This is a genomic window from Halomonas halodenitrificans DSM 735 (assembly GCF_000620045.1).
Lineage (GTDB): Bacteria > Pseudomonadota > Gammaproteobacteria > Pseudomonadales > Halomonadaceae > Halomonas > Halomonas halodenitrificans.
In genome coordinates, this window is the sequence record NZ_JHVH01000013.1 from 55,035 (window position 1) to 111,244 (window position 56,210).

At 66.1% G+C, this 56,210-nt stretch carries 47 protein-coding genes; 23 read left to right on the plus strand and 24 right to left on the minus strand.

From position 1 onward, the window contains the following. Positions 1–7: 7 nt before the first annotated feature. The gene (gene rnt, locus Q358_RS0107305) at positions 8–676 is read right to left on the minus strand and encodes a ribonuclease T (RefSeq protein WP_027961449.1); all 669 of its coding nucleotides are present in this window, start codon (positions 674–676) and stop codon (positions 8–10) included. 176 nt (positions 677–852) lie between these two features. Here rnt and Q358_RS0107310 point away from each other — a divergent pair, with 176 nt between their 5' ends. The 3 genes from Q358_RS0107310 to Q358_RS0107320 all read left to right on the plus strand — a co-directional run bounded on the left by Q358_RS0107310 (position 853) and on the right by Q358_RS0107320 (position 3,609). Then, positions 853–2,073 (plus strand): argininosuccinate synthase, encoded by a 1,221-nt coding sequence (locus Q358_RS0107310; RefSeq protein WP_027961450.1) that lies wholly within the window; start codon positions 853–855, stop codon positions 2,071–2,073. A gap of 85 nt (positions 2,074–2,158) precedes the next feature. Continuing rightward, positions 2,159–2,479: an HlyU family transcriptional regulator gene (locus tag Q358_RS0107315; RefSeq protein ID WP_027961451.1), complete on the plus strand. Its 321-nt coding sequence runs from the start codon at positions 2,159–2,161 to the stop codon at positions 2,477–2,479. Positions 2,480–2,490: 11 nt separating this feature from the next. Further along, entirely contained in the window at positions 2,491–3,609 is a 1,119-nt protein-coding gene (locus Q358_RS0107320; RefSeq protein WP_027961452.1) for a DUF294 nucleotidyltransferase-like domain-containing protein, read from the plus strand. Here Q358_RS0107320 and Q358_RS0107325 read toward each other — a convergent pair. Genes Q358_RS0107325 through Q358_RS0107340 form a run of 4 tightly spaced genes read right to left on the minus strand, consistent with a single transcriptional unit; the run spans position 3,606 to position 9,029 of the window. After that, the gene (locus Q358_RS0107325; RefSeq protein WP_027961453.1) at positions 3,606–6,356 is read right to left on the minus strand and encodes a sensor histidine kinase; all 2,751 of its coding nucleotides are present in this window, start codon (positions 6,354–6,356) and stop codon (positions 3,606–3,608) included. The two genes, Q358_RS0107320 and Q358_RS0107325, sit on opposite strands and share 4 nt — an antisense overlap. A gap of 3 nt (positions 6,357–6,359) precedes the next feature. Further along, a complete protein-coding gene (locus tag Q358_RS0107330) occupies positions 6,360–6,569 on the minus strand; it encodes a hypothetical protein (protein WP_027961454.1) in 210 nt (69 codons plus the stop codon). 28 nt (positions 6,570–6,597) lie between these two features. Beyond that, positions 6,598–8,658 (minus strand): exonuclease domain-containing protein, encoded by a 2,061-nt coding sequence (locus Q358_RS0107335; protein ID WP_027961455.1) that lies wholly within the window; start codon positions 8,656–8,658, stop codon positions 6,598–6,600. Further along, positions 8,658–9,029 (minus strand): response regulator transcription factor, encoded by a 372-nt coding sequence (locus tag Q358_RS0107340; RefSeq protein ID WP_027961456.1) that lies wholly within the window; start codon positions 9,027–9,029, stop codon positions 8,658–8,660. The genes Q358_RS0107335 and Q358_RS0107340 overlap by 1 nt, the downstream gene beginning before the upstream one ends. A gap of 138 nt (positions 9,030–9,167) precedes the next feature. On the opposite strand from Q358_RS0107340, the gene Q358_RS0107345 reads away from it, so the two are divergent. The 4 genes from Q358_RS0107345 to Q358_RS0107360 all read left to right on the plus strand — a co-directional run bounded on the left by Q358_RS0107345 (position 9,168) and on the right by Q358_RS0107360 (position 13,129). Continuing rightward, positions 9,168–9,848 carry a glutathione S-transferase gene (locus tag Q358_RS0107345; protein ID WP_027961457.1) on the plus strand — a complete coding sequence of 227 codons (681 nt, stop codon included), beginning with the start codon at positions 9,168–9,170 and terminating at the stop codon, positions 9,846–9,848. 261 nt (positions 9,849–10,109) lie between these two features. Then, positions 10,110–11,786, plus strand: coding sequence for a carbon starvation CstA family protein (locus tag Q358_RS0107350; RefSeq protein ID WP_027961458.1), 1,677 nt, complete (start codon positions 10,110–10,112; stop codon positions 11,784–11,786). Positions 11,787–11,811: 25 nt separating this feature from the next. Beyond that, complete coding sequence (locus tag Q358_RS0107355) at positions 11,812–12,114, plus strand: cory-CC-star protein (protein ID WP_027961459.1); 303 nt, start codon at positions 11,812–11,814, stop codon at positions 12,112–12,114. Between the two features lie 7 nt (positions 12,115–12,121). Next, a complete protein-coding gene (locus Q358_RS0107360) occupies positions 12,122–13,129 on the plus strand; it encodes an ArsA family ATPase (RefSeq protein ID WP_027961460.1) in 1,008 nt (335 codons plus the stop codon). A 30-nt stretch (positions 13,130–13,159) separates the two neighbouring features. Here the strand turns inward: Q358_RS0107360 and nth are convergent, their stop codons facing one another. The 7 genes from nth to Q358_RS0107395 all read right to left on the minus strand — a co-directional run bounded on the left by nth (position 13,160) and on the right by Q358_RS0107395 (position 21,034). Then, complete coding sequence (gene nth / locus Q358_RS0107365; protein WP_027961461.1) at positions 13,160–13,795, minus strand: endonuclease III; 636 nt, start codon at positions 13,793–13,795, stop codon at positions 13,160–13,162. A 174-nt stretch (positions 13,796–13,969) separates the two neighbouring features. Further along, positions 13,970–14,755, minus strand: a complete 786-nt coding sequence (locus Q358_RS0107370) for an RnfABCDGE type electron transport complex subunit B (RefSeq protein WP_027961462.1) — start codon at positions 14,753–14,755, stop codon at positions 13,970–13,972. A 6-nt stretch (positions 14,756–14,761) separates the two neighbouring features. Continuing rightward, a complete protein-coding gene (gene metG / locus Q358_RS0107375) occupies positions 14,762–16,798 on the minus strand; it encodes a methionine--tRNA ligase (protein WP_027961463.1) in 2,037 nt (678 codons plus the stop codon). A gap of 104 nt (positions 16,799–16,902) precedes the next feature. Continuing rightward, entirely contained in the window at positions 16,903–18,381 is a 1,479-nt protein-coding gene (gene thiI, locus Q358_RS0107380) for a tRNA uracil 4-sulfurtransferase ThiI (RefSeq protein WP_027961464.1), read from the minus strand. Positions 18,382–18,560: 179 nt separating this feature from the next. Further along, the gene (locus Q358_RS0107385) at positions 18,561–18,842 is read right to left on the minus strand and encodes a hypothetical protein (protein WP_027961465.1); all 282 of its coding nucleotides are present in this window, start codon (positions 18,840–18,842) and stop codon (positions 18,561–18,563) included. Positions 18,843–18,923: 81 nt separating this feature from the next. Next, positions 18,924–20,105 (minus strand): 1-acyl-sn-glycerol-3-phosphate acyltransferase, encoded by a 1,182-nt coding sequence (locus Q358_RS0107390; protein ID WP_027961466.1) that lies wholly within the window; start codon positions 20,103–20,105, stop codon positions 18,924–18,926. A 5-nt stretch (positions 20,106–20,110) separates the two neighbouring features. Next, a complete protein-coding gene (locus Q358_RS0107395; RefSeq protein ID WP_027961467.1) occupies positions 20,111–21,034 on the minus strand; it encodes a recombination-associated protein RdgC in 924 nt (307 codons plus the stop codon). Between the two features lie 153 nt (positions 21,035–21,187). Here Q358_RS0107395 and Q358_RS0107400 point away from each other — a divergent pair, with 153 nt between their 5' ends. The 9 genes from Q358_RS0107400 to Q358_RS0107440 all read left to right on the plus strand — a co-directional run bounded on the left by Q358_RS0107400 (position 21,188) and on the right by Q358_RS0107440 (position 32,751). Continuing rightward, a complete protein-coding gene (locus Q358_RS0107400) occupies positions 21,188–21,622 on the plus strand; it encodes an acyl-CoA thioesterase (protein ID WP_027961468.1) in 435 nt (144 codons plus the stop codon). A gap of 121 nt (positions 21,623–21,743) precedes the next feature. Further along, entirely contained in the window at positions 21,744–24,437 is a 2,694-nt protein-coding gene (gyrA, locus tag Q358_RS0107405; RefSeq protein ID WP_027961469.1) for a DNA gyrase subunit A, read from the plus strand. A gap of 32 nt (positions 24,438–24,469) precedes the next feature. After that, positions 24,470–25,573, plus strand: coding sequence for a 3-phosphoserine/phosphohydroxythreonine transaminase (gene serC, locus Q358_RS0107410; protein WP_027961470.1), 1,104 nt, complete (start codon positions 24,470–24,472; stop codon positions 25,571–25,573). A gap of 7 nt (positions 25,574–25,580) precedes the next feature. Beyond that, positions 25,581–26,672: a prephenate dehydratase gene (pheA, locus tag Q358_RS0107415; RefSeq protein WP_027961471.1), complete on the plus strand. Its 1,092-nt coding sequence runs from the start codon at positions 25,581–25,583 to the stop codon at positions 26,670–26,672. A 3-nt stretch (positions 26,673–26,675) separates the two neighbouring features. Further along, positions 26,676–29,048: a bifunctional prephenate dehydrogenase/3-phosphoshikimate 1-carboxyvinyltransferase gene (locus Q358_RS0107420; protein ID WP_043487843.1), complete on the plus strand. Its 2,373-nt coding sequence runs from the start codon at positions 26,676–26,678 to the stop codon at positions 29,046–29,048. Further along, complete coding sequence (gene cmk, locus Q358_RS0107425; RefSeq protein ID WP_027961473.1) at positions 29,045–29,737, plus strand: (d)CMP kinase; 693 nt, start codon at positions 29,045–29,047, stop codon at positions 29,735–29,737. Before Q358_RS0107420 ends, cmk begins: the two co-directional genes overlap by 4 nt. A gap of 180 nt (positions 29,738–29,917) precedes the next feature. Then, positions 29,918–31,594 (plus strand): 30S ribosomal protein S1, encoded by a 1,677-nt coding sequence (gene rpsA, locus Q358_RS0107430; protein ID WP_027961474.1) that lies wholly within the window; start codon positions 29,918–29,920, stop codon positions 31,592–31,594. 331 nt (positions 31,595–31,925) lie between these two features. Continuing rightward, entirely contained in the window at positions 31,926–32,306 is a 381-nt protein-coding gene (locus Q358_RS0107435; RefSeq protein WP_027961475.1) for a histone-like nucleoid-structuring protein, MvaT/MvaU family, read from the plus strand. Positions 32,307–32,397: 91 nt separating this feature from the next. Continuing rightward, positions 32,398–32,751, plus strand: coding sequence for a hypothetical protein (locus tag Q358_RS0107440; RefSeq protein WP_027961476.1), 354 nt, complete (start codon positions 32,398–32,400; stop codon positions 32,749–32,751). 19 nt (positions 32,752–32,770) lie between these two features. Here Q358_RS0107440 and Q358_RS0107445 read toward each other — a convergent pair whose 3' ends face one another. Genes Q358_RS0107445 through queC form a run of 4 tightly spaced genes read right to left on the minus strand, consistent with a single transcriptional unit; the run spans position 32,771 to position 35,260 of the window. Continuing rightward, positions 32,771–33,076 carry a YkgJ family cysteine cluster protein gene (locus Q358_RS0107445; RefSeq protein ID WP_051530234.1) on the minus strand — a complete coding sequence of 102 codons (306 nt, stop codon included), beginning with the start codon at positions 33,074–33,076 and terminating at the stop codon, positions 32,771–32,773. Next, positions 33,073–33,921 (minus strand): 6-pyruvoyl trahydropterin synthase family protein, encoded by an 849-nt coding sequence (locus Q358_RS0107450; RefSeq protein ID WP_027961478.1) that lies wholly within the window; start codon positions 33,919–33,921, stop codon positions 33,073–33,075. The genes Q358_RS0107445 and Q358_RS0107450 overlap by 4 nt, the downstream gene beginning before the upstream one ends. Further along, positions 33,921–34,577 (minus strand): 7-carboxy-7-deazaguanine synthase, encoded by a 657-nt coding sequence (gene queE / locus Q358_RS0107455; protein ID WP_027961479.1) that lies wholly within the window; start codon positions 34,575–34,577, stop codon positions 33,921–33,923. Before queE ends, Q358_RS0107450 begins: the two co-directional genes overlap by 1 nt. Further along, positions 34,577–35,260 carry a 7-cyano-7-deazaguanine synthase QueC gene (queC, locus tag Q358_RS0107460; protein ID WP_027961480.1) on the minus strand — a complete coding sequence of 228 codons (684 nt, stop codon included), beginning with the start codon at positions 35,258–35,260 and terminating at the stop codon, positions 34,577–34,579. The genes queE and queC overlap by 1 nt, the downstream gene beginning before the upstream one ends. Before the next feature lie 206 nt (positions 35,261–35,466). Here queC and trhP point away from each other — a divergent pair, with 206 nt between their 5' ends. After that, positions 35,467–36,906: a prephenate-dependent tRNA uridine(34) hydroxylase TrhP gene (trhP, locus tag Q358_RS0107465; RefSeq protein ID WP_027961481.1), complete on the plus strand. Its 1,440-nt coding sequence runs from the start codon at positions 35,467–35,469 to the stop codon at positions 36,904–36,906. A 122-nt stretch (positions 36,907–37,028) separates the two neighbouring features. On the opposite strand, the gene Q358_RS0107470 is transcribed toward trhP, so the two are convergent. The 7 genes from Q358_RS0107470 to Q358_RS16795 all read right to left on the minus strand — a co-directional run bounded on the left by Q358_RS0107470 (position 37,029) and on the right by Q358_RS16795 (position 45,151). After that, entirely contained in the window at positions 37,029–37,265 is a 237-nt protein-coding gene (locus Q358_RS0107470) for a DUF2789 domain-containing protein (RefSeq protein WP_027961482.1), read from the minus strand. Between the two features lie 125 nt (positions 37,266–37,390). Then, on the minus strand, positions 37,391–38,443 hold the full coding sequence (locus Q358_RS0107475; RefSeq protein WP_027961483.1) for an asparaginase: 1,053 nt from the start codon (positions 38,441–38,443) through the stop codon (positions 37,391–37,393). Positions 38,444–38,509: 66 nt separating this feature from the next. After that, positions 38,510–39,667 carry an MFS transporter gene (locus Q358_RS0107480; protein WP_084286481.1) on the minus strand — a complete coding sequence of 386 codons (1,158 nt, stop codon included), beginning with the start codon at positions 39,665–39,667 and terminating at the stop codon, positions 38,510–38,512. Between the two features lie 96 nt (positions 39,668–39,763). Continuing rightward, positions 39,764–41,095: a DEAD/DEAH box helicase gene (locus Q358_RS0107485; protein WP_027961485.1), complete on the minus strand. Its 1,332-nt coding sequence runs from the start codon at positions 41,093–41,095 to the stop codon at positions 39,764–39,766. 327 nt (positions 41,096–41,422) lie between these two features. Further along, positions 41,423–42,037, minus strand: coding sequence for a PqiC family protein (locus Q358_RS0107490; RefSeq protein WP_027961486.1), 615 nt, complete (start codon positions 42,035–42,037; stop codon positions 41,423–41,425). 31 nt (positions 42,038–42,068) lie between these two features. Beyond that, complete coding sequence (gene pqiB, locus Q358_RS0107495; RefSeq protein WP_027961487.1) at positions 42,069–43,745, minus strand: intermembrane transport protein PqiB; 1,677 nt, start codon at positions 43,743–43,745, stop codon at positions 42,069–42,071. Next, the gene (locus tag Q358_RS16795; RefSeq protein WP_084286479.1) at positions 43,742–45,151 is read right to left on the minus strand and encodes a PqiA/YebS family transporter subunit; all 1,410 of its coding nucleotides are present in this window, start codon (positions 45,149–45,151) and stop codon (positions 43,742–43,744) included. The genes pqiB and Q358_RS16795 overlap by 4 nt, the downstream gene beginning before the upstream one ends. A gap of 572 nt (positions 45,152–45,723) precedes the next feature. Between Q358_RS16795 and Q358_RS0107505 the strand changes: the two genes are divergently transcribed. From Q358_RS0107505 to Q358_RS0107530, 6 genes are all read left to right on the plus strand, one after another. Beyond that, the gene (locus tag Q358_RS0107505) at positions 45,724–47,136 is read left to right on the plus strand and encodes a cytochrome ubiquinol oxidase subunit I (protein WP_027961488.1); all 1,413 of its coding nucleotides are present in this window, start codon (positions 45,724–45,726) and stop codon (positions 47,134–47,136) included. A 1-nt stretch (position 47,137) separates the two neighbouring features. Then, a complete protein-coding gene (gene cydB, locus Q358_RS0107510) occupies positions 47,138–48,139 on the plus strand; it encodes a cytochrome d ubiquinol oxidase subunit II (protein WP_027961489.1) in 1,002 nt (333 codons plus the stop codon). A gap of 4 nt (positions 48,140–48,143) precedes the next feature. Further along, a complete protein-coding gene (gene cydD / locus Q358_RS0107515) occupies positions 48,144–49,823 on the plus strand; it encodes a thiol reductant ABC exporter subunit CydD (RefSeq protein ID WP_027961490.1) in 1,680 nt (559 codons plus the stop codon). Further along, positions 49,820–51,565, plus strand: coding sequence for a thiol reductant ABC exporter subunit CydC (cydC, locus tag Q358_RS16800; RefSeq protein ID WP_043487845.1), 1,746 nt, complete (start codon positions 49,820–49,822; stop codon positions 51,563–51,565). The genes cydD and cydC overlap by 4 nt, the downstream gene beginning before the upstream one ends. A 30-nt stretch (positions 51,566–51,595) precedes the next feature. Further along, on the plus strand, positions 51,596–53,578 hold the full coding sequence (locus Q358_RS0107525; protein WP_051530235.1) for a DUF4139 domain-containing protein: 1,983 nt from the start codon (positions 51,596–51,598) through the stop codon (positions 53,576–53,578). 83 nt (positions 53,579–53,661) lie between these two features. Continuing rightward, positions 53,662–54,654: an adenosine deaminase gene (locus Q358_RS0107530; RefSeq protein WP_027961492.1), complete on the plus strand. Its 993-nt coding sequence runs from the start codon at positions 53,662–53,664 to the stop codon at positions 54,652–54,654. Between the two features lie 142 nt (positions 54,655–54,796). On the opposite strand, the gene Q358_RS0107535 is transcribed toward Q358_RS0107530, so the two are convergent. After that, a complete protein-coding gene (locus Q358_RS0107535) occupies positions 54,797–55,786 on the minus strand; it encodes a cytochrome-c peroxidase (RefSeq protein WP_027961493.1) in 990 nt (329 codons plus the stop codon). Positions 55,787–56,210: the final 424 nt, after the last annotated feature.

Genomic DNA, 56,210 nt, shown 5'->3' on the forward strand with positions numbered 1-56,210 from the left:
TTACGGCTTACGTCGGCTCTTCCATCCCCTGTTCGCGCTGGGTCTGAGCCCAGCCGCCGATCTCCTTGTAACGATTGACCATGGCGCAGAACAGTTCGGCGGTGCGCTCGGTGTCATAGCGGGCCGAGTGTGCCTCGCTGTTGCTGAAGGCGATGCCGGCGGCGCGACAGGCCCTGGCGAGCACGGTCTGGCCGTACATCAGGCCGGCCAGCGAGGCGGTATCGAAGCTGGAGAAGGGGTGAAAGGGATTGCGCTTGATGCCGCAGCGCGTCGCCGCGGCATTGAGAAAGCCATGGTCGAAGGCAGCGTTGTGGCCGACCAGGATGGCGCGGGTGCAGCCATGGGCCTTGATGGACTTGCGCACGGGGCGAAAGATCTCGCCGAGCGCCTCGGCTTCCGAGACGGCCACCTGCTGGCGCAGGGGGTCATCGAGATTGATGCCGGTAAAATCAAGCGCTGCCTGTTCGACGCTGGCGCCCGGGAAGGGCTCGACGTGAAATGAATGGGTCGCATCGGGAACCAGGTTGCCCTCGGCATTCATGGTCAACGTCACCGCGGCGATCTCGAGTATCGCATTGCGCTGGGAGTCGAAACCGCCGGTTTCCAGGTCGACCACTACCGGCAGGTAGCTGCGAAATCGCTGTGCCATCAGGTCGCAGGCGATCGCCTCGCTCATGCACCCCTCCTTTGTGTTTGGCCTTCATGTCACGGGCAGGTCGGCCGCGGCCCGGCTCGAATTCGCGCAGTCTAGCAGCTCGCTCCCGCTAGGTCCCGTGGACGAGCGGTATTCGAGGCCAGGTTGGCGCGCTATACTGGCAAGTCTCTCGTGTTCAATAGAAAGGAGCTCCTCGAATGTCCGATGTCAAGAAGGTTGTGCTGGCCTATTCCGGCGGCCTGGACACCTCAGTAATCGTCAAGTGGTTGCAGGAAACCTACAACTGCGAGGTGGTGACCTTCACCGCTGACATCGGTCAGGGCGAGGAGGTGGAGCCGGCTCGCGCCAAGGCGCAGGCCCTGGGTGTCAACGAGATCTACATCGAGGACCTGCGCGAGGAGTTCGTGCGTGACTACGTTTATCCGATGTTCCGTGCCAACACCATCTACGAGGGCGAGTACCTGCTCGGTACCTCCATCGCACGCCCGCTGATCGCCCGGCGCCTGATCGAGATTGCCAACCAGACGGGTGCCGATGCCATCTCCCACGGCGCTACCGGCAAGGGCAATGACCAGGTGCGTTTCGAGCTCGGTGCCTATGCCCTGAAGCCCGGTGTCCAGGTGATCGCCCCCTGGCGCGAGTGGGACCTGAACTCCCGCGAGAAGCTGATGGCCTACTGCCAGCAGCACGATATTGCGGTGGATTTCGCCGGTCAAAAGAAGAAGTCCCCCTACTCCATGGATGCCAACCTGCTGCATATCTCCTACGAGGGCGGCATACTCGAGGACCCCTGGGCCGAAGCCGAAGAGGACATGTGGCGCTGGAGCGTCTCGCCGGAAGCCGCACCGGACGAGCCGACCTATATCGAGCTGACCTACGAGAAAGGCGACATCGTGGCCATCGACGGCCAGCCGCTGCGCCCCCACGAGGTGCTCGAGACCCTCAACAAGCTGGGGGGCGACAACGGTATCGGCCGCCTGGATATCGTCGAGAACCGCTATGTGGGCATGAAGTCTCGCGGCTGCTACGAGACCCCCGGGGGCACCATCATGCTCAAGGCGCACCGCGCCATCGAGTCGCTGACCCTGGACCGTGAAGAGGCGCACCTCAAGGATGAGCTGATGCCCAAGTACGCCGAGGTGATCTACAACGGCTACTGGTGGAGCCCGGAGCGGCGCATGCTGCAGGCCGCCATCGACGAGACCCAGCACAACGTTTCAGGCGCGGTGCGCCTCAAGCTCTACAAGGGCAACGTCATCGTCGCCGGTCGCCAGTCGAAGCAGTCGCTGTTCGACGAGTCCATCGCGACCTTCGAGGACGACGCCGGCGCCTATGACCAGAAGGATGCCGAAGGCTTTATCAAGCTCAACGCCCTGCGCCTGCGTATCGCCGCCGGCAAGGGTCGTCAGCAGGATTGATGCCGCGGGGCGCCCCGTGCGCCCCGCTGTCATCCTCGCGGGTGCGACGGCAGGTACGCCGGGCGGATACACAAGGAGCCGCATCATGTTCAAGAAGCTTCTCTCGGGGCTGTTCGGGGCCGGCGGTAACGACGCTACCTCGAATAATGCGCCGGCCGCCGAGCCGGTGGAGCACAACGGTTTTCTGATCATCTCCGAGCCAGCGCAACAGAGTGGCCAGTATCGGGTCAGTGGCTGGATCCGCCGCCCGCTGACCGGCGACGGCGAGGAAGAGGCGGACGAGGTGTTCGAGCATCGCTTCGAGCGTTCGGACATGGTGCCCGACCGCGAAGCCTGCGATGAGCTGATGATCCGCAAGGCCCGGCGCTTTATCGACGAGACGGGCGACGACATGTTCGCCCGCTAGTGCCGCCGGCCGTGCGCTTCCTGCATCGTGCCTCACCGTGGCGGGTGCTGTTTGCCGGAGAATCCCTGCCGGCACCCGACAGCCTGCCTGACCTGCTCGCGCCCTTACGCGAGGCCCTGGCCATCCTGGGGCCCCATCCCGACCTTGCCGACACCTACGCCTGGCAATCCACCCTGGTGGAGGCGTTGGTGCGTCTCGACCTGCCTGCCTGGCGCATCGCCCAGTTGATCAGCGACCACAACGCCACGCTCTACCGCCGTGCCATTCGCCTCGCCGAGGCCGAGATGTGTAGCCAGGGATGGGGGCCTGCGCCGGTGGGCTACTGTGTGCTGGTGCTGGGTTCCGGCGGCCGCCACGAGAGCCTGCTGGGTCCGGATCAGGATAATGCCATGATTATCGAGGAGTATCCGGATGCTCGGCATGTCGAGATCGACGGTTACTTCCAGTCGCTGGGGGAGCGCTTTACGGCACGCCTCGATGCCGCCGGGATCCCCCTGTGCAGCGGCCATGTCATGGCGCGGTGGCCGATGTGGCGAAAGCGCCTCTCGGAATGGCAGCGCCAGCTCGAGATATGGAGTGCCGAGCGTCGAACCAAGCGGGTGCAGCAAGCCAATATCCTGCTCGACTTCACGCCGGTCTGCGGTGACGAGGCGCTGTCCGATGCGCTGCGTGACTGGGTGGCGCAGCGGCTTCCCGGGGCGGGGCTGTTCCTCGACGAGATGGGGGCGCTGTTCGATGAACAGCCGGTGGCCCTGGACCGTTTCGGCAGGCTGGCCGGTTCGCTGGAAGGCGCGCCCCACGAGCGGGCGCTCAACCTCAAGCATCAGGCCGTGCTGCCGCTGGTGGCCGCCGTACGCCTGTTGTCGCTGCGCCACGCGGTGCGCGAGACCGATACCCGGCGGCGGCTCGCCGCCCTGGTCGCCTGCGACGCGATCGACGCCGAGACCTGCCGTGGGCTTATCGCCGCCCATGACCGGCTGCAGGCCCTGTTGCTGTCCGAGCAGCGCCATAATCTGGCGGCCGGCCGTGCCGCCGATGGCTGGGTGGACCTGACCCGCCTGGGCGAGGACCAACGCCTGCTGCTGCGCCACGACCTACAGCGGATACGGGCGCTGCAGCGCCAGGCCTAGCCCGGCTCCGCCGTATCCGGGGGTGCCTCGGGAAGCTCCATGATCAGGCAGGCGCCCCCCAGGTTGGGAGCCTTCTCTGCCCAGAGTCGGCCGCCCAGATGGGCGACGATCCCGCGGCTGATGGGCAGGCCCAGGCCACTACCACGGGGGCGCCCGTGGCGCTTGTCGGGGGCTTGCTCGGGGTCCTGGATCTGGTGAAACTTTTCGAAGACCCGCTCGCGCTCCTCCTCGCCGATGCCGGGGCCGTTATCCTCCACCATCAGCTGGTAGTGGCGCTTGTGCGGCAGCAGGCTCAGGCGCACCTTGGCGTCGTCCCCTGACGCGAACTTGCCGGCGTTGTCGAGCAGGTTGATGATCACCTGCTCCAGGCGGTCCGGGTCGCCGACGACCGGTGCCTTTTCCAGTTCTATCGCCACCTCCAGCGTCACGCCGCGATCGGCCTGCATATGGTGCACGGCGTCGATGCTGTGACGGGCCAGGGCGACCAGGTCCAGGTGCTGGGGGTTCAGGGTCAGGCGCCCGCTTTCCAGGCGCGCCAGGTCGAGGATCTCCTCGATCAACCGCGAGAGACGCTGGCTCTCCTTGACCACCACATCGAGGAAGTGCACGCGTTTCTCGTCGGGCAGATCGCTGCTGTCGCGCAGGATCTCCGCGAAGGCGCGGATCGAGGTGAGCGGGGTGCGAAGCTCGTGACTGACCATGGCCACGAACTCATCCTTGAGCCGGTCGAGTTCGCGCAGGCGTTCATTGGCGGCGCGCAGCTCCTCGCTGGCCTGAGCCAGTTCGCTGGATTTCTGCTCGAGTCGCCGGTTGATCTCCAGGGTCTCGGAGGTGGTGTCCAGGATGCTGAGGATCGATTCCAGGTCCAGGGCTTCGCCGCGTACCACCGAGTTGATCAGGACCCGCGCCGAGGCGTTGCCCAGGGCCCCGGAGAGGGCCTGTTCGGCGCGGGCGATCTGGGCGGGGGTCGCCGGTTGTTCGGCGTCTCTCTCCCGGGGTTCGATGTCGGCGAAGACGCGTGCCGTGGTTCCCGTTCCCAGGTAGCGGTCGAGCAGGCTGCGCAGCTCGCCGCGGGTGGTCTGGCCGTGCCAGAGCGAGGTCTCCAGCAGGTTCGGATGCAGCGCCTCGGTAAACAGGGCCGCCTGGGTCTGTTCGAGCGGCGATTGGCGGCTGAACAGCGAGACCCCGACCAGCAGGCCGAGATTGGCGGACAGGCTCCACAGCAACGAGTGGGTATAGATATCCCAGTCCTCCAGGCCGAAGAGCGCATAGGGACGTAGCCAGTCGATGCCGAAGGGGCCCAGCTCGAGGAAGGCATCATCCAGCCAGCCGGATTGGGCGAAGCCGGGGATCAGCAGCGTCCATGCCCAGACGAGGGTGCCGGCGATCAGACCCAGGGTGGCGCCACGGCGGTGCGCGCCGCGCCAGTACATGCCCAGCAGCATGGCCGGGGCGAATTGGCAGGCCGCGGCGAAGGACACCAGCCCGATGGTCACCAGGCTGTACGCATCGCCCACCAGGGCATGGTAGAGATACCCCATCAGCAGGATCAGCACGATCGCGACCCGGCGGATGCCGAGCAGCCAGCCGGCCAGTTCGCCGCTGGCGCTACGGTGCAGGCGACGGGTGCGCAGCAGCAGCGGCATGATCAGCTGGTTGCTGACCATGGTGGAGAGCGCGATGGTCTCGACGATGACCATGCTGGTTGCCGCGGACAGGCCGCCGATGAAGACCAGCAACGGCAGGCCCTCGAGGCTCGCCGAGAGCGGCAGGGTAAGCACGAAGCGATCGGGGTCGGCGTCTCCCATCAGCAAGAGCCCGGCCATGGCGATGGGAATCACGAACAGGTTGATGGCCAGCAGATAGAGCGGGAAGAGCCAGCTGGCGCGGGCCATATGACGCTCATCGACGTTTTCCACGACCAGTACCTGAAACTGGCGGGGCAGGGAGAAGAAGGCCAGCAGGGCCAGCACCAGCATGCCGACCCAGCCGGTGGTGCCGCCGGGCACGGCATCCAGTCCCAGGCGGCTGGCAAGCGCCGGGGTGGCCGCGACCCGGGCGAAGAGGTCGCCGGGGCCCTGGAAGAGCACGAAGACGGTGAAGATACCCACCGACAGGAAGGCCACCAGCTTGACCAGCGACTCGAAGGCGATGGCCGCCACCATGCCTTCATGGCGCTCGCTGGCGTCCAGGTGACGGGTACCGAACAGGATGATGAATACCGCCAGCACCAGGGCCACCCAGAAGGACTTGTCCAGCCAGAAGGGCTCGTTGGCCAGGCGCAGGTCGCCGGCATCGGGATAGTTGACCAGCACCGCATGGGTGACGGTGATGGCCTTGAGCTGCAGGGCGATATAGGGCGTGATGCCAATCAATGCAATCAACGCCACCAGGGCGCCCAGGCTCGAGCTCTTGCCGTAGCGGGCGCTGATAAAGTCGGCAATCGAGGTGATGCGCTGGGCACTGGCGATACGCACCATCTTGCGAATCAGGAAGGGGGCCATCAGCATCGCCAGGGTCGGTCCCAGGTAGATCAGCAGGAAGCTGGGGCCGAACTGGGCGGCGCGGCCCACGCTGCCGTAGAAGGTCCAGGCGGTGCAGTAGACGGCGATGGAGAGCGCATAGACGTTGGGTGAGCCGATCAGCGAACGCCCCTGTTCGGCGCGGCGGTCACCCCAGGCGGCGATCAGGAACAGCAGCGCCAGGTAGCCGAAGGCGACGCTCAGGACCACGACCTCGCTGCGCATGGCTCACTCCTCCGGAGGCTTGCGTATTGTCGGGCTCTCCATCAGCCAGGCGGCGAGCCCGATCACCAGGCCCCAGGCGATAAACAGGTAGAGCGGCAGCCACGAGATCGCCAGGGCGCGGTCCGACACCAGCACCAGTGGCGGCGTGAACAGCAGCGCGGCCAGCACGATCAGTGCCAGCAGTCGTTCGCGGCGGCGCGGGGCGCTCAGCACGGTCGTGCCTGGTGGTCGGCGGGAGTGGTCATGAGGCGCAGGCATCCTCCTTGCTCAGGGCGCTGTTCTGCAGGGCCAGGGCCTGTTCCAGGGTGTCGATGCCCCGGGCCTCCAGGCGAGGCAGCAGCGACAGCCAAAGTTCGGCGGTGACCCGGGCGTCGCCCAGGGCGGTATGGCGGGTGCCCGGCGGGAAGGCGAGGTCATAGCGTTGGGCCAGGCTGTCCAGGTCGTGACCATCGAGGCTCGCATCGAGGGCCCTCGAGATCAGCAGGGTATCGAGTACCGGCATGTCCAGGTCGATGCCGGCGCCCGGGGGTTGCAGGGCCAGCAGGTCGAAGGCGGCGTTATGGGCCAGGATCACCGCCTCGCCCACGTAGTCGCGAAAGCGGGGCAAGGCCACCGAGAGCGGTGGAGCGCCGGCCACGGCGTCGTCGGTGATGCCGTGGATGGCGGTGCTGGCCGGGGGTATCGGCTTGCCCGGGTCGACGTAGAGATCGAAGGTTTCACTGGCCAGGAGTCGCGCGTTGACGACCCGGCAGGCGCCGATGCTGATCACGGTGTCGCCGCGGCGCAGCTCCAGGCCGGTGGTCTCGGTATCGAAGGCGACCACTTCCAGGGCGCGCAGCGGCCGGGCGGCCAGCGCCGCGTCGGGAGCCGGCAGCTCGGCGATGCCGAAGTCGTGGAATTCGGGGCGGGGCGGGGCGGCCGGGCGGGGGGCCCCGACGCGCTCGGCGGCGTGGAGGGGCAGGCGCAGCCGGGCATGCCGGCCATCGTCATCGGCCAGGCTCCAGATATCGCTGGCGTGCTGGTGCAGCACGTCGACGACTCTTGGGTTGAGGGGCAGGGACGCCAGGCGCTGTTGCTGCCAGTCGCCGAGCCGGCCCTCGGCAAGCGGGGCGCCTTCCCAGATCAGGTCCAGGTAGACCCGCCGGTTGCCCAGGCATACCTCGCCCTCTAGGGGCGTCTCGCCGAGCGTGGCCTTCAGGACGTCGAGGAGCGAGTCCAGCAATACCAGCAGGGCGCTGGCGTCGCCCTTCAGCCAGGCCGGCATGCCCACCGCCGTCAACTGACGCGTGGGCGGAAGGCGCTCATTGAGGCCGTCCCAGAGATCATTGGACCACAGCGGCACCAGGCGCTCCCCCTCCTGCTGCATGCGCTCGACCAGGGACGCCAGGGCCTCGATATCCACGCCCAGCGCCTGGCTCTCCTCCTCGACCACCCGCTCCAGCCGCCGGCGCATCTCGCCGGCGCCCTCGGGAAGGGCGGACAGCGCGTCGGCGGCGCTGGTCAGGCTGGCGCCATGGCGGCGCAGTCGCGGCAGGCCATCGAGCAACTCGGCCCGCGCGCCCATCTCGCTGGTCCAGGCGGCGGTGGTGTCGGTCAGGGTCAGCAGGGTCTCGCCATGGCTGCCGGGCACCCGGCGCAGCGTGGCGCGCAGCCAACGCTCGCCGCTGGGGACCAGTACCTCGCGGGGTGCCCCACTGGCGGGCAGCTGGCTCAGGGCATCCTGCAGGCTCGAGGCCGGCAGCAGGGCCTCCAGGCGCTTGCCCAACCCCAGGCCGGCGTGATCGTCGAACAGTGTCTCGGCGGCCTGGTTGAACAACAGGATGCGGCGATGGTGGTCGCACAGCAGCAGCGGCGTGTCGAGCACCTGAAGCAGCGTCTCGAGTTCCTGGCGAATGCGTGCGGCGCTTCTGGCGCCTTCGGCATGGGCGGTGGCCAGGCGGGAACGGTCACTGCGCCAGGCCTCGCGAACTCGCACCAGGTCGGGCCCCAGGGCCCGTAACCAGCCCTCTGGCGGGTAGTCGTCACTGGCGTCGGGATTGGCCACCAGCCGCGCCAGCTGCACCTGAAGGTGGCGCAGCGGCGTGAAGAGCTGACGTTCGAGAAGCAGCCCCACCAGGAAGATGGTGCCACCACCGGAGAAACAGCCCGCCCATAGCACGAGGCGGGCGACTCCCTGGGGCTGGAAGAGGGTGTCGAGCCATAACGCGAAGGTGGCGCCGCCGAAGACACTGATACCGCTGAGCAGCAACCACAGGCCGATCAGGCGCTGGCGGCGGGGCAGGCCGGAGGAGCGACGCGCCATCAGGACACCTCGCTGAGCAGGGACTTGACCTTCTCCACCAGGGCCTGGGTGGAGAAGGGCTTGGTGACATAGTCGTCGGCGCCCAGGGCCAGGCCCTTCTCGCGTTCCACTTCGCGGCCATGGGCGGTCAGCATGATGATGGGCAGGCGGGCATGGGTTGTATCGCCACGCAGGCGTTCGAGCACATCGAAGCCACTGATGCCGGGTAGGCTGATGTCCAGCAGCACCAGATCCGGCGCCCCCTCCTGGACACGCGACAGGGCGCTTTCGCCGTCCTCGGCGGTGACCACCTCGAAGCCGGCCTGCTGCATCAGAAACTCAAGCGACAGGACGATATTGGGCTCATCGTCTACCACCAGCACCTTGGCCATGACGCACTCCTGATCATTATCATCGTTGTTGAGGTCAGTCTAAGTGGCCGTTGAGGGCCGGGCAAAGACGACCTTGGCACAAGGCGGGCGCCGTCGACGTGCTAGGCTGGCGTTTTACCGATTGCCGGAGCCGTCGACATGATCGAAGTCCACCACCTGGAAAACTCTCGCTCGCAGCGGGTCATATGGCTGCTCGAGGAGCTGGGCGTCGACTTTCGGGTCGACACCTATCCCCGGGACCCCGAGACCCAGCTGGCGCCGGCCTCGCTGCGCGAGCTGCACCCGCTGGGCAAGTCGCCGCTGATTCGCGACCTTGCCCGGAGCGAGCGAGTGCTCGCCGAGTCCGGGGCGATTCTCGACTATCTGGTGGAGCACTACGACTCCCGGGGATGCCTGGCGCCGGCGAGGGGCACTGAGGCTCATGAACGCTACCGTTTCTGGATGCACCATGCCGAAGGCTCGGCGATGCCGCCGCTGGTGATGCGCCTGGTGTTCTCGCGGCTGGGCCAGCCGCCGGTTCCGGCTGTGATGCGTCCGCTGGGCCGGCTGTTTGCCCGGGGCGTCGAACGGCAGTACCTGGGGCCGGAGACCCGGCGCCTCGTGGGGTTCTGGGAGGGTGAGCTCGCCTCCCGGGGGCCATGGTTCGCCGGCGAGGCCTTCAGCGCCGCGGATATTCAGATGAGTTTCCCCCTGCTGGCGCTGGAGTGTCGCGGGGGGCTGGCCGAGGCTCCACGGCTGGCCGACTTCCTCGCGGCCTGTCGCCAGCGTGAGGCCTACCGACGCACCGTGGCGCGTATCGGCGAATTCGGTCTGGAGTAAGGTTGGCCTGGAGTGAGGCCGGCAGGGCATGCGCCTCGGCGAAGAAGCCGTGGCGCGTATTGGCGAATTTGGCCTGGAGTGAGGCCGACCAGGAACAAAGTCGGCAGGACGCGAGCAGTAGCCGAAGTTGAGTGCAACTTTCGTCGTGCCCGGGTGACCTCGGCTATCAACGAGATAGACGTCGCACCCATAACAGACGAAGATTATTCAGCAACTGAAAAACCTGTAACCACTTGCCACGTCTACTGCTAGGAGTGCGCCATGAGTGCCATCCTCGTCATGGTCCTGGGTCTTGCCGCGATGGCTGCCGGATACTTCGTGTATTCGAAGTTTATCGCCGAGAAGATCTACCGACTGGATCCCGACTTCAAGACGCCCGCCCACGAGTACGAAGACGGCGTCGACTTCGTGCCTACCAATCGCTATGTGCTGTGGGGGCATCACTTCACCTCCGTGGCCGGCGCGGCCCCCATCGTGGGGCCTGCTATCGCCGTGATCTGGGGCTGGCTCCCCGCCTTCCTCTGGGTCGTGTTGGGGACCATCTTCTTTGCCGGTGTCCACGATGCCGGGGCAATCTGGGCCAGCGTGCGCAACCGGGCCAGATCGGTCGGTGCCCTGACCGGCGACGTGGTAGGCAAGCGCGCCCGCAGCATCTTCATGATCGTCATCTTCCTGGTGTTGTTGATGGTCAACGCGGTGTTTGCCGTGGTGATCGCCGGCCTGATGATGAAGTTCTCCAGCGCCGTGGTCCCGGTGTGGGGGGCCATCCTGGTCGCGCTGGTGATCGGCCAGTTGATCTATCGGCGCATGATAAGCCTGCCGATGGTCTCCATCGTGGGCGTGATCGCGCTCTATGCCCTGATCGGTATCGGGCCCTCGGTGCCTCTGCAGATGCCGACGGAAGTCGCGGGTGTCTCGGGGAACGCCATCTGGATCGTGCTGTTGTTCGGGTATGCCGCCATTGCGTCGCTGTTGCCGGTCTGGGTGCTGCTGCAGCCGCGGGACTACATCAATGGCCTGCAGCTGTTCGTGGGTCTGATCGTGCTGTATGGCGCGATCATGCTGCTCAACCCGACCATGGTGGCCCCGGCGTTCAACGATAACGTCCCGACCGGCACGCCCTCGCTGATTCCGCTGTTGTTCGTGACCATCGCCTGTGGCGCCATCTCGGGCTTCCACGGCCTGGTGTCGTCCGGCACCACCTCCAAGCAGCTCAACAAGGAGACCGACGCCCGCTTCGTCGGCTACTTCGGTGCCGTGGGTGAGGGCATGCTGGCGCTGGCCGCCATCCTCGCCGCGGCCGCGGGCTTCGCGACCCTCGGCGACTGGGAGGCGATGTATACGGCCTTCGGTCAGGGCGGCGTCAACGCCTTCGTCGAGGGGGGCGCCTTTATCATCTCCAACGGCCTGGGCCTGCCCGAAGCCACGGCGGCAACCCTGCTCACCGTGATGGCGGCGCTGTTCGCCGGTACCACCATGGATACCGGCCTGCGCCTGCAGCGCTATATCTTCCAGGAGTGGGGCGAGATCTATCAGCAGCGCTGGATGCAAAAGCCGGCGATCGCGACCCTGCTGGCCGTGGGTAGCTGCCTGCTGCTGGCCTTCGGGGCCGGCGGGGCGGATGGCTCCGGCGGGCTGATCATCTGGCCGCTGTTCGGCACCACCAACCAGCTGCTGGCCGGCCTGTCGCTGCTGGTGGTCACCGTGATGCTGGTGCGCCTGGGTCGGCCCATGTGGTACACCCTGGCACCGCTGGCCTTCCTGCTGGTGGTCACCATCATCGCGTTGCTGCTGCAGTTGAGAAGCTTCTTCGACCAGGGCAACTACTTCCTGCTTGTACTGGATATCGTGGTGCTGGTGGCCGCTATCCTGGTGTCGCTGGAGTGTGTGTCGGCCCTCAAGCGAATCAGGAACGAGGCGCCTGCCGAGCAGGAGTGAATCCCCCATCCTCAGGAGTCACAGGATGAGCAACGACCACGAAAAGGGTCGCCAGGCTCGTCTCGAACGGATTCGGGCCTGGCTAAGCCAGGCCCGTTTCTTCGCGGAGGAGGTTTACTCCTCCCCCTATCGGGGCGCGATAGCCCGCGCCCGTCGAGACGAGGACGACCTCTTCATGCTGCTGGTGTTCTCCGAAATGATGGGAGTTCCCAATCCGGCGGCCTACTACACCCTGGAGCTACAGCCCCTGTTGCTGGAACGCTTCCACGACTGGCACCAGCGCATGGGCATGGAGCGCTCGCCACTCGACCACTTCAAATGTTGTTGAGGGTTCAATGAAAGAACTTCTGGAAAAACGTCTGCTCTGGGTGGGCGGCAAGGGCGGGGTCGGCAAGACGACCGTCGCCGCGGCCCTGGCGGTACTCGCTGCCCGCCGCGGGCGCCGGGTGTTGGTGGTCTCCACCGATCCGGCACACAGCTTGGGCGATGTTTTCGACCGTGAGCTGGGGGATGAGTCGCGGCGGCTGCTGCCCAACCTCGACGCCATGGAGATCGACCCCGACGCCGAGGTGGAGGCCCACCTGGCCCGCGTCACCGCCCAGATGCGCCGCTATGCGGCACCGGAGATGATGACGGAGCTGGAGCGCCAGATGCGCCTGACGCGACAGTCGCCGGGCACCCAGGAAGCGGCCCTGCTGGAACGGTTGTCACGCCTGATCACCGATGATGCCGGGGAGTGGGACCTGATCATCTTCGATACGGCCCCCACCGGTCATACCCTGCGCCTGCTGACGTTGCCCGAGGCCATGGCGGCCTGGACCGATGGGCTGCTGGCCCATAACCGCAAGTCCGAGGAGCTGGGCAAGGTGCTGTCCCACCTGACCCCCAAGCGAGGCCAGGATGTCGCGACCCCGTTCGATGATCCCCACGAGGATGGCCTGGCGGACCTCGATGACAAGACTCGTGACGTGGCCAGGACGCTGAGGGATCGACGGCGCCTGTTTCATCAGGCACGCCGGCGCATCGAAAACGCGGAAGAGACCGGCTTCATGTTCGTGCTGACCCCGGAGCGGCTGCCGATCCTCGAGACGGCGCGCGCCGTGGCGACCCTGGAGGAGGCTCATGTACCGGTGGCGGGCACCCTCGTCAACCGGGTGATTCCGCCGGAGGCCGATGGCGACTTCCTCAATGCTCGCCGCGAGCAGGAGGCTACCTACCTCGAGCGTATCGACGAGGTGCTGGGCCATCTGCCGCGCCCGCGGCTGCCGTGGCTACCCACCGATGTGCAGGGCATCGAGATCCTGGAGCAGCTGGCCGAGCGCCTGGAGGCGGAAGGCTTCTAGGCCGTCGGGACGCCATAACCCCGGGCCGGGCTAGAGCTCGGTCTTCTCCTTGTATTCACACAGGTCCTCGATCACGCAGCTGCCGCAGCGCGGCTTGCGAGCGATACAGGTATAGCGACCGTGAAGTATCAGCCAGTGGTGGGCATCCTGGCGAAACTCCCGGGGCACGTGGCGCAGCAGCTTCTTCTCCACCTCGACCACGTCCTTGCCCCGGGCGATGCCCGTGCGGTTCGAGACCCGGAAGATATGGGTATCCACGGCGATGGTGGGCTGGCCGAAGGCGGTGTTGAGGATCACGTTGGCGGTCTTGCGCCCGACGCCGGGCAGCGCCTCGAGGGCGGCGCGCGACTTGGGTACCTCGCCGGCGTGTTTATCCACCAGCAGGTGGCAGGTCTTCATCAGGTTCACGGCCTTGGTGTTGTACAGGCCGATGGTCTTGATGTGCTCCTTGAGGCCATCGAGACCCAGGTCGATGATCGCCTGGGGGGTATTGGCCACCGGGAAGAGACGCGCCGTGGCCTTGTTGACGCCCACATCGGTCGCCTGGGCGGAGAGCAGCACCGCGGCCAGCAGCTCGAAGGGGGTCTCCCAGTTGAGCTCGGTGGTGGGGTGGGGGTTGTGCTCGCGCAGTCGCGCGAAGATATCAAAGCGTTTCTTGGCGTTCATGGCAGTCCGTGGCGATGGAAAGGCGGCGTTGCAGCACTATCCGGGGCTTACCCGGCGACAGGTCACCTTCCTCCTCTTCGACCTGTCCCCGGCGCCCCTACCCTTGGCAGTAAAGCCGCGGGTCCGGCTTGGGTTTGATTGGCTTTGGCTCGAGGTTTCGGACAGGGACTAGCTTTACTCGCTCTTGTCCAGTGCGCTTCTGGCATCTGCGAGCAGTCGCTCGGCTTCGGGCAGCTGGGCCAGGGCGGTGGCCTCGGCCTTGTCGTCGCCGCGGCGACAGGCGCTTTCCAGCTGCTGCTGCACGCGCTTCAGTGCCTGCTCGGCGGCCTTGAGGGCCATCCGACGCTGGCGCTGGACGACCGCATCGCCCGATGAGGCGGCGGCACCCTGGTGGGGCGTCCGGCGGCGCTGCTGCATCAGACGCTTCTGGCGCTCCAGGCGCTTGTCGCGCGCCTCCCGGGCCTGGCGCTGTTGCCTGGCGCGGTGGCGTCGGCGCCCCAGCTCGGCGCGGCGCGCCAGGTAGGCGTCGCGCTCCGCATCGCTTTCGGCGGCGTCCCAGGTGGGGTGGGCCACGAGGTCGATGCAGTCCACCGGGCAGGGCGCCACGCACAGCTCGCAGCCGGTGCACTCGTCGGTGATGACCGTATGCATGCGCTTGGCCGCGCCCAGGATGGCATCCACCGGACAGGCCTGAATGCACTTGGTGCAGCCGATGCATTCGTCCTCGCGAATCACCGCGGCCAGGGGCCGCTGGGCCGGTTCGATCAGGGGGTGTTCGGGCTGGCCGGTCAGCTCCGCCAGTTGGGCGAGAGTGCTGTCACCGCCCGGCGGGCAGCGATTGACGGGCTCGCCCTCGGCGATCGCCTCGGCGTAGGGCAGACAACCATCGAAGCCGCACTTGCCGCACTGGGTCTGGGGCAGCAGGGCATCGATGGCGTCTATCAGGTCACGGCGGCTCACGATGGCTCAGGTCACCCGCTGACCGGGTTCGGCGCCGGTATCCGGCGAAAGCAAGTAGATGCCCTCGTCATTGGCCGAGGCCAGTACCATGCCTTCGGAGAGGCCGAAGCGCATCTTGCGCGGCGCCAGGTTGGCGACCATCACCGTGAGTCGGCCCTCCAGTGCTTCGGGGGCGTAGGCGGCGCGAATGCCGGAGAACACCGTGCGGCTTTCGCCGCCCAGGTCCAAAGTCAGCCTGAGCAGCTTGTCGGCGCCGTCTACATAGTCGGCCTTGGCGATGCGTGCGATACGCAGGTCGACCTTCATGAAGTCATCGAAGCCGATCTCCTCGGCGATCGGTTCGTCGCTCAGGGGGCCCCTGGGCGCCTCCTTGAGTTTCTGTTCTTCCACCAGGTCCTCCTTGGACGCCGTGATCATGGCGTCGATCCTGTCGCGTTCCACGCGGGTCATCAGCGGCTTGAACTTGGCGATCTCGTGATTCAGCAAGACCTCGTGGCGGCTGTGCCAGTCCAGCGTCTCGAGCCGGAGGAAGCAGCGGGCGTCCTCGGCCATGGCCGGCACGACCGGTGCCAGATAGACCATCAGCTGCCGGAACAGATTGATGCCCACCGAGCAGATATCCAGTACCTCCTGCTCGCGTCCCTCCTGCTTGGCCAGCACCCAGGGCTCCGCCTCGGCGATATAGGTGTTGGCCTCGTCGGCCAGTTCCATCACCAGGCGCATGGCGCGTCCGAACTCACGCGTTTCGAACTGTTCGGCGATCTCGTCACCGGCACTGATAAAGCGGGCGACCCGTTCCGGTTCGGCGCAGTGGGCGGAGAGCCTGCCACCACCGAGCTTCTTGATAAAGCCGGCGCAGCGGCTGGCGATGTTGACCACCTTGCCCACCAGATCGCTGTTGACCCGGGCGGCGAAGTCCTCGAGGTTGAGGTCCAGATCGTCGACCCGCGAGGTGAGCTTGGCCGCAAAGTAGTAGCGCAGATACTCGGGATTGAGATGGTCCGCGTAGGTGGCGGCCTTGATAAAGGTGCCACGAGACTTGGACATCTTGGCGCCGTTGACGGTCACGAAGCCATGGCAGTTCACCGCCGTGGGGGTGCGGAAGTCGGCGCCATGCAGCATGGCCGGCCAGAACAGGGCGTGGAAGTAGACGATGTCCTTGCCGATAAAGTGGTAGATCTCGGCGTCGCTGTCCTTCTGCCAGTAGCTGTCGAAGTCGATGCCCTCGCGTTCGCAGAGGTTCTGGAAGCTGGCCAGGTAGCCGATGGGGGCATCGAGCCAGACGTAGAAGTACTTGCCCGGGGCGTCGGGGATCTCGAAACCGAAGTAGGGGGCATCCCGGGAGATGTCCCATTCGTTGAAGCCGGCCTCGAACCATTCCATCAGCTTGTTGCGGATCTGGGGCTGGACGTGGCCGTCGTTGATCCAGCGATGCATGAAGTCGGCGAAGTCGGGCAGCTTGAAGAAATAGTGGGTGGAGCTGCGCACCTCGGGCTTGGCACCGGAAACGGCCGATACCGGGTCGATCAGCTCGGCCGGCGTATAGGTGGCCCCGCAGGCCTCGCAGTTGTCGCCGTACTGGTCATCGGTCTTGCACGACGGGCAGGTGCCCTTGATAAAGCGGTCGGCCAGGAAGAGTCCTTTCACCGGATCGTACATCTGCTCGATATCGCGGGTGGCGATATGGCCCTTGTCGCGCAGGCGCGTGTAGATCAGTTCGCTGAAGTGGCGATTCTCTTCCGAGTGGGTCGAGTGATAGTTGTCGAAGGCTACGCCGAAGGTGGCGAAGTCAGCCTGGTGGTCGCGGCTCACGCGGTCGATGAGCGCCTCGGGCGTGATGCCCTCCTGTTCGGCGCGCAGCATGATGGCGGTGCCATGGGCGTCATCGGCGCACACATAGTGGCATTGCTGGCCGCGGCTCTTCTGGAAGCGCACCCAGATATCGGTCTGGATGTATTCGAGAAGGTGGCCGAGGTGGATGGCGCCGTTGGCGTAGGGGAGGGCGCTGGTGACCAGGATCTTGCGCGTAGCGTTCGTCGACATATCGGCTCTTGAATACCTAAAAAATCAGATGCCCGATTGTAGCCGGGATGGCGCCTCGCTGCACCTGGCGGCACGGGATGGGCGCTGCCCCCGACGATGCGGCCTCAGCGCCCGGGGGCGCGATAGATACCGAAGTGCGTGAGACCTCGATCATGGAGATGCAGGGCCTGCATTCGGCTCATCACGCCCTGCTCGCAATACAGGAAGTAGCGGCGGTCATCGGGCAGTTCCGGGGCACGCTGCTGAAGTTCGTAGAAGGGAATTTCCAGACACCGGCCCGCTTTCAGGGCCAGGGGCGTCGCTTCGCGCTCCGCCGGCGAACGAATGTCGATGACGCTGACGTCCTCGCCGTCATGGGCTTCGGGCACCGCTTCCCCCGCCGGGGATGGCGGCCGGTGGCCAGGCGATTCCAGGAGCCGGTCGATACGGGTGACCTCGGTGGCGTCGACGGCGGCGTCCAGCACGGCGAAGTCGAACTCGGCCTCGGCCTCGGCGATCTGGTCCCGGCGGGCCCGGGTGTTGGGGCGGCGTGAGATAACGCCGCAATACTCCGGCATGACCTCGGCGAAGCGTGCGGTGTCGATCTCGCGGGCCTGGGCGATGATCGTCTCCTTGTCCTCGGTGAGTACCGGGCGCAGGATCGGCAGTTCGCTGGCATCATCGATCAGCGCCAGGTTGGTGAGGGTCTGGCTGGATACCTGGGCGATGGCGTCGCCGGTCACCAGTGCGGGCACTCGGCTGCGTTGGGCGAGTCGTGAGGCGGCCCGGGCCATCATGCGCTTGAGCACGACACCCATCATGCCGTCGGGCACCTTGCGCAGGATCTCGCCGACTACCGGTTCGAAGGGCACCGAGATGAAGTTGACCCGATGCGACAGGCTGTAGCGCCGCCAGAGGTGGTGGGTGACGTCACGCACGCCGCGCTCATGCTCGGGCCCCCCCAGATTGAAGAACAGGAAGTGCGTCTTGATGCCGCGGCGGATCATCCGCCAGGCGGCGACCGGGGAGTCGTAGCCGCCGGACATCAGCGCCATGGCCTGCCCCTGAAGCCCGAGGGGGTAGCCCCCCAGGCCCGGCAGGCGACGCTGTATCAGGCGTAGCCGTTGCTCCACGACTTCAACCGTGACGTTGACGTCGGGCTGTTTCAGGTTGACGTGGGCGTCGGGGGCCGCCGCAAGCAGCGCCGCGCCGAGGTGGCGCTCCATGTCGGAGGAGGAGAAATCGTGCCGGCCGCGGCGCTTGGCCGAGACACGGAAGGGGCGCCCGGCAATGCGAGGCGTCCAGAGTGATACCACCCGGGCGGCGATATCGTCGAGGTCGGTGAAAGCGACTTCCCGGACATCCTGGATCTCCTGAACACCCGGAATCCGGCCCAGGCGTGCCTCCACCTCTGTGATCAGCGCGCCATCGGCGGCGTCGGACAGCGAGACCCAAAGCAGATCCCAGCCGTCGCGTACCCCGATCTTCTGACCCAGAGGCTTCAGGGTATTACGCACATTGGCGGCGAGGCAGCGTGTCATATGCCGCCGCACGGAGCGTGACTTGATGGTGATCTCGGGGGAGAGCTTGAGTAGGTAGTACATGATGACGAGGGCTGTATGGCTCTGGTGAAGACAATGGTTTGTATTCTACCAGAGCCGCGTCCTCGGGTACGAAAACGCCCGGCCGAGGCCGGGCTGTTCCGTTACTCGAATCCAGTTTCACCCCGAGCTGCTCAGCTACTTGCGCTAGCCCTGCCGGTTGCGGCGCAAGGGCTTCACGATCAGTAGAGTGCCTGTTCCTCGTTGACCACCTCACGCAGCAGTTCCAGGAATAGCCTGTCGGCTTCGGTGTGTTCGGCGGGATCTTCGGGTATATGCACGCTGGTGGTGTCCGAGATCTCGTTGGCAATCCGTGCCATGACGTCCTGGGAACTATCCTCGGGCAGGTGGCGGCGAGCGATTTCCAACGATTGGTCCAGCACTCGAGGATCCTGCAGCAGCTTCCTGATAAAACCCTGCAACTCATTGATAACGCGAGTTTTCTGAATTTCCGATGAAGCCATGACGTTCTCCTTATAGTGACCGGCCGTGTCGATGCCAAGACGATAGCATGTTTGCCCCTGTGGGGTGAGAACCGCGGGCGGCTAGGGGAGCTCGATGGGCGCCTGCCCCGCCTGGTTAAGAACCGGGTTGGCATACTGGGCCAGCCACCAGTCGCGAAGCTCCGCGGGAACCTGTGCCAGCCGTGCCTGGAAGCGTGCCCGATCGGCGTCGCTTATCCTGCCGAGCTCGACCAGCTCCGGGGCGGTGCCCAGCGTTTCCAGCGCCAGGTAGTGGCTGGGGAAGAGGTGGTAGCCTTCCAGTACCTGTCGGTCGATCTCGGCGGCCACCTCGTCCGGCGTGGTGAAATCGGCGGAGAGCGGGGTGCCGAAGGTGAGTTTCACGCGTCCCTTGTCGCCGGTGATGCCCGCCACAATGGACTGGATGTCCTCGTACTGACTCTTCTCGTAGTTGCCCAGGCTGTGCATCGCATGCAGTTCGCGGGCCTTCTGGACATCGCAGGGGTCGTACTCGTAGCTGATCGAGACCGGCACCAGGCGCAGCTCCTCGATCGCCGCGCCCAGGCTGGCCTGGCGGTCCTCGGCACGCCGCGACATGGTCATCATCTTGATGATGGCGGGGTCGGTGCCGTCGATGCCGTCCTTGGCGCGGCCCTCTCGCTGGGCCATCCAGATGGAGTGATTGTCCGCGGTGATGGAGTGGCGGATATAGCCGGAGAGCTTCTGGTAGGCGGCGAGCATGGCGCGCTTGCCCCGGGCGCTGCGGGGCACGATAAAGCTCTTGTTGAGGCGCATCAGGTCGGTGACATAGGGCTTCTTGAGCAGGTTGTCGCCGATGGCGATCCTCACCGTGTTGCGACCCGCCAGATAGAGGGCATAGTTGACGAAGGCGGGGTCCAGCGAAATATCGCGATGATTGCCGATAAACAGATACGCCGTATTCGGATCCAGAGTATCGAGCCCGGCGGTCGTGAACTCGTCGGTGGAGGTGCGAATCATCCGCTCCATGTAGCTGGCGATGCGCTGCTGGAAATCCCGGACGCTCTGCACGCCGCGAACCTGGCGGCGCAGTGCCAGGCTGGCCAGGGTGCGCGACAGGCCCGGCATCAGGCGCGAGAGTCGCGGCAGGCGGTAGCGGGTCAGGGCATCGAGCAGTTCCGGCTCATGGGTCAGGCGCGCGAGTACCCCCTCGACTTCATCGTCGTGGTAGGGGCGGATGCCGGCCCAGGGGTCCTGAGCGCTGCTGTCGGATCGGGTCTCGGTCATGGGGCTTAGCTGTCGCTTGCGGTGCCGGCCTCGCCGCCTAGCCAGGCTACGAGGCGCTCGGTATTTTCGCCCAGGGCCTGGGCCATCAGCACGAAGTCGGTATCCAGGCGCAGCAGGGCGTCGTCGCCATCGTCGCTGGCATTGGCCTCGTCGATCAGGGCGTCGCCGAAGCGCAGTGACTTCAGCGCCAGATCATCATGCAGCACGAAGCTTAGCCGGCCCTCGACCTCAACGGCCAGCTTGCTGGCCTGCCGGCCGCTCTCCAGCAGCTGCTGGATCTCGTCGCTGTCCAGGTCGACCTGGCGGGCGCGCAGGACACCGTCGTCCCCCTTGGCCTTGAGTTCCACCTGGTCGCCCATCACCAGGTCGGCGGGACGGGAGGCGGGATCGACGAGCCATTGGGTCATGGCGCGCATGGGCATGACCTGGGTCGCCAGCGGCGTGACCTTGAGGGTTCCCAGGGTCTCGCGCAGCAGGTCGAGGAGCTCCTCGGCGCGGCTGCGCGAACTGGCGTTGATACCGATCAGCCGGCGCCTTGTGTCCCACCACAGGTCGATCTTCTGGCTGCGCACGAAGGCGCGGGGCAGTAGCTCCTCGACGACCTGCTCCTTGAGGGTGATCTTCTCCTGGCGGCGCAGCTTGCGACCCTCGCGGGCCTCCACGTCGGCGGCGCGTTCGTCGACCTCTTCCTTGACCACGCTGGCGGGCAGCAGGCGCTCCTGGCGCAGGGCACTCAGCAGGCGCTGGCCCTGTAGCTCATGAAGACGAGCGGTATCGGCACGGCCGCCCGGAAAGGTCCAGCCCAGGCGACGGGGGTCCTGGCCACCCAGCGGTCGAGCCGCCTGTTCGGTCAGGGCCTCTTCCAGGGTCGCGGCATCCAGCTCAGGAGCGTCGTGCAGCCGATAAAGGTGTAAGTGCTTGAACCACATGAAGCATTTTATCCCGAGAAAAAGGGCTGCCATTATCACCGAAGGGGCGCGAGGGTGCCAGCGTCGATCCTGGCTCAATGATAAAACAAGTGTTTGAACTCGGTGGGCGTAAATGCCTAGAATCGATATTTTCCCCAGCACGGAGTGTGCCCAATGGATAGCCGGATTTCCTCTACCTCGCTGCGCGTGCGTGGCTATCATCTCGATGGCTATGGTCACGTCAATAACGCCCGTTACCTCGAATTCATGGAAGAGGGACGTTGGGCCTATTTCGACGAACGCCCCGACCTGTTTCGCCGCCTGCAACGTGGTGGCCTGGCCTTCGTGGCGGTGAACGTCAATATCGACTATTGCGCCGCGGCAGTGGCCGGCGATGATCTGGAGCTCACCTGCTGGGTCAGCGAGCTGGGTACGCGCAGCGCGCGCATGGCGCAGGAGATTCGCCGACAGGGCGATGACGCCCTGGTGAGTCGCGCCACCATTACCTTCGTGCTGCTCGACGTTGCCGCCAATCGTGCCATTCCCATCGAGGGCGAGTTGCGCGACCTGCTCGCTCCGCTCGTGCTGGTGTCACATCGCGAGGCCTGAACTGGAACAGCCAAGCTCCCTTTGCCGGTGCCGGGGTGATATGATGTGAGGCTGTTATGGCGCCCCGGGCAACGCCACGGCGGGCGGCCAACCTCCTGCAGTGCAAAGGATTCGACGACCCATGGGTGACATCGCCAGAGAAATTCTGCCAGTCAATATCGAGGACGAGCTCAAGCAGTCTTACCTCGATTACGCGATGAGCGTGATCATCGGCCGGGCGCTGCCGGACGTGCGCGATGGCCTCAAGCCCGTGCACCGGCGCGTGCTGTTTGCCATGCACGAGCTCAATAATGACTGGAACAAGCCTTACAAGAAGTCCGCCCGTGTGGTGGGCGATGTCATCGGTAAGTATCACCCTCATGGTGATAGTGCCGTCTACGACACCATCGTGCGCATGGCTCAGGATTTCTCCATGCGCCATGTGCTGGTCGACGGCCAGGGCAACTTCGGTTCCATCGACGGTGACAATGCCGCGGCCATGCGTTACACCGAGGTGCGCATGTCGCGCCTGTCCCACGAGCTGCTGGCCGATCTCGAGAAGGAAACCGTCGACTGGGTCGATAACTACGACGGTACCGAGCGCATCCCCGATGTGCTGCCCACCAAGGTGCCCAATCTCCTGGTCAACGGCTCATCGGGCATCGCCGTCGGCATGGCGACCAATATCCCGCCCCACAATATGGGCGAGATCATCAATGCCTGCATGGCATTGATCGACGACTACACCCTCTCCATCGACCAACTGATGGAGTATGTCCCCGGGCCCGATTTTCCTACCGGCGGCATCATCAACGGTCGTGCCGGCATTCTCGAGGCCTACCGTACCGGCCGCGGGCGCATCTATGTTCGCGCCTGTCATACCATCGAGCATGATGACAAGACCGGCCGTGACCACATCATCATCGACGAGCTGCCCTACCAGGTGAACAAGGCGCGTCTGATCGAGAAGATCGCCGAGCTGGTCAAGGACAAGCGCATCGAGGGGATCGCCGAGCTGCGCGACGAGTCCGACAAGGATGGCCTGCGGGTGGTGATCGAGGTCAAACGCGGCGAGTCCGGCGATGTGGTGGTCAATAACCTCTTCGCCCAGACCCAGCTGCAGACCGTCTTCGGCATCAATATGGTGGCCATCGAGAGTGGTCAGCCGAAGATCCTGAACCTCAAGGAGGTCCTCGAGGCATTTATTCGTCACCGCCGTGAAGTGGTGACGCGGCGCACGCTCTATGAGCTGCGCAAGGCCCGGGAGCGCGGCCATATCCTCGAAGGCCTGACCGTTGCCATTTCCAACATCGATGAGGTCATCGAGCTGATCAAGGCCTCGCCCAATGCGGCCGAGGCCAAGGAGAAGCTGCTGGCCCGCGACTGGTCGCCGGGCCAGGTGACCGGCATGCTCGAGCGCGCCGGTGCCACTTCCTGCAAGCCCGAGGATCTCGAGGAAGGCTTCGGCCTGAACACGGCCGGCAGCGAGTATCGGCTGTCGCCGGCCCAGGCGCAGGCCGTTCTCGAGCTGCGCCTGCACCGGTTGACGGGGCTCGAGACCGAAAAGCTGCTCGACGAGTATCTCGGCATCCTCGAGAAGATCGCCGAGCTGATGGCCATCCTGGCATCCGCCGAGCGGCTGCTCGAGGTGATCCGCGAGGAACTGACCGCGGTGCGTGACCAGTTCAGCAACCCGCGCAAGACCGAGATCCAGGCCAGTCACCTCGACCTCTCCATGGAGGATCTCATCGCCGAAGAGGACATGGTGGTCACCGTATCCCGCTCCGGCTATACCAAGACCCAGCCACTTTCCGACTACCATGCCCAGCGCCGCGGCGGCCGAGGCAAGTCGGCCACCGCCATGAAGGACGAGGACGTCATCGAACACCTGCTGGTGGCCTCTACCCATGACACCGTGCTGCTGTTCTCCAATCGCGGCAAGGTCTACTGGCTCAAGGTCTACGAGATGCCGGTGGCCAGTCGCGGATCTCGAGGCAAGCCGCTGGTCAATATGCTGCCGCTGGATGAGGATGAGGCGATAAACGCCATCCTGCCGGTCCGTGACTATGACCCGGAGAGCTATATCTTCTTCGCCACGGCCAGGGGCACGGTGAAGCGTACCAGCCTCGAGCAGTTCTCGCGGCCGCGTAGCGTCGGCCTGATCGCGATCGACCTCGAGGAAGGCGATCGCCTGGTGGGGGCCGCCATCACCTCGGGGTCCGACCACGCCATGCTGCTCTCCTCCAACGGCAAGGCGATACGCTTCGAGGAGAACAATGTGCGGGCCATGGGGCGTACCGCCCGCGGTGTGCGCGGCATGCGCCTTCTCGATGATGCCGAGGTGATCAGCCTGATCATTCCTCAGAGTCAGCTGATCGATGCCGAGGGCGGAGACGAGGACGAAGGCGTCGACGCCGAGCCGGCCAACGGCGGTCAGATTACTATCCTGACCGCCTCCGAGAACGGCTACGGCAAGCGCAGCCGCCTCGAGGAGTTCCCGCTGCGAGGTCGCGGCGGCCAGGGCGTCATCGCCATGCAGACCAGCGAACGTAACGGGTCGCTGGTGGCAGCCATGCAGGTGTATCCCTCCGACGAGATGATGCTGATCACCGACCGTGGAACCCTGGTGCGCACCCGGGTCGATGAGGTCTCGATTACCTCGCGCAACACCCAGGGCGTGATGCTCATTCGCCTGGGCAACGACGAGGCGCTGGTCAAGACGGTGCGTGTCGATGAGCCGGATGAACCGGAAGAGTCGGAAGAGCCCGAAGATGCAGAAACCGCCGGCATCGAGGAAGGCAGCGCAGACACGGGATCAGACCCCGAACAGGATTGAGGGGGTCGTCCCCCCAGGGAGAGTCAGGACGCATGACACGCCATTTCAACTTCTGCGCCGGTCCCGCGGCGCTGCCTGCCGCGGTGCTGGAGCGGGCCCGCGACGAGATGCTCGATTACCGGGGCCACGGCCTGTCGGTGATGGAGATGAGCCACCGCTCGGCGGAGTACGTCGCCATCGCCGAGAAGGCGGAGGCCGACCTGCGCGAGCTGCTCGCGATTCCCGCCAACTACCGGGTGCTCTTCACCCAGGGCGGCGCGACCCAGCAGTTTGCCGCGGTGCCCTATAACCTGCTTGGCGCCGGCGGCACCGCCAACTTCGTGGATACCGGCATCTGGAGCCGCAAGGCCATCGCCGAGGCGCGCCATCTGTTCGGTGACGCTCGGGTGGCGGCGTCAAGCGAGGCCAGCAGCAATGCGCGGGTACCGGCCCAGGAGGAGATCGAGCTCTCCCGCGATGCCGCCTACCTGCACTATACCGCCAACGAGACCATCGGCGGGCTGGCCTTCGACTATATCCCGCGGGGCGTGCGCCCCGATGGGGTCGAGGTGCCGCTGGTCTGCGACATGTCATCGTCGATCCTCTCGGGGCCGCTGGATGTCTCGCGGTTCGGCGTGATCTACGCGGGGGCCCAGAAGAATATCGGTCCCGCCGGGCTGGTGGTGGTCATCGTGCGTGACGACCTGCTCGACCGGGCGCGTGCCGACATGCCCTCGCTGTTTGGCTACAAGGCCCTCGCCGAGGGCGGCTCGATGGTCAATACTCCCGCGACCTACAGCTGGTATCTGGCGGGGCTGGTCTTCGAGTGGCTCAAGCAGGATATCGGTGGCCTCGCGGCCATGGATGCCATCAATGCGCGCAAGGCCGGCAAGCTGTATGCCGCCATCGACGCCAGCGGCCTCTACTCCAATTCCATCGCGCCGGCCAACCGTTCACGCATGAACGTGCCCTTCGTGCTTGCCGACCCGCGTCTGGACAAGGGGTTTCTCGCCGAGGCCGAGCAGGCGGGGCTGCTCAACCTCAAGGGTCACCGCAGCGTGGGCGGCATGCGCGCCAGTCTGTATAACGCCGTACCCGAGGCCGCCGTGGATGCACTGATCGACTTCATGGCCGATTTCGAAAACAGAAAGGGCTGACAACATCATGAGCGATACCCCCATCGACCTCGATGCGTTGCGCGATCGTATCGACGACCTGGACAGCCAGCTGCTGACGCTGATGAACGAGCGCGCCGAGTGTGCCCAGCGGGTCGCCCAGGTCAAGACCACCGCCGATGCCGGGGCGGTATTCTATCGCCCCGAGCGCGAGGCCCAGGTGCTGCGGCGGATCATGGCGCTCAACAAGGGGCCGCTGGATAGCGAGGAGGTGGCCAGGCTGTTCCGCGAGATCATGTCGGCCTGCCTGGCGCTGGAGCAGCCCATCAAGGTGGCCTATCTGGGGCCGGAGGGCACCTTTACCCAGCAAGCGACCCTCAAGCATTTCGGCGAAAGCGCGGTCAGCCTGCCCATGGCCGCCATCGACGAGGTGTTCCGCGAGGTCGAGGCCGGTGCGGTCAACTATGGGGTGGTGCCGGTGGAGAATTCCACCGAAGGCGTGATCAACCACACCCTGGACTCCTTCATGGACTCGGGGCTGCGCATCTGTGGAGAGGTGGTGCTGCGTATTCACCATCACCTCCTGGTGGGAGAGACTACCCGGCACGACAAGGTGTCGCGTATCTACTCGCATCCGCAGTCGTTTGCCCAGTGTCGCAAGTGGCTGGATGCTCATTACCCCCAGGCCGAGCGGGTGCCGGTCTCGTCCAATGCCGAGGCGGCCCGCCTGGTCAAGACCGAATGGCACAGCGCCGCCATCGCCGGCGACATGTCGGCCAAGCTCTATGACCTCACCCGGCTCGCCGAGAAGATCGAGGACCGTCCGGACAACTCCACGCGCTTCCTGATCATCGGCAATCAGGCCGTGCCCCTGTCCAGCGATGACAAGACCTCCATCGTCGTGGCCATGCGTAACCAGCCCGGCGCGCTCCACGATCTGCTCGAGCCCTTCCATCGCCACCGGATCGACATGACTCGCCTGGAGACCCGGCCGTCGCGTAGCGGCGTGTGGAACTATGTCTTCTTCATCGACTTCAAGGGCCATCATGACGAGCCGCGTGTGGCGGCGGTGCTGGAGGAGGTGCGATTGCGTGCCGCCGAGGTCAAGGTGCTGGGTTCCTATCCCGTCGGCGTGCTCTAGGGCATGGCACCGACCGTGAATCGAACGCTCGATGAACCCCGCATCCTGATTGTCGGGCTCGGCCTGATCGGCGGCTCGCTGGCCGCGGCCCTGCGGGCGAGAGGCTACGCTCGTCGCGACAGCGACGATGCCGGCGGCGTCGGGCCGGTTAGGCAAGCCGGCGGCTTCGGGCCGGCCAGGCAAACCGGCGGCTTCGGGCCGGCCAGGCAAATAGTCGCTTGCGATCCGGACCCCGAAGAGATCCGTCGCGGCCTCGAGATGGGGCTGATCGACCGCGGGGATACGCGGCTCGAGGAGGTGATCGACGGTGCCTCGCTGGTGGTGCTGGCGGTGCCGGTGCTGGCCATGCAGGGCGTGATGACCAGGGTGGCCGGCCTGCTGCCGCGCGCCGCGCGGGAGGTGGTGATCACCGACGTGGGCAGCACCAAGGCCGCGATTCGCGACTGCGCCCGGCAGGCCTTCGGCGGGGTGCCGGAGAACCTGGTGCTGGGTCATCCCATCGCCGGCTCCGAGAAGAGCGGCGTGGCGGCCGCCGACCCCGAGCTCTATGTCGGCCACAAGGTGATCCTGACGCCCGAGCCGGATACCGACCCCGAGGCGCTGGGCCGCGTACGGGCGCTGTGGGGCGCCTGCGGCGCCGAGGTGCTGGAGATGGAGGTGGCCCGCCACGACCAGGTGCTGGCCCGCACCAGTCATCTGCCGCACTTGCTGGCCTTTTCTCTGGTGGACACCCTGGCGCGCCAGGATGAACGCCTGGAGATCTTTCGGTATGCCGCCGGCGGCTTTCGCGACTTTACCCGTATCGCCGGCAGCGACCCCGTGATGTGGCGCGATATCTTCACCGCCAATCGCGATGCCGTGCTCGCGTCCCTGGATGACTTCGAGGCCGGCGTGGCGCGATTGCGTGACGCCGTGGAGCGGGGCGACGGCGACGCCATGCTGGCGACCTTCGATCGCGCCAGGCACGCGCGGCACTATTTCGAATCCCTGCTTAACAAGCGCAGCTATCAGGCGGAATATCAGATGCAACAGCAAGGCAAGTTGCGCTACCGGATGAGCCCCGGTGGCGCCGTGGCCGGCCGCATTCGCGTGCCCGGCGACAAGTCCATTTCCCATCGTTCCATCATGTTCGGCGCCCTGGCCGACGGCGTCACCGAGATCCAGGGCTTCCTGGAGGGCGAGGACAGCCTGGCGACCCTGCAGGCATTTCGCGAGATGGGGGTGGCCATCGAGGGCCCCCACCAGGGGCGTGTGACCGTCCATGGTGTCGGCATGCATGGCCTCAAGGCGCCTTCCGGCCCCCTTTATGTGGGCAATGCCGGCACCGCCATGCGGCTGTTTGCCGGTCTGCTGGCCGGTCAGGCCTTCGACACCGAGCTTGCCGGTGACACCTCCTTGACCAAGCGGCCCATGAATCGAGTGGCCGATCCGCTGCGCCTGATGGGGGCCAGGATCGACACCGCCGAGGGTGGGCGTCCGCCACTGCAGCTTCACGGTGGCCGTGCGCTGAAGGGCATTACCTATGACATGCCCATGGCCAGTGCCCAGGTGAAGTCCTGTCTGCTGCTCGCCGGCCTCTACGCCGAAGGGGAGACCCGGGTGCGTGAACCGGCCCCGACCCGGGACCACACCGAGCGCATGCTGGCCGGGTTCGGCTATGCGGTGCAGCGGGAAGGCGATACCTGCTGGCTCACGGGGGGCGGCACCCTGTCCGCGGCGCCCATTGATGTGCCCGGCGATATCTCCTCGGCGACCTTCTTCCTGGTGGCCGCGGCCATCACTCCGGGTGCCGACCTGGTGCTGGAGCACGTCGGCATCAACCCGACCCGCATCGGCGTGATCAATATTCTCCAGTTGATGGGTGCCGACCTGCGCCTGGAGAACGAGCGTGAGGTGGGCGGCGAGCCGGTCGCCGACCTGCATATTCGCCATGTGCCACTCCAGGGTATCGATATCCCGGTGGAGCAGGTGCCCCTGGCCATCGACGAATTGCCGGCGCTGTTTATCGCCGCGGCCAATGCCCGAGGCACCTCGCGTCTGCGCGGGGCGGAAGAGCTCCGGGTCAAGGAATCCGACCGACTGCAGGCCATGGCGAACGGGCTGGCGGCCATCGGTGTCGAACACCATCTCTATCCCGATGGCATCGACATCGTCGGTGGCGGGAATGCCGAGGGCCCCAACTACAGCGGCGGGCGCATCGACAGCCTCGAAGACCACCGCATCGCCATGTCATTCGCCGTCGCCGCATTGCGGGCGAGCGAGGAGATCGTGATCGACGACTGCGCCAACGTCGCCACTTCCTTCCCGGGATTTGTCGACCTGGCACGCAAGGTGGGGCTGACACTCAATGAGGAATCGGCCGAGGAGGGCGCATGAGCGACACCCGGATACCGGTACTGACCATCGACGGGCCCGGCGGGGCCGGCAAGGGCACCATCAGCCGCCTGGTCGCCGCGCGGCTGGGTTGGCACCTGCTCGACAGCGGTGCCCTCTATCGACTCACGGCGCTCGCCGCCGGCAAGCATGACATCTCTCTGGAGGATGAGGCGGGCCTCGCCGAGGTGGCTCGCCGCCTCGACGTGGTCTTCATCGCCGAAGGCGAGTCGACTCGCGTGATGCTGGAGGGAGACGATGCCACGACCGCCATCCGTACCGAGCAGGTCGGCGATGCCGCCTCGCGTGTCGCCGCACTCCCGACGGTGCGCGAGGCGCTGCTGAGCCGTCAGCGCGACTTCTGCCAGGCCCCCGGCCTGGTGGCCGATGGTCGTGACATGGGGACCGTGGTCTTTACCGCCGCGCCGCTAAAGATATTTCTTACCGCTTCGGCCTCCGAGCGTGCCCATCGCCGCCAGGGCCAGTTGCGAGAAGTGGGTGTGGATGCTAGTCTATCGAGTCTTTTAAAGGAGATACAGGCGCGCGACGCCCGCGATATGCAGCGCAGCGTGGCGCCACTCAAGCCGGCAGACGATGCCATCACGCTTGATACCACGCGCCTGACGATACCGGAAGTGGTGGATCGGCTGACGGAGCTTCTGACCCAGCGGGGTCTGCTCCACAACGCCTGAAACTCCCTTGCGGCGCCTTCGGCAGCATGTGATGACGTGGCTTGGCACCGTTAGCCGAGAGCCGAGCCAGGTCGAACCAGCGCCAACATCTCCGAAGGCTTGGTAAATAAGGCCCGCACTCGCTGGTGGTGCGGAGGAAGCGGTTCTGCCGCACTTTAACGTTGATCACGTAGGAACATCATGAGCGAAAGCTTTGCTGAACTTTTTGAACAGTCTCTCCAGGACATCAACATGGAGCCGGGCGCCATTGTCGTGGCGACCGTCGTCGACATCGAAGGTGACTGGGTTACTGTCAATGCCGGCCTGAAGTCCGAAGGTCAGATTCCCTCGGCCCAGTTCCGTGACGAGAACGGCGAGCTGGCCATCGCCGTGGGTGACGAGGTCCACGTCGCCCTGGAAGCCGTCGAGGATGGTTTCGGCGAGACCCGCCTGTCCCGCGAGAAGGCCAAGCGTGCCGAAGCATGGAAGGTTCTGGAAGCCGCCTTCGAGAAGGACGAGATCGTCAAGGGCGTGATCAACGGCAAGGTCAAGGGTGGCTTCACCGTCGATGTCGACTCCATTCGTGCCTTCCTGCCGGGTTCTCTGGTCGACGTGCGTCCGGTCCGCGACACCACGCACCTCGAGAACAAGGAGCTCGACTTCAAGGTCATCAAGCTCGATCCGAAGCGCAACAACGTTGTCGTTTCTCGTCGTGCCGTGCTTGAAGCCGAGAACAGCGCCGAGCGTGAGGCCCTGCTGGCCACGCTGCAGGAAGGTCAGCAGATCCTGGGTATCGTCAAGAACCTCACCGACTACGGCGCCTTCGTCGACCTCGGTGGCGTCGACGGCCTGCTGCACATCACCGACATGGCCTGGAAGCGCATCAAGCATCCGAGCGAGATCGTGGCCGTGGGCGACGAGATCAGCGTCAAGGTGCTCAAGTTCGATCGCGAGCGCAATCGCGTTTCCCTGGGCCTGAAGCAGCTGGGCGAGGATCCGTGGGTCAACATCAAGGATCGCTACCCGGAAGGCACCAAGGTGCACGCCACCGTCACCAACCTCACCGATTACGGCTGCTTCGCCGAGCTGGAAGAGGGTGTCGAGGGTCTGGTCCACGTCTCCGAAATGGACTGGACCAACAAGAACATCCATCCGTCCAAGGTGGTTCAGGTCGGCGATGATGTGGATGTCATGATTCTGGACATCGACGAGGAGCGTCGTCGTATCTCCCTGGGTATCAAGCAGTGCACCGCGAATCCCTGGGAAACCTTCAGCGCGACGTATAACAAGGGCGATCGTGTTGCCGGTACCATCAAGTCGATCACCGACTTCGGCATCTTCATCGGCCTGGAAGGCGGCATCGACGGTCTGGTTCACCTCTCCGACATCTCTTGGACCGATACCGGCGAAGAAGCGGTTCGTCAGTTCAAGAAGGGCGACGAGGCCGAGGCCGTGATCCTCTCCATCGATCCGGAGCGTGAGCGCATCTCCCTGGGCGTCAAGCAGCTGGATACCGATCCGGTCGCGGAGTTCATGGCCGTGAACGACAAGGGTGCCATCGTGACCGGTCGCGTGATCGAGGTCGATGCCAAGCAGGCCCAGGTCGAGCTGGCTACCGATGTCATCGCCGTTCTCAAGGCCTCCGAGATCAGTGCCGACCGCATCGAGGATGCTCGCAATGTCCTCAACGAGGGCGACAGCGTCGAGGCTCGCATCATCGGTGTGGATCGCAAGAACCGCCAGATCAACCTCTCCGTCAAGGCCAAGGATCAGGACGACACGCGTCAGAACCTGAAGAAGCTGCGTGAGGAATCTACCGAGAGCGGTGGCGCGACCACCATCGGCGACCTTATCAAGCAGCAGATGGGTCAGGACTGATCGGATAGCAACTTCCGACAGGCTCCAGGAACCGCCGCCCCTCGGGGCGGCGGTTTTTTTCACACTTCTTTATTTCTCATTTTTTTTATTTATATCGCACTCGCGTGCAGCATGTGCTCTCGCTCGAGAGCAGTACGATATCCAGAAGTGCGACTTACTTAATCTTTTCACAAGACAATACATGAGATCGGTATCCTGGGCGTCGTTAAAATTTGCGCAATGTAATCAATACGGCCAGACTATTGCCAAGGGTTGAATAAAGCGCGCATAATGTGCGCCCCCTTTGTACTTTCTCAAAGTATTTTGTCGAACGTCCCCAAGGAAATTTCCCATGTCGCTTCTTAACGAATACATGCAGATGGAACAGCAGCTGAAGGAACTCCAGTCCAATCTGGACAAGCTGCAGAACGACAAGCGCCTTCAGAGTGAGCTGGAGTTCAAGGAGAAGCTCGAGTCTCTGATGAAGGACTATGACAAGAGTGCCGCCGACGTCATCGCACTGCTGGATCCCGCGCCCATGGCCTCTTCGCCGAAGGCGGCTTCTGCCGGCTCCACTGGTACGCGCCGCAAGCGTAAGCTGAAGATCTACAAGAACCCGAATACGGGCGAAGTGGTTGAAACTCGCGGTGGTAACCAGAAGACGCTGAAGGCATGGAAGGATGAGTTTGGTTCCGAGACCGTCGAATCCTGGCTGGTTCGTGTCGAAGAGTAATCCTCGGGCCGCCTATTCGAGTCTGGCTAGCACAAACGGCGCCATGAGGCGCCGTTTGCGTTTCCTTTTGCCCGCTTAAAGACGATCAGGCATGAAACAGCATACATCACGTAAAGCCATGGGTGAGCGCGATAAACTTCGTCAGTTTCGAGAGCTCGATGACGCCTTCGCGGCGGCACTGCGAGAACTGGAGCCGACCGGTGACGTTGAGTCTCAAAATGCTGAGTCTCAGGAAGTCGCGTCTCCAGATACCGAAACCCCGGAAGTGAAGACTCGATCGGAAGTGGAGTCGCCCCGGAGTGCCGCTCCGAGTAACGACTCCGTGGCCGAGCCGAAAGACGACTTCGGGCAGCGACTCGAGACGCTGATGGCGGAGTATGAGTTCTCTAATCAGGATGTCAGGGAACTGCTCGAGACATTGCAGCACTTTCGCAAGAGCGCCTGACTAGCCTGATCCCTGGTACTTAACATCGCGGGTCTTCGGTGGCTCGTTCCAGTGCCGTGATAAGCGTGAGTGCCTGGTCACGATGGCCACCGCAGAGTTCACTGTCGTAGTCGAACCGGCTGCACACGGCCGGGCGGCTCGGATCGCCGAACAGCCTGCAGAGGTTGGCCTCGTCGAGTTGTACGCAGCGTACGCCCGCGGGCTTGCCGTTCGGCATGCCGGGAATCGGCGAGGTGATCGACGGGGCGATGCAGCAGGCGCCGCAGCCGGGGCGGCACTCGCCTTCGTCTTCTATCCTGCCGGCCGAGGCGATGACTCGGGTCATGCTGGCGACGCCTGGGCGATGGCGCCCTTGTCGATGCCTTCGAAGGCATGCACGCGGGTGTCGCGCCCGGTATCACGGGCGATGCGCCGGGCCAGCCAGTCGGCGATCCACTCCACCGTCGTGGGTGTCGGCAGTACGGCACAGCGCTCTTCGGGGAGGCGCAGGAAAAAGTCTCCCTGCGCCGCTCGATAGCGAGTCGTCAGCGTTTGCGGCCCGGCAGGCCCGTTGTCGACGACGATGTCGGCCTCGTCGATCAGGTAGCGATCTGCCAGCCAGTCGGCCCACTGGCGTTCCAGGGCCACCGCTCGCTGTCCCTGCTGCCAGATCTGCAGTCGCGAGCGGTGGCCGTGGGCGATGCGCTGGCAGTTGCCGGCATGGCGCTTCAGCCCGTGGCTATAGGTGTAGCTGGCCCCCTGGATGTCTTCCTCGTACAAGCGCAGGCGAATGTCGCTGACGCGGGGCGGGGGGCGGTGCATCAGCTCCGCCGCCAGGTGGTTGGCGAGGGTGTCGACGTCGATCTCGCGCCAGGGCAGCAGTGTCAGCGCCTGGCGTGGTGCGCGTAGCTCCATGGCCCAGGGCCGGGTGGCGCGCATGCAGAGGCCCTCGCGGCAATCATGGAGTTCCAGTCCCGGTGCGAGGGTGGGCACCAGCAGGGTGTGGTCGGGACCGGCATCCAGTCGCTGCTTGATCCACGGCTTGACCTCGCCGAAGTCGAACAGCATGCCGTCGTCGCCGAGCTCCCCGTCGAGCTCCGCGTCCACGTGCCAGCTGGCTCCGACCAGTCCCCGGTTCGGGCACCACCAGGAGACATCGAGCTGAGTCAGGCGGTTGATGAAGAGTGTCATCAGTCGATCCCCGTGATCTTGTGGGTCTGCAGCGACAGGCGCCACTGTGGGTGCGCCAGGCAATAGGCCACGCTGGCCGCCAGGGTGTCGGTAGTCGTATCGTCCGCGAGGCTCGCGGGGCCGGTATCCCTGGGTTGCAGGAAGAAGTGGTCGAAGGCGAGCCCCGTGAAGCGCTCCGGGGGCGCGTCGGTCTGCGGGTAGACCAGCTTCAGCTCGTTGCCTGTGGTGACCGCCAGGGGATTGTTGCCCTTGGGGCTGACACAGAGCCAGTCGATGCCGGCCGGCGCCCGTAGGGTGCCGTTGGTTTCCACGGCGACCTCGAAACCACGCGCCTGAAGGGCGGTAATCAGCGCCTCGTCGAGCTGCAGTAGCGGCTCCCCGCCGGTGAAGACCAGATAGGGGGTGGCCATTTCGCCGGATGTGGGCCAGAGCCCGGTCAAGTGGTCGGCCAGGGCCTGTGCGCCGTTGAAGCGCCCGCCGTTCTGGCCGTCGGTCCCCACGAAGTCGGTATCGCAGAAGCGGCAGGCCGCGCTGGCGCGGTCCCTCTCGTTACCCGACCAGAGGTTGCAGCCCGAGAAGCGGCAAAACACGCTGGCCCGGCCCGCCTGGCCGCCTTCCCCCTGCAGGGTGTAGAAGGCCTCCTTGACGTGATACATCAGGCGTCCCTCCCCGCGTAGGCCAGGGGGTCGGTCGCCTGGTTGGCGGCGAAGGCGGCCAGGCGCTCGAGGCAGCTGCCGCAGCGTCCGCAGGCCAGCGCCTCGCCGCGGTAGCAGGTCCAGGTGTCGGCATAATCGAGTCCCATGGCCAGGCCGTCGGCGAGGATCTCCGCCTTGCTGGCACGCAGGTAGGGCGTATGGATGTCGACGGCCTCGAAGTTGGCGATGCCGGCCACGGCGTTCATCGCGTCGACAAAGGCGGGGCGGCAGTCGGGATAGAGGACATGGTCGCCGCCATGGGCGCCGTAGTCGACCCGCCCGGCGCCGATATTGACCGCCTTGGCGATGGCCAGCGAAAGGAGGATCATGTTGCGATTGGGGACCACGGTAGCGGCGAGGTTGTCCTCGGCGTAGTCGCCCTCCGGCATATCGCGGTTGGCGTCGGTGAGCGCCGAATTGTCGATCAGTCCGTGGATGGCCCGGATGTCCACGACTTGATGCGGAATGTCCAGCTGGCGACACACCTTGGCCGCCTGGTCGAGCTCGCGGGCATGGCGCTGGCCGTAGTCGAAGGATAGGGCGTGGACGTCACGGCCCTCGCGAAGGGCACGGTGCAGCACGGTATAGGAGTCCATGCCGCCGGAGTAGATCACCACGGTGGCAGGAGAGGGGGTATCGTTCATGGCGAAGACTCGGGTCGGAGAATTTGTTGGCTGATGCCGCTAGTCCGGGATCCGGTCCGGAAGCGGCGGTAGTCTACTCGACATGCCTGTCCATGGGGAACACCCCATCGCGTCTCTCGGCGCTCGCTGCTCGGCCTGTTATACTGCTGCGCCCTCTCATTTACAGCGCCTTTCCGGCGCCATCGTCCTGACAACGGTGACTCTTCATGCAAGCTCCCGAACTGCTTTCCCCGGCGGGAACGTTCAAGAACATGCGTTACGCCTTCGCCTATGGTGCGGATGCGGTCTATGCCGGCCAGCCGCGTTATTCACTGCGCGTGCGCAACAACGACTTCAAGTTGGAAAATCTGCACAAGGGCATCGCCTACGCCCACGAACGGGGCAAGCAGTTCTATGTGGCCTCGAATATCGCGCCGCATAACAGCAAGCTGAAGACCTATCTGCGCGACATGGAGCCGGTGATCGAGGCCGGTCCCGATGCGCTGATCATGTCCGACCCGGGGCTGATCATGATGATCCGCGAACGCTGGCCCGAGCAGGTTATTCACCTCTCGGTGCAGTCCAACGTGGTCAACTATGCGGCCGCGAAGTTCTGGCAGCAGCAGGGCATCAGCCGCATCATTCTGTCTCGTGAGCTGTCGCTCGAGGAGATCGCCCAGATCCGTGCCGAGTGCCCCGACCTCGAGATCGAGACCTTCGTCCATGGCGCGCTGTGCATCGCCTACTCCGGGCGCTGCCTGCTCTCGGGCTACTTCAATCACCGCGACCCCAACCAGGGCACCTGCACCAATGCCTGCCGCTGGAAGTACAACACCGTGGCGGCCGCCGAGGACGAGACCGGCGATCTGGTGCCGGCCAACTCGTCCCGCGCCCACGCCGCTAGCGGTATCTGGACTCCCCAGCAGAATGGAGGACAGGGTGGCGGGCTGATCGCCTCGGGCGGCGGCAGTGCCGAGACGCTCGAGTCGATGAGCACCGCCACCGCCGGTGGCACCGAGGGCCAGGACGAACTCTCGGCGCTGATCGAGGATCGCAGCCGGCCCGGCGAGCTGATGCCGGTGCACGAGGACGAGCACGGCACCTACATCATGAACTCCAAGGACCTGCGTGCGGTGCAGCACGTGCCGCGCCTGGCCGAGATGGGGGTCTCCTCGCTGAAGATCGAGGGTCGTACCAAGTCGCCCTACTATGTGGCGCGTACCGCCCAGGTCTATCGTCGCGCCATCGATGATGCCGTGGCGGGCAGGCCCTTCGACATGCGCCTGATGGACGAGCTCGACAACCTCGCCAACCGCGGCTACACGGAGGGCTTCTATCGCCGCCACGTCCACGACCAGTACCAGAACTACGAGCAGGGCAACTCGGTGGGCGTGCATCAGCAGTTCGTCGGTGAGGTGACCGCCTACGACCCGGATCGCGGCGTGCTCGAGATCAACGTCAAGAACCGCTTCGAGGTGGGGGACGGCATGGAGCTGATGCTGCCGGGGGGCAACCGCCGCTTCGTGCTCGAGCATATCGAGAACAAGCGCGGCGAATCCGTGGGCGCCGCCCCCGGCTCGGGCCATGTAGTGCGCATTCCCGTGCCCGGCGAGGCGATCGCCCCGGAGCGTATCGAGTATGCGCTGCTGATGCGGGATCTCGGCTAGCGATAGCCTGCCGGGAGGCGCTCTGCCTTGGACCGGCTAGCCATGAAGGCAGGGAAAACACGAGCCCGCTCCTCGTCGAGGAGCGGGCTCGTCGCCGCTAGTACGGCGACTCGGGCGAGGCTTCAGCTCTTGCGCAGCGAGGTGTTGAGGTGGTCGACCACCTCGGCCCAGTCCGCGTCCTCCTCGATCGCTTCGCGCAGGAACTCCGCTTGCCCCTCGTTCCAGCAGGCGGCATCCGGCAGGGCGATATCCTCGGGGATGGGGGCATGGCGATCGATGAAGCGTTTGATCGAGGCGGGCTCGGAGGCGAGTCCGAGCTGCTCGAACAACTCGGTGAAGGGATGGTCGGGATGCTCCATGACGGCGCTCCTTGCATGGGTCAAGGGGAGCGACCACCGGGCGGTGGCCACAGGGGATGTCACTCCCACCATAGCCATTTGTCGACTCCTCTGCCTGATCAGCGTCAACGCTCTTCGCTGGGGGGCTAGCGCTCGCCGACCAGGGCGGTGAGGAAGCGTCGCCGACGTTCGATGTCATCCAGCGGCAGGGCGAGAAGATGAACCAGCTTGGTCAAGGCCGCCTCGGGGGTCATGGCGCCACCCGAGAGCACCCCGGCCGCCTTGAGCCCCTGGCCGGCGGCGTAGTCCCCCGGGTTGATGGCGCCATGCGGGCATTGGCTGATGGCGGCCAGCAGCTTGCCGTCATCGTTGGCCCTGGCCAGCACCTCGAGCAAGGCGGGGTCCTCGGGCAGATTGCCGCCCCCCCATACCTCGAGCAGGGCCCCCTTGAGCCGAGAATCGTCGAGCCAGGCGGATAGCTGGCGGGCGGTGATGCCGGGCCACAGGGCGATGCGCGCCACGCCGCCGTCGCCAAGCGGTTCATAATCGGGCAGTTCGAAGCGTGGCGCGTCATCCCGGTGATGCACCAGTCCATTATCGAGATAAGGAACGGCATCGCCGTCGACCCGCTCGCCCAGGAGCGGATGGTTGGGACTCTCGAAGGCCAGCCCCGCCTGGGTATGCCACTTGCGAGCCCGTGTGCCGCGTATCAGCCTCCCGCCGAAGGCGATGACCACCTCCCGCAGGGCAGGATTCGCCGCGAATTGCAGGGCCAGCGCCACGTTGTCGGCGGCATCGCTGCCCTTGGCCTCCAGGGGCTGCATGGCACCGGTCAACACCACGGGGCGGTCGATGCCTTGCAGCTGGTAGGCGAGGCTCGCGGCGCTCCAGGCCAGGGTGTCGGTCCCGTGCAAGACCACGACGCCGGTGTAATCGCGATAGCGTGCGGCGATGTCGCCGGCGAGGCGAGACCAGTCGGCGGGCGTCGCGGCGCTGGAGTCGATGGGGGCGTCGAAGGCGAGCAGCCGATAGGCCGGCAGGCCGGCGACGAGATTCGCCGGCAGACCCTCCAGGGCGCGTGCCAGGCGAGTCTCGATATCGCCACCCGGCGCCAGTCCCCTGGGCGTCTCTTGCATGCCCAGGGTGCCGCCGGTATAGATCACCAGCACGGAGTGGGGATGAGAAACGCGGGCGGTCATGGGCGGCTCCGAAGCGATGAATCAGGCGTATTTGGATGGCGCCGGGCAAGGATGCCTGCGCTCTCGCTAACGCGTTATGACCTGGCCGTCGTCGCCGGTCTCCAGGCGACGGTTGCGGCCGGCAAAGAGGGCGAAGGTGGCCGAGAGTGCACAGATGGCGATCAATACGGCGGTGATGATGCCAAGCCCCAGGTCGAGCTGAAGCATGACGCCCACGCCCAGCGGGCCCATGGAGGCCAGCGTGTAGCCACCGCCCTGGGCCAGGCCGGAGAGCTTGCCGGCCAGCCGTGAATTGCCGCTGCGCAGTACGATCAGTGTGAGGGCGAGGCTGAAGCTGCCCCCCTGGCCCAGGCCGAGCAGGATCACGCCGATCCAGCGCAGGGAAGGCGGGGCCTGAAGGAGCAGCCAGAACCCCGAGGCGACCAGGGTGAGCACCAGGAGCAGGGCGGGGCGCTGATCCCGACCCAGGCGTGCCAACCAGGGGGCGGCCAGGGCCGCGGGCAATTGCACCATCACCGAGGCGCCCATCATCCAGCCGGCCTCGGCTTCTCCGTAGCCTCTTGCCACCAGCAGGGTGGGAAGCCAGCCGAAGACGATATAGGCCAGGGAGGATTGCAGCCCCATCATCAACATGACTTGCCACGCCAGGGGTTGGCTCAGCACCGAACGCATCGAACCGCCGCCTCCGGGCAGCGCCGTCTCGTCGCGACGGGGGGCCAGGGCCAGCCAGGCCGCCAGGGCAATGACCGCCAGCACCGACCAGCTGGCCAGCCCCAGGTGCCAGGCGCCGAGCCAGTCCGATAGGGGAATGCTCAGTCCCGCCCCCAGGGCACCCCCCAGACACAGCGCCATCGTATAGACGCCGGTCATCAGGTCGGCGCCGGCGGGAAGTTCGCGCTTGACCAGGGCCGGCAGCAGGGTGCCGGCCACGCCGATGGCGGCACCCGCCATCAGGGTGCCGATAAAGAGGGGGGCGACCAGGGGTATGCCGCGCAGCAACAGGCCCGCCGCCAACAGCACCAGGCCGGCCGCCAGGGCCCGCTCGGGGCCCAGGCGCTTGGCCAGCCAGGGCGCCATGGGCGCGAACAGCCCCAGGCAGAGCACGGGGAGCGTCGTGAGGGCGCCAATGGCGAGCGGCGAGAGCCCGGTATCCTGCTGGACGCGCGTGAGTACCGGTGCCAGGGAAGAAAGGGCCGGGCGCAGGTTGAGGCCCACCAGCACCATCAGGGCAATGAAGGTCGCCAGCATGGCCTTGCTTCGCGTCTGGTTCGCCGGAGTCGTTCCCGTCACTGCCGTTTCCTCCCTGGGCTTGGCTAGCCGTTATGCCTGTTGGCGTCCACCGCCATTACCGTTGCCGCCGCGCCGCCGCCGACGCGTACCCGTCGGCTGCTCGCCGCCACGGCCCTGCCCCTGCCCGCGGTTCTGGCCGCCGCCGCCACCGCGTTTCTGACCATTGCCACCTCGTCCACCACCGCCGCGACGGTTGCGGCCGTTTTCGATGGGTTCGGGCTTGGCATTGGGGTCGGGCTCGAAGCCGGGCTCGATGCGCTTCTCGAGGTCGCGCTTGATCAGGCGCTCGATACCCTTGAGCAGCCCGTGCTCGTCGACGCAGACCAGCGAGACCGCCTGGCCTTCGCTGCCGGCACGGCCGGTACGGCCTATGCGGTGCACATAGTCCTCGGCGACGTTGGGCAGTTCGAAGTTGACGACATGGGGCAGCTCTTCGATATCCAGGCCGCGGGCGGCGATATCGGTAGCCACCAGCACTTGCAGCTCGCCGGTCTTGAAGGCGGCCAGGGCCTTGGTTCGGGCGGACTGGCTCTTGTTGCCATGGATCGCCATGGCCGGAATCTCCTGCTTGGAGAGCTGCTCGGCCAGGCGGTTGGCGCCGTGCTTGGTACGGGTAAAGACCAGGACCTGGTGCCAGTCATGCTCGCTGATCAAATGGGCCAGAAGCTCGCGCTTCTTCTCGCGGTCGACGCGATAGATCGCCTGGTCGACGAGCTCGGCGGTGGTGTTGCGCCGCGCGACCTCGATCATCTTGGGGTCGTCGAGCAGCTTGTTGGCCAGGGCCTGAATCTCGTTGGAGAAGGTCGCCGAGAACAGCAGGTTCTGGCGCTTCTCGGGCAGCACCCGCAGGACCTTCTTGATGTCGTGGATAAAGCCCATGTCCAGCATGCGGTCGGCTTCGTCCAGCACCAGGATCTCGACCCGGGAAAGGTCGACATGTTTCTGCTGCTGCAGGTCGAGCAGCCGGCCCGGGGTGGCAACGAGCACATCCAGACCCGGGCGGATGGCATCCACCTGGGGCTGCTGGCCGACGCCACCGAAGATCACGTGGCTCTTCAGAGTCAGGTGGCGGCCGTAGTCGGCCACGCTCTCGCCTACCTGAGCGGCCAGCTCCCGGGTCGGCGTCAGCACCAGGGCACGCACCTGGCGCTTGCCGGGACGCGGGCCGCCTGCGAGGCGCTGCAGCATCGGCAGGGTAAAGCCGGCGGTCTTGCCGGTGCCGGTCTGGGCGCTGGCCAGCAGGTCACCACCGTTGAGCACGGCAGGGATCGCCTGTTGCTGGATCGGTGTCGGGGTCGTGTAGCCTTGCGCCTCGACGGCACTCAGCAGTTCGGCGCGCAGGCCGAGTTCGGAAAAGGTCATGCGGTCTCCGCAGAACGCCACGGCCGTGCCACGCTGTCGCGCGTAGCCAGTCCCGGGCCGGGGCGTGAAGAAATCGGGGGTCAGGTCGCAGCAGGAGGGACTCGCTATAGTGCCGCGAGCGCCATTATGCCAGATCCCATGCCCCGACGCAGCTACTCTTGCCGATGCACTAGAGCTATTGCAGATAGCCTGGTAGCCCTGTAGCCCGGGACTGATCTGGCGACAAGCCTACGAGGAGGCGCTGTGAATACCTCCCTGTACGCTACCGACACCTTCCCTGGTGTAGGACCTCCTCTTCGGCTTGCCACCAGCGTCCCTGGGTTCTGGTCACTGCGCGACCCCTGACCGGCGGACCCGGCGAATGGCCGCGGCGAGCTCGTCTGCCGCGCTGTCCCAGCCCCGACCCAGGGAGCGCACCAGGGCGGGGTAACCGTCGGCATCCAGGGTGCTGTCGAGGTTCAGGCCTCGCATCGCCACCAGGTCTCCGTTCGCAGCATAGAGCCGCCACTGGCCACCGATCACCGCGCGGCCGTCATGGTGACCGTGGAAGCGGTCGATCTCCAGCTCCAGGCGCAACGCCTCTGCCCGGCGGGTGTCGGTATCCTCGAGAAGCACCCGAGTCCTTGGCAGGCGATTCGCCAGGCGGTCGCGCAGGCCGCGCTGCAGTTGCCGGCCCAGGGCCTCGGCCCATTGATGACTCTGGGCCTCCACCAGGGTGATATCGTCGGTCTGCATGACGATGCCATCGACATCGAGGTAGTCGGCGAGCCGCGGCGTGGGCAGCAGCAGCTGATGTGATGCCTCGGCGCCGGCGGCGTCCTGGGTGTCGACGGCAGGCAGCGTGTAGCGCTGGGGTGCCGGCGTGTTGCTGGCACATCCCGCCAGCGCCCCGACCAGCAGCAGTGGCGCCAGGGTGGCGCCGATCCATCTTCTTGCCTTCATCGTGGCGTCTCCGGATATTCAAGCATCTGGGTCAGTCTCGCGGCGCCCGCGGCACGGGGTCCTCGGCCTCCAGGCTGTCGAACAGCAGGGCTCGAGGGTTGTCGGACAGCTTCCGGGCGACCGGCTGCAGGTCTCGCATCAGTCGCTCCAGGCGCTGGGTGGCGCCCACCAGTTCCTGATAGGCGGATGATTCCGGCGAGAGGCCCTCCAGGGTGGAGCGTAATCCTTCCAGGGTCTCGTTGAGATTGGTCGGTACCTCGCGGGTACCGGGGTCATCCACCAGCTCTCTCAGCGAGGCGGATAGCGCCCGCACCTCCTCGAGCATCGTCTGGGAAGCATCGAGGTTGCGGTCGAGGCCCTCGAGCAGGGGCTCTACCTCCAGGTCGTTGAGCTTGGCCAGCAGGCTGGTGATCTGGGACTCGATCAGCGCGAAGCCGCCGGACGTGGTGGGGAAGACGCGCTGCTCGGCAAAGGTCATCGGGGCGTAGTCGTCGTCAAGGTCGCGATGGAAGTTGAGATCCACGAACAGTGCGCCGGTCAGCAGGTTGCCACTCTTGAGGGTGGCACGCAGGCCCAGCTCGAAGAAGCGTTCATAGCGGTTTCGCCATTCATCGATGTCGACCTCCCGGTTCTCGATGCCCAGGCGCTGAGGCTCGATGCGGATGAGTACCGGAATGGCAAAGCCGCCGCGCTCCGTGGGTTGGTCGGCAGTGAATTTCCAGGGTAGGGCGGCCACGGTGCCCACGCGCACCCCGCGAAACTCCACCGGAGCGCCCTTGGTGAGGCCGCGGACCGAGTCATCGACCAGCAGGACGAACTCGAGATAGCGGTTGAAGGTACCCTGGCGCGCGGAGTCCTCGTCGGCATAGAGGTTGAAGGTGGTGTCCGGCTCCACCGTGCCACCGAGCGGCAGGTCCTCGGGGACGCCGAAGGTGACGCCGCCGCCGAGCAGGGCCTCGAAGGACTCGACGTTGACGCGAAAGCCCTCGGAGTCCAGGCGCAGGTCGATGCCGGTGGCCGACCAGAAGCGGGTGCTGTCGGTGACCAGGCTGGCGTAGGGGGCCTCGATAAAGACGCGATGCTGCATGCGCCGGGTGGTGGCATCGAAGTTGGCCTCCTCGACACGGCCCACGGTATAGCCCTGATAGGTGACCGGGTCGCCGACGCGAAGCGAATTGCCCAGCTGGCTGGTCAGATTGATACGCAGACCCGCCGCGCCGGCAGGCGCCACCGGAGGCTGGTCGCTGACCTCGAAATCGCGGGACTCGATGTCGCTCTCGCCGGGTTGCAGCTGAATGTAGGCGCCGGACAGCACGGTGTTCAGGCCGCTGATTCCCTCGCGGCCCACGCGCGGCTTGACCACCCAGAACTGGCTGTCCTCGACCAGCATCGCGTCGTTGCCCGGACTCATTCGCGCGCTGATCACCGCGGTGGAGAGGTCCTCTGAGAGGTGCACCTGTTCGACGCGGCCCACCTCCACATTGCGGGTCTTGATCAGGGTGCTGCCGGCCTCGATGCCTTCGGCGTTGCCGATGGTCAGGGTGATCTGGGGGCCGCGACTGCGATAATTGTCATAGACCAGCCAGGCGCCGATAAGCAGTGCCACGATGGGCACGATCCAGATGGGCGAGAAGCGTGCCTGGGGCGTGGTCCGGGCGCGGTGGGGCGTATCGGAAGCGGCGTCGTGACGGGGTGTATCTTCGCTCATCCAGCGTGTCCTTCGGGGTGTCGTCCATGGGGACGTGGCAGGTGGGTATCTTTGGCGGTGCGGGGAAGCGGCGCATCCCAGATCAGGCGCGGGTCGAAGGACATGGCGGCCAGCATGGTGATGACCACCACGGAGCCGAAGGCCAGGGCGGCGGGCCCCGGCTCGATGGACATCAGCGAGCCGGCGCGGATCAGTGCCACCAGAATGGCCACCACGAAGACGTCGATCATGGACCAGCGACCGATGAATTCGGTGATTCGATAGAGTCGGGTGCGGGTGGCCGCATTGAGTTCGTCGCTGCGCTTGACCACCAGGCAGAGCCAGGCCAGGGCCACCAGCTTGCCCACCGGCACGATAATGCTGGCGATGAAGATAATGACGGCGACCGGCCAGGAACCCATGCCGATCAGCCCCACGACCCCGCCGATAATCGTGGAGGGGGAGCTATGCCCCAGGCTGGTGGTGGTCATGATGGGATAGACATTGGCGGGAATATACATGATCGCCGCGCCGGCCAGCAGGGCCCAGGTGCGCTGTACGCTGTAGGGACGACGGGCATGGAGTGGCTCGCTACAGCGTTCACAGCGGCCATGGCCCTCGGCATCGAGGCGGCCTACCAGCCCACAGGTGTGACAGCCGGTGAGGCCCTGGGGCGCCGCGGTCTCGCCGGTACGCGTACCGGCGGGGGCTCGGGGCTCGCCGGCCAGGGAGAACCACATCCAGTCGCTGTCCAGCGACTGGGTGGTCAGCAGCAGCAGGACGGCGAAGCCACAGAATGACCAGAACGACATCCCGAGGCCGATCTCTGCCATGCCGGCGATCTTGATCAGGCTGACCAGGGCGCCGATGATGAAGACGTCGGCCATCATCCAGGGCGCGAGGTGCGCCAGTGACCGGGCGATGGTGCGGCTGGCCGGCAGCGGCGCATTTCGCAGCAGCCCCAGTTGCAGCCAGATCACGCCGGCCAGATAGACCGCCGGGAGCACGACAATGGTCATGATCACCGCGCCGCCCACCACCGGCTGGTGGAAGCCGATCAGGGTCGTGGCGGTCTGGGTCAGCTCGATGCGATTGCCGACGCCACTCACGCTGAAGCTGAGGAAAGGAAAGGCGAGTGCCATGCCCAGCGCGATAAGGGCCGCCAGGGCCAGGGCCATGCTGCGCTGGGCCGGGCGAAAGTGGCGGCGGACCAGGGTGTGCCCGCAACGGGGGCAGTCGGCCGCCTCCCCGGGGTGCAGCGGCGGCAGGGCGACCAGCCAGTCACATTCCTGGCAGGCACGCAGCCGCCGGCGCGCGCGGCTCTCCGGCGGAGTACGCTCGACCCGGGGTGCCTCGCCCTGCAGCAGCGGCGGGGTCGGCAGACGGCGAGGAAGCTGCGCAAGCTGCTGAAAGCGCAAGGGGGGCATGGCCAAGGGCTGTCGTGTCTCCTGGGATTCGGCGTCATACGGTGCCCGGCACAGGCGTATGCTGTGTCGGGCCGTGGATGGGAGGAAAGTGTGACACGTCATCACGCCTACTACCACACTTAAACATGCAAGAATGTATGTAATGGGCGGGGCGAGGGTCCTGCCCGCGATAGCGATAGCGATGGCGATGGCAGTATCGGTAACGATAGCGGCGGGGCGCTGCGGGCATGGCACGCCGAGCGTATCGTCGATGGCATGGCGGCAATGCCCGGCCGTCGAGGCAGGCTGCGACAACGAGACACCCCCGAAAGCGCTTTGGGGTCAGTGGCTAGCCGGCGTATGCTGATCCAGGGACAGGCATAAGCTTAGCTCGCCCGGGTGTTTGCTAGCCGGCCCTTGTGGGGTCCACCTGCTTACCCCCAGGCCTGCTAGGCTTTGCCTGTCCCTTGGTGTCCAGGAGGAGTACGTCACGGGCCGGCTGCCTGCCGGTTCCCGAGGCATAATGCGCCCCACGGCGTTCATGCGTACCCCTTGCGACCTTCTCTAGTTGCCAGCGTAACGAGGAAAGCGTCATGGAACTGGATCCTCTCCTGCTATCGCGATTGCAATTCGCCTTCGTGGTCTCCTTCCACGCCATCTTTCCGGTGTTTACCATCGGTCTGGCGTCCTATATCGCCCTGCTGAACGGCCTCTTCTACAAGACCGCCAATGCGGCCTGGGATCGCCTTGCGCTGTTCTGGACCCGGGTGTTCGCCGTGGTGTTCGGCATGGGGGTGGTATCGGGCATCGTCATGTCGTTCCAGTTCGGTACCAACTGGAGCAACTTCTCCTACGCCACCGCCAACTTCATGGGGCCGATGCTCAGCTATGAGGTGGTCACGGCCTTCTTCCTGGAGGCTGCCTTCCTCGGGGTGCTGCTGTTCGGGCGTGGCAAGGTACCCCAGGGGGTGCATCTGTTCGCCGCGATCATGGTGGCGCTGGGCACCTTTATCTCCTCCTTCTGGATTCTCTCCGCCAACAGCTGGATGCAGACCCCGGCCGGTGCGGAACTGATCGATGGTCGCTTCCATATCACCGACTGGTCGGCGGCGATCTTCAATCCGTCGTTTCCCTGGCGTTTCTCGCACAAGGTGATGGCCTCGTTTGTCACCGGCGGCTTCGTGGTAGCGGGCGTCAGCGCCTGGTACCTGCTGATCGGTCGCGATGTGGATGCCAACCGCCGCGCGCTCTCCATGTGCCTGTGGCTGCTGCTCGTGCTGACCCCGGCCCAGGCGGTGATCGGCGATTTCCATGGTCTCAACACCCTGGAGCATCAGCCCACCAAGGTGGCCGCCATGGAGGGCAACTGGGAAACCCAGTCCGGTGTCCCGCTGCTGCTGGCGGCCTGGCCCGACAAGGAGGCCCAGGACAATCGCTTCGAGATCGGCATCCCCAAGCTGGCCAGCCTGATCCTGACCCACCACGCCGATGGCGTGGTACCGGGCATCAGCGAGTCGGCCCGGGATGAGCAGCCTGCGGTGTGGCTGGTGTTCTGGTCGTTTCGCGTGATGGTCGGGCTGGGCTTCCTGATGATCGGCGTCGCCCTGGTCGGGCTATGGCTGCGTCGCGGCGGCCGCGTCTATCGTCAGCGCGGCTTCCTGCAGGTACTGCGCCTGATGAGCGTGACACCCTTTATCGCGGTGCTGGCCGGCTGGTTCGTGACCGAGACGGGGCGGGCGCCCTGGCTGGTCTATGGTGTCATGACCCACGCCGAGGGGGTCACCCCGTCGCTGACCGGCGGCATGGCGCTGTTTACCCTGGTCGGCTACATGGCGGTCTATGCCGTGGTATTCGCCTGCGGCCTCTACTACCTCACCCGCGTGGTGCGCCAGGGGATGCTGCCCGAAACGGGCGACGACCTCGACGCCTCTCCCCACGCCAAACGGCCCTTCTCGGCAGCCAACGCCCGCCTCGATGACGATGCGGCCCCCACCTGGAGGCAATGATATGGAATCCTTCGATCTCTCCATGATCTGGGCGATGATCATCGGCTTCGGCGTGATCATGTATGTGCTCATGGACGGCTTCGACCTGGGGCTCGGCATCCTCTATCCCTTCGCACCGAACGAGGAAGCCCGGGATGTGATGATGAACTCCGTGGCCCCGGTATGGGACGGCAACGAGACCTGGCTGGTGCTGGGCGGGGCCGGCCTGCTGGGGGCCTTCCCGCTGGTCTATTCGGTTTATCTGCCGGCGCTCTATATCGGGGTCTTCCTGATGCTTGCCGGGCTGATCTTCCGTGGCATCGCCTTCGAGTTTCGCTTCAAGTCGCGGCGCAATCGAGTGTGGTGGAATCGTGCCTTCTGCTGGGGCTCCGCGGTGGCAGCCTTCGCCCAGGGGGCCGTGGTGGGGGCCTACATCGAGGGCTTTCCGGTCGAGGACTTCGTGTTCGTCGGAGGGCCCCTGGACTGGCTGACGCCCTTTGCGGCGCTCACCGGCATCAGCCTGATGGTCGGCTATGCGTTGTTGGGCGCCACCTGGCTGATTCTCAAGTCGGAAGGCGAGGTCCAGCGCTGGGCCTACCGCATCACGCCGACCCTGCTGCTGGCGGTGCTCTCGGCCTTCGTCATGATCAGTTTCTGGACCCCGCTGGTGGACCCGGCGGTGTTCCAGCGCTGGTTCGACCATATCCATCTGATCTGGGTGCTGCCGGTGCTGGCGCTGGCCTGCGCCGCCTGGCTGCTGATGGCGGTCTACCGGCGCCAGGAAGGCCAGCCGTTCATTGCTACCCTGGGGCTTTTCATCTTCACCTATCTGGGCCTGGTCGCCAGCAAGTGGCCGGTGATCGTGCCGCCGAACTACACGATCTGGGACGCCGCCTCGGCCCCCGAATCACAGCTCTTCCTGCTGATCGGAGTGCTTCTGGTGATCCCCATCGTGCTGGCCTATACCGCCTGGACCTACTGGGTGTTCCGCGGCAAGGTGCGTCCCGGCGACGGCTATCACTAGGCCGGTGTCCGGTCGCCGCAGCGGCGCCGGGGAGGCCTCCCGCTGGCTTCTCGCGCATGTCGCCGTCGAACGCAGGCGCCTGGGGCTGGCCGTCGCCGCCGGGGTGCTGACCACCCTGGCGACACTGGGCCAGCTGGCGCTGCTGGCGCGCTTCATCAGTGTCCTGCTGGTGGAGCAGGCACCCCTCGGCAGGCTGGCTCCCCTCGTGCTGGGCATGCTGGCGTTGCTGGTGGTACGCAGCCTGGCGCAGTTCGCCCAGGAGCGCCTGGGGCTCGCCGCCAGCCTGGCCCTGCGCCGGCGGGTACGCGGCGAGTTGCTCGATCATCTGGCACGGCTGGGTCCGGCGGGGCTTGCCGGTCACCATTCGGGGTCGCTCGCCAGCCAGCTGGTCGAGCAGGTGGAGGCCCTGGATGGCTATGTGGCGCGCTATCGCCCCCAGCGGGTGCTGGCGGTGATACAGCCGCTGCTGGTGCTCGCCATGGCGGCCTGGCTCGACTGGCTGGCGGCACTCTTCCTGTTGCTCTCGGCGCCGTTGATTCCCCTGTTCATGGCCCTGGTGGGCATGGGAGCCGAGCGCCTGAATCGCGAGCAGTTCGAGGCGGTGTCACGGCTATCGGGGCATTTCATCGATCGGGTCAGGGCGGTCTCCACCCTCCAGCTCTTCGGTCGCACCCGGGAGGCGACGGCCGACGTGCACGCCGCCGCCGATGACTACCGTCGGCGTAGCCTGCGTACCCTGCGGGTGGCCTTCCTGTCTTCGGCGGTGCTGGAATTCTTCGCCTCGGTGGCCATCGCCGTGGTGGCGATCTATGTCGGTTTCGGCCTGCTCGGCTATATCACCTTCGGCCCCTCGCCGGCGCTGACCCTGTTCAGCGGCCTGCTGGTGCTGCTGCTGGCCCCGGAGTTCTTCCAGCCGCTGCGCGTTCTCTCCCAGCATTATCATGACCGGGCCGCGGCCCTGGGGGCGGCGGACGGGCTGGTCGTGTTGCTCGCGGAAAACGCCGAGGATCTGCGCGGTAGCGGCGCCGAGCGGGCGGGGCCGGCCTGTGCCGCGGGCGAGCTGGTCAGGCTCGAGGCCGCCACGGTGAGCTATCCGGAGCGCGGCCGGGTGCTGGGCCCCCTCGACCTGGCCCTGATGCCCGGCGAGGTGGTGGCGGTGACCGCGCCTTCGGGCGGGGGGAAGTCCACACTGCTGCAGCTGCTGGCGGGGTTCCTGGGGCCCGGTCAGGGGCGGCGGCGCACGGCCCCCGGGCTGCGCGTGGCCTGGATGGATCAGCGACCGCTGCTGGTGCAGGGCAGCCTGGCGGATAACCTGCACCTGGCCGCTCCCGAGGCAGACAGAGACGCCATGACTCGAGCCCTCGAGCGTGCCGGCCTGGGGACGCTGCTGTCACGCTTGCCCCGGGGCCTCGATACGCCCCTGGGCGAGCGCGGCGGCGGGCTCTCCGGGGGCCAGGCCCAGCGCCTGGCCCTCGCGCGCGTCTTCCTGTCGCCGGCGCCGCTGGTGCTGCTGGACGAACCCACGGCGAGCCTGGATGCCGAGACGGAGGCGGATATCATCGACCGACTAGGCGGGCTGGCCCGGGAAGGGCGCTGCCTGGTGATCGCGACCCATCATCCGGCGCTGATGGCGTTGGCCAACCGGCGTCTGAGGCTCGACCCCCGAGGAGAGCCGCTCCCATGAACGACCCCGTGCAACGATCCCGTGGCCTGTGGGGCGAGCTGGCCCCCTGGCTGAGCCTGCTGGCCCGACGCCGGGGCCGCCTGGCCGGCGGTGTCGGGTTGATGGCACTGACGCTGGTGTCGGCCATCGGCCTGCTGGCGCTGTCCGGGTGGTTCATTACCGCCACGGGCCTCACCGGCATCCTCCTGGCCGCCGGCGTGTCGGCGCGGTTGGGGATCTACCTGCCGGGGGGCGGCATCCGCGCCTTTGCGGTAACGCGGACCGTGGCTCGATACCTGGAGCGCCTCTACAATCACGACACCGTCCTGCGCCTGCTCGCCGACCTGCGCGGACGGCTGTTCGGGGTCATCGCCGGCCTCGACGCCCACACCCTGAGGGCCCGGCGAGCCAGCGACTGGCTCAATCGCCTGACCGCCGATATCGATACCCTGGACAGCCTTTTCCTGCGGCTGCTGGCCCCGGCCGGCGTGGCGCTGCTGGCGATCATCGGGCTCGCCGGCTTCCTCGCTCTGTGGGCGCCGGTGGCGGGGCTCGCCGTGGGCGGACTGCTGCTGGCCGGCTGGGGATGGCTGGTGGTCGGCCAGGCGTGCCTGGGAATGGCCGTCAGCCGCCGCCAGGTCGGCCTCCGCGAGGCCCTGCGGGGACGCGTGGTAGAACAGCTGCAGGGCATGGCGGAGCTGGAGGCATACGGGGCGCTCGAGCACCATCGCCGGGGCATCGAGGCACTCGAGGCGGAGCTCTATCGGGACCAGCGACGGCTCGGCACCTGGGTGGCGCTGGGCAATGCCGCGGTCACGCTGCTGGTGGGGGCCACGGCCCTCACGGCGCTCTGGCTCGCCGCCTCGGCCTGGCAGGCCGGCCTGCTCTCCGGCCCCCTGGTGGTGATGATGCCCCTGGCGGTGCTGGCCATGAACGAGGCGCTGGTCGGCCTGCCCGCGGCCTTCACCTGGCTGGGCGCCACCCGGGGGGCGGCGCAGCGACTCAACGGGCTGCGTGAGGGCGTGCGCCAGGACGCGCCGGCGGCCCAGGACCGGGCCGCGGCTCCCGGCGCGGCGGCTCCCGGAGCGCTTGCGGTGCGCCTCGAGAATGTCTCGTTGCACTATCCCCAGGCGCCGATGGCGGCCCTGGATGGGCTCTCGCTGCGGCTCGCCGCCGGCGAGCGCCTGGCGCTCGCCGGCGCCTCGGGGGCGGGGAAGTCCAGCGTGGCGGGGCTGTTGTTGCGCCAGCTTGCGCCTGGCCGCGGCGAGATATTGCTGGGGGGGATTGCCCTGGCTGACTGGCCCGAGGCATCGCTTCGCCGGCGCGTGGCGGCGCTGACCCAGCATATCGATCTTCTCGACGACAGCCTGGCCGCCAACCTGCGCCTGGCCCGTCCCGAGGCGGAGGAGGACGCGCTATGGGCGGCGTTGGCCTGGGTGGAACTCGCCGATTGGGCCCGGGCATTGCCCGGGGGCCTCGCGACGCGAGTCGGCGAGGGCGGTCGACGGCTCTCGGGCGGGCAAGCCCGGCGCCTGGCGCTGGCGCGACTCCACCTGCTGGACCCCGACCTGGTGCTGCTCGACGAACCCTTCGCGGGCCTCGACGCCGCCACCGTGGCGAAGCTGCGACCGCGCCTGGATGCCTGGCTAAAGGGACGCTCCACGCTCTTCCTGGTACACCAGCTGGACGGCGGAAATTTCGACCCGCCAGGGATCGATTATCGCCTGACGCTGGTCGAAGGCCGGTTGGGAGGCTATACCTAGGCCCGCTTTCACTCTTCTCAAGGAGCCATCATGTCAGTCAGGGACGCAATACCTCAGCGCAGCCGCCGCCATGGCCGGGGTCGTATCGCCATCGCACTCGCCGTGGCGTGGCCCATGGGGTCGGCGCTGGCCGCCGAGCTGCCGGTCGACGCCGTCACGCTCTCCTCCGGGGGGCTGGCCGAAGTGCAGCGCAGCGCCTCCCTCGACGGCGATGGCACCCTCTATCTGGAAGTGCCTCTGGAGCAGGTCAATGACGTGCTCAAGAGCCTGGTGGTGCGTGACCCCTCGGGGCGCATCCAGGGGCTCAGCCTGGATGGCCTGGCGACGCTGGAGGAGACCTACCGTCGGCTGCCCTTTGGCCCCGAGGACCTGGGGTCGGTGGCCCGCCTGGCCGATACCCTGCAGGGTGTGAAGGTCAGGGTCAGCTCCGGCGGTCAGCGCCTCGAAGGGCTGCTGCTGGGTGTCGCGGAACACGACGCCGCCCCGGAGGAGAATGGCGCACCAACCCTGTCATTGCTCGATGAAGAAGGGGGCGTGGCCACCCTGCGCCTGGGCGATGATGCGCGCCTCGAGGTGCTGGACCCCGCCCTGCGTGAACGCCTGGCCGAGGCCGCCGAGGTCAGCGGTCGCGCCCGCACCGACGAGATGCGTCGCATCGCCATCGCGCTCGATGGCGAAGGCGAGCGTGACGTATCGCTCACCTATGTGGTGGCGGCACCGGTCTGGAAGAGCGCCTATCGACTGATGCTCGAGGCCGATGGCGAGGCCCGCCTGCAGGCCTGGTCGGTGGTGGAAAATGCCAGCGGCAGCGACTGGAGCGACGTGGCGCTGACCCTCTCCAGCGGGGCGCCGGTCACCCTGACCCAGCGTCTGCTGGAGCGTTACTGGCCTACGCGCCCCGAGGTACCGGTGAGTGCCGACAGCACCGCACCGGTACGGCAGGATGGCGGCAGCATGGAGCTGCGCGGCCTCAAGGCCGAATCCATGGTGGCCTATGGCGATGCCGCGCGGAGCCGGAGCCAGGGCATGGCGGCGGCGTCTGCCCCCGCCGCGCGTCCCGAGGTGGTCGAGAGCGCCACCGCGGCCACCTGGCAGCTCCCTGACCCGGTGGACCTCGCCGCGGGGCGCACCCTCTCGCTGCCCTATATCGATGCGTCCGTGCCGGCGCGGCGCGTATCCCTGTACCAGCCCGAGCGCGGTGAGCGTCACCCGGTGGCGGCGGTGCGCCTGGAGAATGATACCGAGGCCTGGCTGCCCCCGGGCCTGGTGACCGTCTATGACGCCGACGTGGGTCATGTGGGCGACGTCAACCTGCCAGGCATTCCCGCCGGGGAGTCGCGCCTGGCCAGCTTCGCCGCCGACCGCAAGGTGCGGGTCGCCGAGAGCTCACACCCCGAGGAGCGAGTCGAGCGCATGGTGATCGTCGACGGGGTCCTGCGTATCACTCACCGGTCGCGTCGGGTGACGCGCTATGCGGTGGAGAACGATGCCCGGGAGGCCCGCGACGTCCTGGTCGAGCATCCACGCCGCGACGGCTGGGAGTTCGCCTCCGAGGCGCTGGTGGAGAGCACGGCTGGCCATCACCGCCTGGAGCTGACCCTGGCACCGGGCGAGAGCGGCGAGGTCGTGGCCCGTGAGACCCGGACCCGCCGCCAGAGCGTCGCCCTGGCGGATGCCGGCATGAATCAGCTTATCGACTGGCGGGAGGCCGCCGATGACGACACCGCCGGGCAGCTGGAAGCGCTGGTGGAGCGTCGCCGTGCGCTGGCCGAGGTGGAGCGCGAGCTCGAGGGCATCGAGGAGGGGATCGCACGAGCCGTCGAACGCCAGGCGCGCATTCGCGACAATCTGGCGGCGGTGGGCACCGACAACGACCTGGGCCAGCGCTACCTCGGCGACCTCGAGAGCGAAGAGGAGGCGATCGCGACGCTGGAGGAGCGGCGCGAGGCCGTCGAGGCCGAGCTCGAATCTCGCCGTGAGGCCCTGGCCGAAACACTGCGTCAATTGCCGTAGAAACGTTGATCGACGCGGTTTTGCGTGTTGGCTCCCTTTCCATCAGGATGGAGTGATAAGCCCAGTGGAGAGTGAGACGAGACATGCGTGATTTCCTGGCTCGCCTGCCCAAGGTCGAACTTCACCTGCATATCGAGGGCTCCCTGGAGCCCGAGCTGATGTTGGCCCTGGCCGAGCGCAACGGCGTCACGCTGCCCTATGCCTCGGTCGAAGAGGTGCATGGCGCCTATGACTTCAGTGACCTGCAGTCCTTCCTCGACCTCTATTACCAGGGCATGAGCGTGTTGCAGACCGCGCGGGACTTCCATGACCTGGCCATGGCCTATTTCCGGCGGGCCCATGCCGAGGGCGTGGTGCACGTGGAGATGCACTTCGACCCCCAGGCGCATCTGGTGCGGGGTATCGACCTGGCGGTCGTCATGGAAGGGCTATCCCTGGCGCGGCGTGAAGCCGACAGGGAGCTGGGGCTCTCCACGGCCCTGATCATGGCCTTTCTCCGTGACCGCGATGCCGAAGAGGCGATGTGGGTGCTTGAGCAGGCGGCCCCCTATTGGGAAATGCTCGATGCCGTGGGGCTGGACAGTGCCGAGCAGGGCAACCCGCCTGAGAAGTTTGTGGAGGTGTTCGAGCGGGCCCGCCGGCTGGGTATTCCGCGGGTGGCCCATGCCGGTGAGGAGGGGCCGGCGGCGTATATTCTCGGCGCGCTGGACAGGCTCGACGTCTGCCGCATCGATCATGGGGTGCGCTGCCTGGAAGACCCGTCATTGGTGGCCCGCCTGCGCGACGAGCAGACGGTGCTCACGGTCTGTCCGTTGTCCAATGTGCGCCTCAGGATGGTCGAGCGTCTCGAGGACCATCCGCTACCCCGGCTGCTGGACGAGGGCCTCAATGTCACGCTCAACTCGGACGATCCGGCCTATTTCGGGGGCGGCATGGTCGACAACTTCCTGGCCTGCCACCGGGCCTTCGGCTGGGACGAGGCCGTCTTCCGCCGCCTGGCCGGCAACGCCATCGAGGCCGCCTTCGTCGACGAATCGCGGCGCGACGAATGGCGTCGACGGCTGGCCGAGGCCTGAGGCCGCCTGGCTGGCGCCACATCCTTTTCGACGTGCAGTTTCTGCAAGGCCATACAGCACGGCCCCGGGAGTCACTCCCGGGGCCGTGCTTTTCTATCGTGGCCTGGGCATTACCGTGATCTAGAAGGCCCTGGCATAACGGTCACGGCAGGGCCGGCACCTCATAATCCGGCTGCTTGCCGGTCAGGCCATGCAGGAAGCGCGTGATATCGGCGATGGTCTGTTCCTCGAACTCGCGACCCAGCATTTCCTTGCCCATGATGGCGACGGCTTCCTCGAGGGTCTCGGTGGCGCCGTTGTTCATGTAGGGGTAGGTGACGGCGACGTTGCGCAGGGTCGGGGTACGGAAACGGTGGCGGTCGCTCTCCTCTCCGGTGACGTCGAAGCGACCGACGTCGGTGGAGCCGGGCACCTGAATGCGGTGGAACTGACTATCGGTCAAGGCCGGTCCGCGGTGGCAGGCGATGCAGCCGTTGTCCACGAAGGCCACCATGCCGTCCTTCTGCTGGTCGCTCAGTGCGTCCAGGTCGCCGCGCAGATAGCGGTCGAAGGGCGAGTCAGGAGTGTTGAGCGTACGCTCGAAGCTGGCGATGGCGTCGGCCAGGTTGTCGGCGCTGATCGGGTTCTCGTCGTCGGGGAAGGTCGCCGCGAACTTCTGCTGATACACCTCGAAGCCCTCCAGGCGCTCCAGGGCCTGATTCAGGTCCATGGCCATCTCCACGTCGGCCTCGATGGGACCCACGGCCTGACCCTCGAGGTCGGGCTCGCGACCATCCCAGAACTGGGAGCCGAGAAAGCCTGAGTTCAGCACGGTGGGCGTATTGCGCTCGCCGATCTGGCCGTCGTGACCGGTGGCGCGGGGAATGCGGTCAACCCAGCCCAGGGCGGGGTTATGGCAGGTGGCACAGCTGATCACGCCGCTGGAGGAGATACGCGGCTCGAAGAACAGCATATTGCCAAGCTCGACCTTTTCGGCGGTAAGCGAATTGTCCGCCGGGATGGACGGCAGATGCGGCAGTGGTTCGAAACGGTCGCGATAGTCGCTCAGGCCGTCATCGGCCATGGCCGGTGCCGCGAGAGCGATGGTGGAACCGATAGCGATGGCGGTGACCAGGTGGCGCTTGATGAACATGGCAGTTTCCCTTTTCTTGATGACCCGGCGTCGTTGACTCACTCTGCGGTGATTCAAGATGTGCCTAATCGACACTTAACCTTATATCAATCACCTGAATCCGTGAAGCCGGCGCCGACACTCCCCCTATCACCGCCAGCGAGCATTTTTTGACCATTCGCCCCGTGCAAGTTGGCTTTCGCAAGCCCATTATTGCCAAAACCCACCGTGCTGATCGGTGCTGACGGCCCGTTTTGTCATGCCTTTCCACCCGCCAGGCACGACATATCTGGCGATCGCGTGTCGCTTGGAACTGCTTGTGGATAGAGTGTCGCCGATTGACGGTCAGCATGGCGTTCCTCGTGGATAACGCAGTCGGCTCCGCAGCGTCTTGAGCACCGTCATGCGCCCGATATCCTGCCCGAAGTCGAGGATGATCTGCCGT

Excerpts from the sequence above, each read along its gene's own strand:
- cmk (WP_027961473.1), top strand. The coding sequence starts at position 29,045 with ATGAGCGACACCCGGATACCGGTACTGACCATCGACGGGCCCGGCGGG.
- Q358_RS0107360 (WP_027961460.1), top strand. The coding sequence starts at position 12,122 with ATGAAAGAACTTCTGGAAAAACGTCTGCTCTGGGTGGGCGGCAAGGGC.
- Q358_RS0107470 (WP_027961482.1), bottom strand. The coding sequence starts at position 37,265 with ATGGAGCATCCCGACCATCCCTTCACCGAGTTGTTCGAGCAGCTCGGA.
- Q358_RS0107505 (WP_027961488.1), top strand. The coding sequence starts at position 45,724 with ATGGAACTGGATCCTCTCCTGCTATCGCGATTGCAATTCGCCTTCGTG.
- trhP (WP_027961481.1), top strand. The coding sequence starts at position 35,467 with ATGCAAGCTCCCGAACTGCTTTCCCCGGCGGGAACGTTCAAGAACATG.
- Q358_RS0107485 (WP_027961485.1), bottom strand. The coding sequence starts at position 41,095 with ATGACCTTTTCCGAACTCGGCCTGCGCGCCGAACTGCTGAGTGCCGTC.
- Q358_RS0107420 (WP_043487843.1), top strand. The coding sequence starts at position 26,676 with ATGGCACCGACCGTGAATCGAACGCTCGATGAACCCCGCATCCTGATT.
- Q358_RS0107530 (WP_027961492.1), top strand. The coding sequence starts at position 53,662 with ATGCGTGATTTCCTGGCTCGCCTGCCCAAGGTCGAACTTCACCTGCAT.
- Q358_RS0107445 (WP_051530234.1), bottom strand. The coding sequence starts at position 33,076 with ATGACCCGAGTCATCGCCTCGGCCGGCAGGATAGAAGACGAAGGCGAG.
- gyrA (WP_027961469.1), top strand. The coding sequence starts at position 21,744 with ATGGGTGACATCGCCAGAGAAATTCTGCCAGTCAATATCGAGGACGAG.
- Q358_RS0107535 (WP_027961493.1), bottom strand. The coding sequence starts at position 55,786 with ATGTTCATCAAGCGCCACCTGGTCACCGCCATCGCTATCGGTTCCACC.
- serC (WP_027961470.1), top strand. The coding sequence starts at position 24,470 with ATGACACGCCATTTCAACTTCTGCGCCGGTCCCGCGGCGCTGCCTGCC.
- Q358_RS0107450 (WP_027961478.1), bottom strand. The coding sequence starts at position 33,921 with ATGACACTCTTCATCAACCGCCTGACTCAGCTCGATGTCTCCTGGTGG.
- Q358_RS0107335 (WP_027961455.1), bottom strand. The coding sequence starts at position 8,658 with ATGGCGCGTCGCTCCTCCGGCCTGCCCCGCCGCCAGCGCCTGATCGGC.
- Q358_RS0107340 (WP_027961456.1), bottom strand. The coding sequence starts at position 9,029 with ATGGCCAAGGTGCTGGTGGTAGACGATGAGCCCAATATCGTCCTGTCG.
- rnt (WP_027961449.1), bottom strand. The coding sequence starts at position 676 with ATGAGCGAGGCGATCGCCTGCGACCTGATGGCACAGCGATTTCGCAGC.
- Q358_RS0107400 (WP_027961468.1), top strand. The coding sequence starts at position 21,188 with ATGGATAGCCGGATTTCCTCTACCTCGCTGCGCGTGCGTGGCTATCAT.
- rpsA (WP_027961474.1), top strand. The coding sequence starts at position 29,918 with ATGAGCGAAAGCTTTGCTGAACTTTTTGAACAGTCTCTCCAGGACATC.
- nth (WP_027961461.1), bottom strand. The coding sequence starts at position 13,795 with ATGAACGCCAAGAAACGCTTTGATATCTTCGCGCGACTGCGCGAGCAC.
- Q358_RS16795 (WP_084286479.1), bottom strand. The coding sequence starts at position 45,151 with ATGCCCCCCTTGCGCTTTCAGCAGCTTGCGCAGCTTCCTCGCCGTCTG.
- Q358_RS0107325 (WP_027961453.1), bottom strand. The coding sequence starts at position 6,356 with ATGCGCAGCGAGGTCGTGGTCCTGAGCGTCGCCTTCGGCTACCTGGCG.
- Q358_RS0107310 (WP_027961450.1), top strand. The coding sequence starts at position 853 with ATGTCCGATGTCAAGAAGGTTGTGCTGGCCTATTCCGGCGGCCTGGAC.
- Q358_RS0107350 (WP_027961458.1), top strand. The coding sequence starts at position 10,110 with ATGAGTGCCATCCTCGTCATGGTCCTGGGTCTTGCCGCGATGGCTGCC.
- pqiB (WP_027961487.1), bottom strand. The coding sequence starts at position 43,745 with ATGAGCGAAGATACACCCCGTCACGACGCCGCTTCCGATACGCCCCAC.
- Q358_RS0107345 (WP_027961457.1), top strand. The coding sequence starts at position 9,168 with ATGATCGAAGTCCACCACCTGGAAAACTCTCGCTCGCAGCGGGTCATA.
- Q358_RS0107385 (WP_027961465.1), bottom strand. The coding sequence starts at position 18,842 with ATGGCTTCATCGGAAATTCAGAAAACTCGCGTTATCAATGAGTTGCAG.
- cydC (WP_043487845.1), top strand. The coding sequence starts at position 49,820 with ATGAACGACCCCGTGCAACGATCCCGTGGCCTGTGGGGCGAGCTGGCC.
- Q358_RS0107480 (WP_084286481.1), bottom strand. The coding sequence starts at position 39,667 with ATGGTGCTGGTGGGCCTCAACCTGCGCCCGGCCCTTTCTTCCCTGGCA.
- Q358_RS0107390 (WP_027961466.1), bottom strand. The coding sequence starts at position 20,105 with ATGACCGAGACCCGATCCGACAGCAGCGCTCAGGACCCCTGGGCCGGC.
- Q358_RS0107440 (WP_027961476.1), top strand. The coding sequence starts at position 32,398 with ATGAAACAGCATACATCACGTAAAGCCATGGGTGAGCGCGATAAACTT.
- Q358_RS0107525 (WP_051530235.1), top strand. The coding sequence starts at position 51,596 with ATGTCAGTCAGGGACGCAATACCTCAGCGCAGCCGCCGCCATGGCCGG.
- Q358_RS0107355 (WP_027961459.1), top strand. The coding sequence starts at position 11,812 with ATGAGCAACGACCACGAAAAGGGTCGCCAGGCTCGTCTCGAACGGATT.
- Q358_RS0107435 (WP_027961475.1), top strand. The coding sequence starts at position 31,926 with ATGTCGCTTCTTAACGAATACATGCAGATGGAACAGCAGCTGAAGGAA.
- Q358_RS0107490 (WP_027961486.1), bottom strand. The coding sequence starts at position 42,037 with ATGAAGGCAAGAAGATGGATCGGCGCCACCCTGGCGCCACTGCTGCTG.
- Q358_RS0107475 (WP_027961483.1), bottom strand. The coding sequence starts at position 38,443 with ATGACCGCCCGCGTTTCTCATCCCCACTCCGTGCTGGTGATCTATACC.
- Q358_RS0107315 (WP_027961451.1), top strand. The coding sequence starts at position 2,159 with ATGTTCAAGAAGCTTCTCTCGGGGCTGTTCGGGGCCGGCGGTAACGAC.
- metG (WP_027961463.1), bottom strand. The coding sequence starts at position 16,798 with ATGTCGACGAACGCTACGCGCAAGATCCTGGTCACCAGCGCCCTCCCC.
- queE (WP_027961479.1), bottom strand. The coding sequence starts at position 34,577 with ATGTATCACGTCAAGGAGGCCTTCTACACCCTGCAGGGGGAAGGCGGC.
- pheA (WP_027961471.1), top strand. The coding sequence starts at position 25,581 with ATGAGCGATACCCCCATCGACCTCGATGCGTTGCGCGATCGTATCGAC.
- thiI (WP_027961464.1), bottom strand. The coding sequence starts at position 18,381 with ATGTACTACCTACTCAAGCTCTCCCCCGAGATCACCATCAAGTCACGC.
- Q358_RS0107395 (WP_027961467.1), bottom strand. The coding sequence starts at position 21,034 with ATGTGGTTCAAGCACTTACACCTTTATCGGCTGCACGACGCTCCTGAG.
- queC (WP_027961480.1), bottom strand. The coding sequence starts at position 35,260 with ATGAACGATACCCCCTCTCCTGCCACCGTGGTGATCTACTCCGGCGGC.
- cydB (WP_027961489.1), top strand. The coding sequence starts at position 47,138 with ATGGAATCCTTCGATCTCTCCATGATCTGGGCGATGATCATCGGCTTC.